Annotated in this window: 51 protein-coding genes and 1 other RNA gene (1 of these 52 cut by a window edge); 34 read left to right on the top strand and 18 right to left on the bottom strand. The window is 64.4% G+C overall.

Annotated elements, in window-relative coordinates:
- Nucleotides 1–96, bottom strand: partial view of a glycosyltransferase family 2 protein gene (locus ACFPFW_RS14720; RefSeq protein ID WP_114958244.1) — the start only. 927 nt of this gene lie to the left of the window's left edge; only the first 96 of its 1,023 coding nucleotides appear in the window; its start codon is at nt 94–96; the stop codon falls past the left edge of the window.
- A gap of 290 nt (nt 97–386) precedes the next feature.
- Between ACFPFW_RS14720 and ACFPFW_RS14715 the strand changes: the two genes are divergently transcribed.
- Together ACFPFW_RS14715 and ACFPFW_RS14710 are read left to right on the top strand one after the other, a co-directional pair.
- Nucleotides 387–1,205, top strand: a complete 819-nt coding sequence (locus tag ACFPFW_RS14715; protein WP_114958243.1) for a glycosyltransferase family 2 protein — start codon at nt 387–389, stop codon at nt 1,203–1,205.
- A gap of 2 nt (nt 1,206–1,207) precedes the next feature.
- Nucleotides 1,208–2,236, top strand: coding sequence for a glycosyltransferase (locus ACFPFW_RS14710; RefSeq protein WP_114958242.1), 1,029 nt, complete (start codon nt 1,208–1,210; stop codon nt 2,234–2,236).
- Here the strand turns inward: ACFPFW_RS14710 and ACFPFW_RS14705 are convergent.
- The 3 genes from ACFPFW_RS14705 to carB all read right to left on the bottom strand — a co-directional run bounded on the left by ACFPFW_RS14705 (nt 2,200) and on the right by carB (nt 7,416).
- On the bottom strand, nt 2,200–3,279 hold the full coding sequence (locus tag ACFPFW_RS14705) for a glycosyltransferase family 4 protein (RefSeq protein ID WP_114958241.1): 1,080 nt from the start codon (nt 3,277–3,279) through the stop codon (nt 2,200–2,202). The genes ACFPFW_RS14710 and ACFPFW_RS14705 overlap by 37 nt on opposite strands.
- Before the next feature lie 148 nt (nt 3,280–3,427).
- Nucleotides 3,428–3,901, bottom strand: coding sequence for a transcription elongation factor GreA (gene greA / locus ACFPFW_RS14700; protein WP_114958240.1), 474 nt, complete (start codon nt 3,899–3,901; stop codon nt 3,428–3,430).
- Nucleotides 3,902–3,987: 86 nt separating this feature from the next.
- A complete protein-coding gene (gene carB / locus ACFPFW_RS14695; RefSeq protein WP_114958239.1) occupies nt 3,988–7,416 on the bottom strand; it encodes a carbamoyl-phosphate synthase large subunit in 3,429 nt (1,142 codons plus the stop codon).
- A gap of 154 nt (nt 7,417–7,570) precedes the next feature.
- On the opposite strand from carB, the gene ACFPFW_RS14690 reads away from it, so the two are divergent.
- Complete coding sequence (locus tag ACFPFW_RS14690; protein ID WP_379771289.1) at nt 7,571–8,353, top strand: SDR family NAD(P)-dependent oxidoreductase; 783 nt, start codon at nt 7,571–7,573, stop codon at nt 8,351–8,353.
- Nucleotides 8,354–8,639: 286 nt separating this feature from the next.
- Nucleotides 8,640–9,770 carry a mechanosensitive ion channel family protein gene (locus tag ACFPFW_RS14685; protein WP_379771287.1) on the top strand — a complete coding sequence of 377 codons (1,131 nt, stop codon included), beginning with the start codon at nt 8,640–8,642 and terminating at the stop codon, nt 9,768–9,770.
- Nucleotides 9,771–9,780: 10 nt separating this feature from the next.
- On the opposite strand, the gene rnpB is transcribed toward ACFPFW_RS14685, so the two are convergent.
- An RNA gene (gene rnpB, locus ACFPFW_RS14680) (RNase P RNA component class A) lies at nt 9,781–10,158 on the bottom strand.
- Between the two features lie 138 nt (nt 10,159–10,296).
- On the opposite strand from rnpB, the gene ACFPFW_RS14675 reads away from it, so the two are divergent.
- Complete coding sequence (locus ACFPFW_RS14675; protein ID WP_114958237.1) at nt 10,297–11,187, top strand: DMT family transporter; 891 nt, start codon at nt 10,297–10,299, stop codon at nt 11,185–11,187.
- Nucleotides 11,188–11,220: 33 nt separating this feature from the next.
- Here ACFPFW_RS14675 and ACFPFW_RS14670 read toward each other — a convergent pair whose 3' ends face one another.
- Both ACFPFW_RS14670 and ACFPFW_RS14665 read right to left on the bottom strand, forming a co-directional pair.
- Nucleotides 11,221–11,898, bottom strand: coding sequence for a lytic transglycosylase domain-containing protein (locus ACFPFW_RS14670; RefSeq protein ID WP_114958236.1), 678 nt, complete (start codon nt 11,896–11,898; stop codon nt 11,221–11,223).
- A gap of 117 nt (nt 11,899–12,015) precedes the next feature.
- Nucleotides 12,016–12,786 carry an N-acetylmuramoyl-L-alanine amidase gene (locus ACFPFW_RS14665; RefSeq protein ID WP_114958235.1) on the bottom strand — a complete coding sequence of 257 codons (771 nt, stop codon included), beginning with the start codon at nt 12,784–12,786 and terminating at the stop codon, nt 12,016–12,018.
- Nucleotides 12,787–12,888: 102 nt separating this feature from the next.
- Here ACFPFW_RS14665 and ACFPFW_RS14660 point away from each other — a divergent pair, with 102 nt between their 5' ends.
- Both ACFPFW_RS14660 and ACFPFW_RS14655 read left to right on the top strand, forming a co-directional pair.
- Nucleotides 12,889–13,452 (top strand): hypothetical protein, encoded by a 564-nt coding sequence (locus ACFPFW_RS14660; RefSeq protein ID WP_162799769.1) that lies wholly within the window; start codon nt 12,889–12,891, stop codon nt 13,450–13,452.
- Between the two features lie 73 nt (nt 13,453–13,525).
- Nucleotides 13,526–14,146, top strand: coding sequence for a hypothetical protein (locus tag ACFPFW_RS14655; protein WP_162799768.1), 621 nt, complete (start codon nt 13,526–13,528; stop codon nt 14,144–14,146).
- Here the strand turns inward: ACFPFW_RS14655 and ACFPFW_RS14650 are convergent, their stop codons facing one another.
- The 3 genes from ACFPFW_RS14650 to ACFPFW_RS14640 form a co-directional block, all read right to left on the bottom strand.
- Nucleotides 14,147–15,004 carry an extensin-like domain-containing protein gene (locus tag ACFPFW_RS14650; RefSeq protein WP_114958232.1) on the bottom strand — a complete coding sequence of 286 codons (858 nt, stop codon included), beginning with the start codon at nt 15,002–15,004 and terminating at the stop codon, nt 14,147–14,149. It abuts the gene before it with no gap.
- Nucleotides 15,005–15,056: 52 nt separating this feature from the next.
- A complete protein-coding gene (locus ACFPFW_RS14645; RefSeq protein WP_162799767.1) occupies nt 15,057–16,763 on the bottom strand; it encodes a methyl-accepting chemotaxis protein in 1,707 nt (568 codons plus the stop codon).
- A gap of 129 nt (nt 16,764–16,892) precedes the next feature.
- Nucleotides 16,893–17,633 carry a 3-oxoacyl-ACP reductase family protein gene (locus ACFPFW_RS14640; RefSeq protein ID WP_114958230.1) on the bottom strand — a complete coding sequence of 247 codons (741 nt, stop codon included), beginning with the start codon at nt 17,631–17,633 and terminating at the stop codon, nt 16,893–16,895.
- A gap of 93 nt (nt 17,634–17,726) precedes the next feature.
- Between ACFPFW_RS14640 and ACFPFW_RS14635 the strand changes: the two genes are divergently transcribed.
- Nucleotides 17,727–18,338: a TetR/AcrR family transcriptional regulator gene (locus ACFPFW_RS14635; protein WP_114958229.1), complete on the top strand. Its 612-nt coding sequence runs from the start codon at nt 17,727–17,729 to the stop codon at nt 18,336–18,338.
- Here the strand turns inward: ACFPFW_RS14635 and ACFPFW_RS14630 are convergent, their stop codons facing one another.
- Entirely contained in the window at nt 18,339–18,788 is a 450-nt protein-coding gene (locus ACFPFW_RS14630; RefSeq protein WP_114958228.1) for a GatB/YqeY domain-containing protein, read from the bottom strand. It lies immediately after the preceding gene.
- A 383-nt stretch (nt 18,789–19,171) separates the two neighbouring features.
- Here ACFPFW_RS14630 and carA point away from each other — a divergent pair, with 383 nt between their 5' ends.
- Complete coding sequence (gene carA / locus ACFPFW_RS14625; protein WP_114958227.1) at nt 19,172–20,359, top strand: glutamine-hydrolyzing carbamoyl-phosphate synthase small subunit; 1,188 nt, start codon at nt 19,172–19,174, stop codon at nt 20,357–20,359.
- A 7-nt stretch (nt 20,360–20,366) separates the two neighbouring features.
- On the opposite strand, the gene ACFPFW_RS14620 is transcribed toward carA, so the two are convergent.
- Both ACFPFW_RS14620 and ACFPFW_RS14615 read right to left on the bottom strand, forming a co-directional pair.
- Entirely contained in the window at nt 20,367–20,582 is a 216-nt protein-coding gene (locus ACFPFW_RS14620) for a hypothetical protein (RefSeq protein WP_114958226.1), read from the bottom strand.
- Between the two features lie 252 nt (nt 20,583–20,834).
- Complete coding sequence (locus tag ACFPFW_RS14615; protein ID WP_114958225.1) at nt 20,835–22,181, bottom strand: metal-dependent hydrolase family protein; 1,347 nt, start codon at nt 22,179–22,181, stop codon at nt 20,835–20,837.
- A gap of 251 nt (nt 22,182–22,432) precedes the next feature.
- Here ACFPFW_RS14615 and ACFPFW_RS14610 point away from each other — a divergent pair, with 251 nt between their 5' ends.
- The 21 genes from ACFPFW_RS14610 (at nt 22,433) to ligA (ending at nt 48,230) form a co-directional block, all read left to right on the top strand.
- Nucleotides 22,433–22,633 carry a hypothetical protein gene (locus ACFPFW_RS14610; protein ID WP_114958224.1) on the top strand — a complete coding sequence of 67 codons (201 nt, stop codon included), beginning with the start codon at nt 22,433–22,435 and terminating at the stop codon, nt 22,631–22,633.
- A 589-nt stretch (nt 22,634–23,222) separates the two neighbouring features.
- Nucleotides 23,223–23,699, top strand: coding sequence for a division/cell wall cluster transcriptional repressor MraZ (locus tag ACFPFW_RS14605; protein ID WP_114958223.1), 477 nt, complete (start codon nt 23,223–23,225; stop codon nt 23,697–23,699).
- Nucleotides 23,696–24,724, top strand: a complete 1,029-nt coding sequence (gene rsmH / locus ACFPFW_RS14600; protein WP_114958222.1) for a 16S rRNA (cytosine(1402)-N(4))-methyltransferase RsmH — start codon at nt 23,696–23,698, stop codon at nt 24,722–24,724. The genes ACFPFW_RS14605 and rsmH overlap by 4 nt, the downstream gene beginning before the upstream one ends.
- Nucleotides 24,721–25,218, top strand: a complete 498-nt coding sequence (ftsL, locus tag ACFPFW_RS14595; protein WP_114958221.1) for a cell division protein FtsL — start codon at nt 24,721–24,723, stop codon at nt 25,216–25,218. The genes rsmH and ftsL overlap by 4 nt, the downstream gene beginning before the upstream one ends.
- Nucleotides 25,215–26,873, top strand: a complete 1,659-nt coding sequence (locus ACFPFW_RS14590) for a peptidoglycan D,D-transpeptidase FtsI family protein (RefSeq protein WP_114958220.1) — start codon at nt 25,215–25,217, stop codon at nt 26,871–26,873. Before ftsL ends, ACFPFW_RS14590 begins: the two co-directional genes overlap by 4 nt.
- Nucleotides 26,870–28,339: a UDP-N-acetylmuramoyl-L-alanyl-D-glutamate--2,6-diaminopimelate ligase gene (locus ACFPFW_RS14585; protein WP_379771278.1), complete on the top strand. Its 1,470-nt coding sequence runs from the start codon at nt 26,870–26,872 to the stop codon at nt 28,337–28,339. Before ACFPFW_RS14590 ends, ACFPFW_RS14585 begins: the two co-directional genes overlap by 4 nt.
- Nucleotides 28,332–29,747: a UDP-N-acetylmuramoylalanyl-D-glutamyl-2,6-diaminopimelate--D-alanyl-D-alanine ligase gene (locus ACFPFW_RS14580; protein ID WP_114958219.1), complete on the top strand. Its 1,416-nt coding sequence runs from the start codon at nt 28,332–28,334 to the stop codon at nt 29,745–29,747. The genes ACFPFW_RS14585 and ACFPFW_RS14580 overlap by 8 nt, the downstream gene beginning before the upstream one ends.
- Before the next feature lie 10 nt (nt 29,748–29,757).
- A complete protein-coding gene (gene mraY / locus ACFPFW_RS14575) occupies nt 29,758–30,843 on the top strand; it encodes a phospho-N-acetylmuramoyl-pentapeptide-transferase (protein ID WP_114958218.1) in 1,086 nt (361 codons plus the stop codon).
- 73 nt (nt 30,844–30,916) lie between these two features.
- Nucleotides 30,917–32,317 carry a UDP-N-acetylmuramoyl-L-alanine--D-glutamate ligase gene (murD, locus tag ACFPFW_RS14570; RefSeq protein WP_114958217.1) on the top strand — a complete coding sequence of 467 codons (1,401 nt, stop codon included), beginning with the start codon at nt 30,917–30,919 and terminating at the stop codon, nt 32,315–32,317.
- A complete protein-coding gene (gene ftsW, locus ACFPFW_RS14565) occupies nt 32,314–33,468 on the top strand; it encodes a putative lipid II flippase FtsW (RefSeq protein ID WP_114958216.1) in 1,155 nt (384 codons plus the stop codon). The genes murD and ftsW overlap by 4 nt, the downstream gene beginning before the upstream one ends.
- Nucleotides 33,468–34,574 carry an undecaprenyldiphospho-muramoylpentapeptide beta-N-acetylglucosaminyltransferase gene (murG, locus tag ACFPFW_RS14560; protein WP_379771273.1) on the top strand — a complete coding sequence of 369 codons (1,107 nt, stop codon included), beginning with the start codon at nt 33,468–33,470 and terminating at the stop codon, nt 34,572–34,574. Before ftsW ends, murG begins: the two co-directional genes overlap by 1 nt.
- Nucleotides 34,575–34,593: 19 nt before the next feature.
- Entirely contained in the window at nt 34,594–36,006 is a 1,413-nt protein-coding gene (murC, locus tag ACFPFW_RS14555) for a UDP-N-acetylmuramate--L-alanine ligase (RefSeq protein ID WP_114958215.1), read from the top strand.
- Nucleotides 36,003–36,974 (top strand): UDP-N-acetylmuramate dehydrogenase, encoded by a 972-nt coding sequence (gene murB, locus ACFPFW_RS14550; RefSeq protein WP_114958214.1) that lies wholly within the window; start codon nt 36,003–36,005, stop codon nt 36,972–36,974. Before murC ends, murB begins: the two co-directional genes overlap by 4 nt.
- A gap of 156 nt (nt 36,975–37,130) precedes the next feature.
- Entirely contained in the window at nt 37,131–38,051 is a 921-nt protein-coding gene (locus tag ACFPFW_RS14545; RefSeq protein ID WP_114958213.1) for a D-alanine--D-alanine ligase, read from the top strand.
- Entirely contained in the window at nt 38,018–39,010 is a 993-nt protein-coding gene (locus tag ACFPFW_RS14540; protein ID WP_114958212.1) for a cell division protein FtsQ/DivIB, read from the top strand. Before ACFPFW_RS14545 ends, ACFPFW_RS14540 begins: the two co-directional genes overlap by 34 nt.
- Entirely contained in the window at nt 39,007–40,329 is a 1,323-nt protein-coding gene (ftsA, locus tag ACFPFW_RS14535; protein WP_114958211.1) for a cell division protein FtsA, read from the top strand. The genes ACFPFW_RS14540 and ftsA overlap by 4 nt, the downstream gene beginning before the upstream one ends.
- A 77-nt stretch (nt 40,330–40,406) precedes the next feature.
- A complete protein-coding gene (ftsZ, locus tag ACFPFW_RS14530) occupies nt 40,407–42,071 on the top strand; it encodes a cell division protein FtsZ (protein WP_114958210.1) in 1,665 nt (554 codons plus the stop codon).
- 273 nt (nt 42,072–42,344) lie between these two features.
- Nucleotides 42,345–43,286: a UDP-3-O-acyl-N-acetylglucosamine deacetylase gene (gene lpxC / locus ACFPFW_RS14525; protein WP_114958209.1), complete on the top strand. Its 942-nt coding sequence runs from the start codon at nt 42,345–42,347 to the stop codon at nt 43,284–43,286.
- A gap of 109 nt (nt 43,287–43,395) precedes the next feature.
- Nucleotides 43,396–44,256: an outer membrane protein assembly factor BamD gene (locus ACFPFW_RS14520; RefSeq protein ID WP_379771266.1), complete on the top strand. Its 861-nt coding sequence runs from the start codon at nt 43,396–43,398 to the stop codon at nt 44,254–44,256.
- A 33-nt stretch (nt 44,257–44,289) separates the two neighbouring features.
- Nucleotides 44,290–45,960, top strand: a complete 1,671-nt coding sequence (gene recN / locus ACFPFW_RS14515; protein WP_114958207.1) for a DNA repair protein RecN — start codon at nt 44,290–44,292, stop codon at nt 45,958–45,960.
- Nucleotides 45,961–46,088: 128 nt separating this feature from the next.
- A complete protein-coding gene (ligA, locus tag ACFPFW_RS14510; RefSeq protein WP_114958206.1) occupies nt 46,089–48,230 on the top strand; it encodes an NAD-dependent DNA ligase LigA in 2,142 nt (713 codons plus the stop codon).
- Nucleotides 48,231–48,306: 76 nt separating this feature from the next.
- On the opposite strand, the gene ACFPFW_RS14505 is transcribed toward ligA, so the two are convergent.
- Nucleotides 48,307–48,459 carry a DUF3309 domain-containing protein gene (locus tag ACFPFW_RS14505; protein WP_012114320.1) on the bottom strand — a complete coding sequence of 51 codons (153 nt, stop codon included), beginning with the start codon at nt 48,457–48,459 and terminating at the stop codon, nt 48,307–48,309.
- A gap of 142 nt (nt 48,460–48,601) precedes the next feature.
- Between ACFPFW_RS14505 and ACFPFW_RS14500 the strand changes: the two genes are divergently transcribed.
- Nucleotides 48,602–49,258: an AzlC family ABC transporter permease gene (locus tag ACFPFW_RS14500; protein WP_379771263.1), complete on the top strand. Its 657-nt coding sequence runs from the start codon at nt 48,602–48,604 to the stop codon at nt 49,256–49,258.
- The gene (locus ACFPFW_RS14495; protein ID WP_114958204.1) at nt 49,255–49,560 is read left to right on the top strand and encodes an AzlD family protein; all 306 of its coding nucleotides are present in this window, start codon (nt 49,255–49,257) and stop codon (nt 49,558–49,560) included. Before ACFPFW_RS14500 ends, ACFPFW_RS14495 begins: the two co-directional genes overlap by 4 nt.
- Here ACFPFW_RS14495 and ACFPFW_RS14490 read toward each other — a convergent pair.
- Nucleotides 49,557–49,814 (bottom strand): GlsB/YeaQ/YmgE family stress response membrane protein, encoded by a 258-nt coding sequence (locus tag ACFPFW_RS14490; protein ID WP_114958203.1) that lies wholly within the window; start codon nt 49,812–49,814, stop codon nt 49,557–49,559. The genes ACFPFW_RS14495 and ACFPFW_RS14490 overlap by 4 nt on opposite strands.
- A 147-nt stretch (nt 49,815–49,961) precedes the next feature.
- Here ACFPFW_RS14490 and ACFPFW_RS14485 point away from each other — a divergent pair, with 147 nt between their 5' ends.
- Nucleotides 49,962–50,420, top strand: coding sequence for a YidB family protein (locus ACFPFW_RS14485; RefSeq protein ID WP_114958202.1), 459 nt, complete (start codon nt 49,962–49,964; stop codon nt 50,418–50,420).
- 33 nt (nt 50,421–50,453) lie between these two features.
- On the opposite strand, the gene ACFPFW_RS14480 is transcribed toward ACFPFW_RS14485, so the two are convergent.
- Nucleotides 50,454–52,277, bottom strand: a complete 1,824-nt coding sequence (locus ACFPFW_RS14480; protein ID WP_114958201.1) for an aminopeptidase P family protein — start codon at nt 52,275–52,277, stop codon at nt 50,454–50,456.
- A gap of 168 nt (nt 52,278–52,445) precedes the next feature.
- On the opposite strand from ACFPFW_RS14480, the gene ACFPFW_RS14475 reads away from it, so the two are divergent.
- Nucleotides 52,446–52,604, top strand: coding sequence for a hypothetical protein (locus tag ACFPFW_RS14475; RefSeq protein WP_162799766.1), 159 nt, complete (start codon nt 52,446–52,448; stop codon nt 52,602–52,604).
- Nucleotides 52,605–52,637: 33 nt separating this feature from the next.
- Here ACFPFW_RS14475 and ACFPFW_RS14470 read toward each other — a convergent pair whose 3' ends face one another.
- Both ACFPFW_RS14470 and ACFPFW_RS14465 read right to left on the bottom strand, forming a co-directional pair.
- On the bottom strand, nt 52,638–53,516 hold the full coding sequence (locus ACFPFW_RS14470; RefSeq protein WP_114958200.1) for a 50S ribosomal protein L11 methyltransferase: 879 nt from the start codon (nt 53,514–53,516) through the stop codon (nt 52,638–52,640).
- A gap of 9 nt (nt 53,517–53,525) precedes the next feature.
- Complete coding sequence (locus ACFPFW_RS14465; protein ID WP_114958199.1) at nt 53,526–55,895, bottom strand: ATP-dependent helicase; 2,370 nt, start codon at nt 55,893–55,895, stop codon at nt 53,526–53,528.
- Nucleotides 55,896–56,362 lie beyond the last annotated feature (467 nt).

The raw sequence follows: 56,362 nt of genomic DNA, 5'->3' as shown, positions 1-56,362 counted from the left end.
GAATGCCCTGAATGCAGCCCGGATTCGATGAATGGTCGGCACGCGAGGGCGGCCACCAGGAAATGGATACGCGCTCTCCGTCCGGCGAACCATCATTCACTCTCAGATACTGCAGCAAGGCCGATCATGGTCGATCGACTGGTACCAATTGGTCCTTCGCCCAGCAAATACAGAATGGCTTGATCGAAGTTGAACCGCTTCATAGAGGCCGCGGCGCATCGACTGGGAGGCCGAGAGCCTGTCAACGCAATTCAGCCAGCCTTCGATAAAGTCTCTAAATTCGCTGCGCTCGCCTGCGATGAAACTTGGTTGCGTCAAATCGTATGTTTTGCCATGGAGTGCGCCCGAAAGATCCATTCTTTCTCTCTTTACTGAACCGGGGGCGCATGGCCACGCCGACACGACTCCCTCTCTCGGCTTTCATCATCTGCAAGAACGAAGCGCACTACATCGAGCCCTGCATCCGCAGCCTCGATCTGTGCGCCGAAATTATCGTCGTGGATTCGGGGTCGACGGACGGCACGCTCGACCTACTGGAGCGGCTGCGCGAAGAGGGATTTCCGATCAAGGTGTTCCAGCGCGGCTGGCCGGGCTATGCCGCGCAGAAGCAGTTCGCGCTGGAGCAGTGCACGCAGCCTTGGTGCCTGAACATCGACGCCGACGAGCGGTTGGATCTGCAATTGAGAGAACATCTGCCCCGTTTGCTGGCCGAAGATGAAGCCGTTGCCTGGCGTATCCGCCGTCGGCCCTTTCTCGTCGGGTTCGGCTATACGCCAACCTATGTCTTCGAGCGGCCCAATCTCCGTCTCGTTCGCCGCGGTGCCGGCGCCTACGATCTGTCCAAACGGGTGCATGAAGGCATTTCGGTGGAGGGCCGCGTGAAGAGTGCGCGACCCGGCAGCCTTCTTCACTTCCGTCCCTTGCCCCTGGATGAGCAGATCCTGAAGGAGAACGCCTATTCGACCCTCAAGGCGGACCAACTGTTCGATCAGGGCGAAAAGCCTCGCTGGGCGAAGCTGGTGTTCAACCCGCCCTATTATTTCCTTCGTCTCTATTTCGGCCGATGGCTCTTCCTTTGCGGGTGGGCCGGCTTTATCCAGGCGATGACGGGGGCGGTTTATTCGTTCATGACGGAGGCCAAGATCTGGCAGCGGCATGCGCTGATCGCGCATCCATCCAAGGAGCCTCCGCTAGACGGGATCTAGTTTTGAAGGTCATCCATATCCATTTCGGCAAGGACGGCGGGTCCGAGCGGTTTTTCGTCAATCTGGTCAACGGTCTGGCGAGCAAGGGCGTCGAGCAGTGGGCGTTCATCCGCCCGAACCGCGTCTGGAAGAAGGACATCGAGAACGCGGCCCATATCAATGAGGGTACGTTCAACCGGATTTCGCTCTACCGGTTCTGGCTCGCGGCCAAGCTGAAGCGGAAGATCGGCAATTTCCAGCCTGATGCGATCATGGCCTGGGCGCCGCGCGCGAGCCGCTTCCTTCCGTCCTACCAGGGTTGCATCAAGATCTCGCGGCTCGGCGATTTTCCGCTGCGCCTCGAATATTTCACCAACACCGACACGATCGTCTGCAACACGCCGGACATAGCCCAGCGGGTGCGCGAGCTCGGTTGGCAAAAGCCGGTCGAGGTGATTTCCAATTTTACCCGAGCGCATGCTGCGGCGCCGGTCGCACGTTCGACACTTCAAACGCCGGACGACGCGTTCCTTATTGTCGGCGCCGGGCGCTTCGTCCGCCGGAAGGGGTTTCACACGCTGCTCGATGCGGCGGCCCGGCTGCCGCGGGCCTGGGTCTGGATCGTTGGTGACGGCGAGGAGCGGCAGGCGCTGGAGCAGCAGGCCGTCGCGCTCGGCATCGCCGATCGTGTCCGTTTCGCCGGCTGGCAGGCCGATACCTCACCCTTCGTCGCGGCGGCCGATGCGTTCGTCGTGCCGTCACTGCATGAACCCCTGGGCAATGTCATCCTGGAAGCATGGTCGATCGGTCGGCCGGTCGTCTCCTCGCGTGCCGAAGGCCCGCGCTGGATGATGACGGACGGCGAGGACGGTCTGATGTTCGACGTCGAGGATGCCGACGGGCTCGCCCAAGCTCTCGCCAGACTGGAGGCCGATCCGGCTTTGCGCGCATCGCTCGTCGCGGGCGGCACGCAAACGCTCGCGGCCCGCTTCTCGCTCGATGCGATCACGGACGCCTATATCGAGCTGTTCCGCTCCCAGAGCCCGCGATAAACGGCGTTGATGGCCTCAGCCTCGCCGGCGAGGCTGAACGCGGCGACATGTGTCCGTGCCTGCCGCGACATCGCAGCGGAACGGTCCATATCGTCGAGCAGCGTTGCGATAGCGCTCGTCATCGCCGGGACGTCGCCGGGCGGCACCAGGAAACCGCTCTCTCCATCGACGAGGAGTTCCGGGAACGCTCCGACGGTCGTCGCCACCACGGGCATGCCGGTCGCCATCGCTTCGAGCGGCGTGACGCCGAAGCCTTCCCAGCGCTGCGGCGCTACATAGACGTCGAGCGCCTGATACCAGCGCGGTGTTTGCTCTGGCGGTACTTCGTCGGCGAACAGCAGCCGGTCGCTCAGTCCGGCATCAGCCACGCGGGTCTTCAATGCGTCGAGAAACGACGCATGCGGTCCGGTCGCGCGGCCGAGCACGACCGCGCCGGCATCCGGGCGGGCAGGGAGCAGAGCGAGCATCGCCTCGACGAAGACGTCGGTGCCTTTTTGCGCCCGGATGCGGCCAAAGCAGCCGACGAGCCGCAGGTCGGGAAGGCCGAGCATCCGGCGAGTTTCAGTCCGATCCGGCGGTGGCTTGAACTGCGTGAGATCGATGCCGTGGCGGATCACCGTCGATGGCCGCTCGAGATAAGACGCGGTCGCGGAGGAGGTTGCGATCACCGCATCCATCCGGCCGATCAGAAAGCGGGTCCAGCCGGTATGCCTGCGCTGCGACGCCGAGGTGAAGACCAGCCGGAGCGGCATGCGCAACAAGTCGCGCAGGAGAATGCCGGCGAGCATTTCGATGTTGCGTCGGGCGTGCCAGATCCGGAACGGCCGGTCGGCCGGAGCGCGCCATAATCCCGCAAGCTGATGACATCGAAGCTTCGGCAGGGATGCCGACAGTCCCGGGCCGAGTGCGGCGATGGCGACTGAGCGGGCCTGTTCCGGTACGACACGCTCCAGCGTCGAGGTCACACCCGACAGGCGGCGCTTGAAATTAGGCGCGATCACCTCGACGCGCCGCACGTCCACCTCTGTCGACGGCGGCGTCATCCGGCGCGTCCGGAACGAGAAAATTGGAGGCCCGGCTCTGGACTTGAACCAGAGTTGTAAAGACACTGCCGCGTCTCGGAGTAGCCGCTCCCCCACCGGGCCAAGGCGCGAACGCTAGGCCCGGAGAGGTTGAGAGAATCTAAACGGCTCACGCGAAGCGGATGTCGAGGACCTCGTAGCTCTTGGCGCCGCCAGGGGCGGTCACTTCGACCTGGTCGCCGACTTTCTTGCCGACAAGGGCGCGGGCGATCGGGGAGGTGATCGAGACGCGGCCGAGCTTCACGTCGGCCTCGAACTCGCCGACGATCTGATACGTGCGCTCTTCCTCTGTGTCCTCGTCAACGAGCTTGACCGTCGCGCCGAAGGTGATCGTGTCACCCTTCAGCTTGGTGGGATCGATGATTTCGGCGCGCGCGAGGATGCTCTCGATCTCGGCGATCCGACCCTCGTTCAGGCTCTGCTGCTCTTTCGCCGCGTGATATTCGGCGTTCTCGGAGAGGTCGCCGTGGCTGCGGGCCTCGGCAATGGCAGCAATAATCCGCGGGCGCTCCTCGGCCGAACGGCGTTTCAGCTCCACTTCCAGCTGAGTGTGGCCGCCCGCGGTCATCGGAACCTTTTCCATCGTCGTCTTCTCTTCCGCGCAAAATCCGCCCAGCGGCAGGGGTTGCTGTCCTCTGTCGCTGGTGTCTGGAGATTATGGGTCCCCGGTCAGGCCGGGATATTTTCCGTCCCTGCGAAATAGGACTGCAGCGCCCGAACCTCCAGCTCCCCGTCAAGGTAAGCCCGGATGCCCTGCGCCGCAGCAATCGCGCCTGCTAGGGTGGTGTAGTAGGGCACTTTGTGCAAGAGGGCCGCGCGGCGGAGCGACCGGCTGTCGTGCAGCGCCTGCGCCCCTTCCGTGGTGTTGAACACCAACTGGACCTCGCCGTTCTTGATGGCGTCGACGATGTGTGGCCGCCCTTCGAGAACCTTGTGAATCTTGGTCGCGGCGACGCCCTCGCTTTCGAGGAAGCGCTGGGTCCCCGAGGTCGCGATGATCTTGAAGCCTAGGCTCGACAGCAGCTTGACCGCAGGCAGGATGCGAGCCTTGTCGTCGTCCTTCAGCGAGACGAAGACCGTGCCGGACTTCGGCACGCGCGTGCCGCCGCCGAGCTGGCTCTTCGCGAATGCAATGCCGAAATCGCGGTCGAGGCCGATGACCTCGCCGGTCGAACGCATCTCCGGCCCGAGAATCGTGTCGACGCCCGGGAAGCGGGCGAACGGGAATACCGCTTCCTTGACCGCGATATGGTCGAGCTTCTGCGGCGTCAGCCCGAAGCTCGGGAGTGCCTCGCCGGCCATGATGCGCGCGGCGATCTTGGCGATCGGCCGGCCGATCGTCTTGGCGACGAAGGGCACCGTGCGCGAGGCGCGTGGATTGACCTCGAGGACGTAGATGTCACCGTCCTTGATCGCGTACTGGACGTTCATCAGTCCGCCGACATTCAGAGCCAGCGCGAGCTGTTTCGTCTGTTTCTCGATCTCGGCGATCACATCGGGCTTGAGCGAGTAGGGTGGCAGCGAGCAGGCCGAATCGCCCGAATGTACGCCCGCTTCCTCGATGTGCTCCATGATGCCGGCAACGAAGGCATGTTTGCCGTCGCACAGGCAATCGACGTCGACCTCGATCGCATTCGAGAGATAGCGGTCGATCAGGACCGGGCTATCGCCCGAGACGACCACGGCCTCGCGCATATAGCGATCGAGCTGATGGTGATCGTGGACGATCTCCATCCCCCGTCCGCCGAGCACGTAGGACGGACGGATGACGACCGGGAAGCCGATGCGCTCGACGATTGAGATGGCCTGCTCGGTCGAGGTGGCGATGCCGTTTTCCGGTTGGCGGAGCTGAAGTTTGTCGAGGAGCTGCTTGAAGCGGTCGCGGTCCTCGGCGAGGTCGATCGCGTCCGGCGAGGTACCGAGGATCGGGATGCCCGCGTCCTCAAGCGCCTGCGCCAGCTTCAGCGGCGTCTGGCCGCCGAACTGGACGATGACGCCGTGCAGAGTGCCGCGCGACTGCTCGATGCGCAGGATTTCCAGCACGTCCTCGGCCGTCAGCGGCTCGAAATAGAGGCGATCCGAGGTGTCGTAGTCGGTCGACACCGTCTCCGGATTGCAATTGATCATGATGGTTTCGTAGCCGACGTCGCGCAGCGCGAAGCAGGCGTGGCAGCAGCAATAATCGAACTCGATGCCCTGGCCGATCCGGTTCGGGCCGCCGCCGAGGATCACGACCTTCTTGCGGTCGGAGGGCTGAGCCTCGTCCGCGGCCTGGCCGGCGAAGAGCGGAGCATAGGTCGAGTACATATAGGCGGTCGGCGAAGCGAACTCAGCGGCGCAGGTGTCGATGCGCTTATAGACCGGGTGGACGTCGAGCGAGGTCCGGAGCGCCGTGACCTCCTTCTCGGTCGTGCCGGCGAGCTTGGCCAGGCGTGCGTCGGAGAAGCCGAGCGATTTCAGCGAGCGGAGCGCGCCGGCCGTCTTCGGCAGGCCGAGGCGGCGGACCTTCTCCTCGGTGTGGACGATGGTCTCGACCTGCTTCAGGAACCATGGATCGATCTTGCAGATATCGTGAATCTGCTCGACCGAAAGGCCGAGGCGCATTGCGTGCGCGCAGGTGACGATGCGGTTCGGCTTGGGAGCGGCAAGGGCGGCCTTGATGGCGTTCTTGTCGTCGCCCTGGCCCATGCCCTCGATCTCGACCTCGTCGAAGCCGGTCAGGCCGATTTCCAGCGAGCGGAGCGCCTTTTGCATCGCCTCGCCGAAGGTGCGGCCGATCGACATCGCTTCGCCGACCGACTTCATCGAGGTCGTCAGGTTGTCCTCGGCGCCCGGGAACTTCTCGAAGGCGAAACGCGGAGCCTTCACGACCACGTAGTCGATGGTCGGCTCGAAGCTCGCCGGCGTCGCGCCGCCGGTGATGTCGTTCTCGATCTCGTCCATCGTGTAGCCGACGGCGAGCTTCGCCGCGACCTTGGCGATCGGGAAGCCGGTCGCTTTCGACGCCAGAGCGGACGAACGCGAGACACGCGGATTCATCTCGATGACGATCATCCGGCCGGTCTCCGGATCGATCGCGAACTGCACGTTCGAACCACCGGTCTCGACGCCGATCTCGCGGAGGACCGCGAGCGAGGCGTCGCGCATGCGCTGATATTCCTTGTCGGTCAGCGTCAGGGCAGGGGCGACGGTGATCGAATCGCCGGTATGGATGCCCATCGGGTCGATGTTCTCGATCGAGCACACGATGATGCAGTTGTCCGCCTTGTCGCGGACGACCTCCATCTCGAACTCCTTCCAGCCGATGACGCTTTCCTCGATGAGGACCTCGGTCGTCGGCGAGGCGTCGAGGCCGCGCTCGACGATCTCGATGAATTCGGCCTTGTTGTAGGCGATGCCGCCGCCGGTGCCGCCCATGGTGAAGCTCGGGCGGATGATGGCCGGCAGGCCGATCTCGTCGAGCGCTTCCAGCGCCTCGATCAGGCCCTTCTCGACATAGCGCTTCTTGCGCTCGCTCTCGCCGCCATCCCATTGACGGCTATAGGCCTCGGTGACGCGCGCGGCCTCGCCCGCAGGCAGGTTGCGGGCGGCGATCTCGGCCAGAGCTGCCTTGTGGTGGTCGCGGTCGGCGTGTTTCAGGTCGGTCGCGGTGGCGAGCGCCGATTTCGGCGTGTCGAGGCCGATCTTTGTCATCGCCTGACGGAAGAGCTCGCGATCCTCGGCCTTGTCGATCGCCTCGGCGGTCGCGCCGATCATCTCGACGCCGAACTTCTCAAGCACGCCCATTTTGCGCAGCGACAGCGCGCAGTTGAGCGCGGTCTGGCCGCCCATGGTCGGGAGGAGTGCGTCGGGACGCTCCTTTTCGATGATCTTGGCCACGATCTCGGGCGTGATCGGTTCGACATAGGTCGCATCCGCCAGCTCCGGATCGGTCATGATCGTCGCCGGGTTCGAATTGACCAGGATGATGCGATAGCCTTCCTCGCGCAGCGCCTTGCAGGCCTGGGTCCCGGAATAATCGAATTCGCAAGCCTGCCCGATGACGATGGGGCCAGCTCCGATGATCAGGATCGACTTGATATCTTGGCGTTTGGGCATGGTTCTGCGATGCGCGCTTTCGTCGGTCGCGGGTTGATACCCGCGCGCGGAGTGGCGGCGGTGAATCGTTCCGGTCTGTAATGGCTAGAGGCGTCGTTTACACGGCGAGGTCGGTTTGCGAAAGTCCCGCGTATGGGCATGGGCGGGATAGTTGATGGTAGACAGACGCTGGACGATCATTACCGGCGCCTCGTCGGGTATAGGTGTGGAACTCGCGCGACTCTTCGCTGCGGAGGGCGACGGTCTAGTTCTGGTGGCGCGGCGCAGGGGCCGACTCGATTCGCTGGCTGCTGAACTCAAAGCCGCGCATTCGGTGCCGATTCTCGTCATGGATCTCGATCTTTTCGATGAATCCTCGCCGCAGGCGCTGTTCGACTTCGTCACAGGCCAGGAAATCGAAATCCATACACTGGTCAATAACGCGGGGTTCGGCCTCGCCGGACGCTTTGACGTTCTGCCAGCGGACCGTTTGACCGAGATGGTGCGGTTGAACGTGGAGGCGGTGACCACGCTGTCGCGTCTGTTTCTTCCGGGCATGATCGAGAGGCGGCAGGGCGGCATCCTCAACGTTGCGTCCATGGCGTCGTTCCAGGGCGGACCGTATACGGCGGTCTATTCCGCCACCAAGGCCTTCGTGCTGTCTCTGTCGGAGGCCCTGCACGAGGAGGCGCTGCCTCACGGCGTCGCAGTTTCGGCACTCTGCCCGGGGCCGGTGGCGACTGAATTCGGGAAGGTCGCGCATCTTGAGGATACGATGTTGTTCAAGCGGGCGGCCAATGCCGCGTGGGTGGCACGCGTCGGGTTCGCCGGATATCGCGCCAACAAGGCCATCGTCATTCCGGGTTTCTTCAACACGCTCGGAATCTTACTTGGCCGGCTTTTTCCGCGGGCCCTCCCGCGAAAGGTCGCCGGTCGCCTCCACAAGCTCGACCACTAGTCCGGTCAGGCTTCCCACAGGGCTTCATGGAGAACCTGGCGCGCATGCCACCAGAGCTGCGCGAAATTCGCCCCATGCCGCTCCTCGATGGTGGCATAAATCTCTGCATCGGGAGCCTGGCCGCTCGACGTCGAGCATCTGACAGAAGCCTTGGAGCGTGTCGTACAGTTTGCGTGTGGTCGAGTGATCGATCCTGAGATGCCCGTTGAACCGATCGCGCCCGAGACCGTTTGGCACCAAGCGGCGAGAAACCGCCACATACCTTGGCCAGAACGGAGAATCCGACATGGGATTCGCCTTCCCCCACTGGATGTTGAACCTGCCGCCGTGGGTCCTCTGCATCACCGCTGTTGGCATCTCCGCCGTGGTCTGGGCGATCGCGAATGCGAGCCTCGCCTTCTTCATCAATCGGCTCGCATCGTTCGGCTGGACCACTAAGCTTCGCCTGTTCCTGCGCCGCGTCCGGCCCTCGCTCGCGATCATTATCGGCACGCTGTCCTTCCTGCCGATGATCCCCGCGACGGGCTTTTCCAGCGAGGTCCAGGTCGGGCTCGTCCGTGCCTGTCTCGTTGTCATCACCCTGGCGCTCGGCATCGCGTCGTGGCGGATGAGCCAGCTCGCCTTCGACATCTACACGCGCAAGCATGGTGGGCTCGACTTCTCCGAGGACGTCCAGATCAGGCGCCGCCAGACGCGGCTCAACCTGCTGCGCCAGCTCACGACTGTCTGCATCGCGCTGACCACTGTCGCCGTCGTCTTCATGTCGCTTCCGGCTCTGCGGACGGTCGGCGTCAGCCTGTTCGCCTCGGCTGGTGTCGCAGGTATCGCCATCGGTCTCGCCGCGAGACCGGCTATCTCCAGTCTTCTGGCAGGCATCCAGATCGCTTTCACCGAGCCGATCAGGATCGGCGACCAAGTCGTGCTGGAAGGGGAGTGGGGCACGGTCGAGGACATCACCGCGACCTATGTGGTGGTCAACATCTGGGATCTTCGCCGGATGATCGTTCCGCTCAGCTACTTCCTGGAGAAGCCGTTCCAGAACTGGACCCGCGAGAACCCCCAGATACTCGGCACGGCGATGCTGTTCGTCGACTATTCGGTGCCAGTCGAGGAGATGCGCGAGCAGCTCAGGCTTATCCTGAAAGGCTGCAAGCTCTGGGACGGGCGCGCCATGGCGCTTCAGGTCACCGATCTCCGCGAGAACACGGTCGAGGTCCGCGCCCTGATGAGCGCGAAGAACGCGCCCAATGCTTTCGACCTGCGCTGTCACGTCCGCGAGAAGATGATCGAGTGGCTGCGCGCCGAATATCCGCACGCGCTGCCGAGAACGAGGTTCGCCATCGATTCAACGCTTCTGGAGGTGCCGGGCATTGGCGTCCATAACGGCGGTGCGTTCGCCCAAGTCCGGGCGCAGTGATCTCAAAACGGATGCCAGCCGGCCTGTAAGCCGGGTTCTGTAGGGCCGCAGCGGTTGCCCACTGCGACGTGACGGCCATTCCTCTGGGACGTCCGTTGCCGGACGCCTCGAGCAACCAACCCGAGCGGCTGTCTGGAGGCGGGACCTGGGCGGACCCGCGCCACTCCTATTCGGTTTTGCTCCCGGTGGGGTTTGCCGTGCCGCTCCTGTTGCCAGGCGCGCGGTGCGCTCTTACCGCACCCTTTCACCCTTACCTCCGGCGAACCGGCGGCGGTTTGCTTTCTGTGGCACTTTCCCTGGGGTCGCCCCCGCCGGACGTTATCCGGCACCGTGCCTCCATGGAGCCCGGACTTTCCTCTCCTCGCGGAGCGGCCGTCCAGCCGGCTGGCGAGCATGACTTACGGGTGGATGACGCTCCGCGCAAGGTTGCCGAACGGTCGGCCGGGTCCAGGAGACCACGCAAACTGATCGATCCCGTCACTTTGTTTCACTTGTTTCCGTCGGGAGGCAGGTCTAGCCAGCCGCGATGGCCGATATCGCTTCCGGATCTGCATCCTCGGGTCTCTTCACCCGCCTTGCTCCAGCTCTCTTCGTGGTCCTTTGGTCGTCGGGCTTCATCGTCGCGCGCCTCGTCGCGCCGCATTCCGATCCACTGACCTTCCTTGTCGTTCGCTATGCGCTGGTCATCGCGATACTCGCCCCATTCGCACTACTGATCGGTGCTCCGTGGCCGAAGGGCAGGGATTTCACCAATAACGCCGTATCCGGCTTCCTGCTGCACGGCGTTTATCTCGGCGGCATCTTCTGGGCGGTGAAGCATGGTCTGCCGGCCGGATTCGCGGGCCTGTTCGCGGGCCTTCAGCCGCTCGTGACCGCCACGCTCGCGGGGCCGCTCCTCGGCGAGGCGGTCAGTGGGCGACGTTGGGCGGGTATCGGGCTCGGTTTCGTCGGGGCGGCACTGGTTCTGCTGCCGAAGATCGGCGGCCACGACGCCATCCCAGCGCAGGCGCTGATCGTCGGCGTGCTCGCGGTGGGCGCGTTTACCGCGGGTACGATCTGGCAGAAGCGCACCGGCAATTCGATGGACATGCGGACCGGCAACGTCGTCCAGTTCACCGCCGCTCTGCTCCCCACGGCGCTGGTCGCGGCGCTGACCGAGAGCGGCCGGTTCGACATGACGCCGGAACTTATCGCCGGTCTGTTCTGGGCCGTCATTGGCCTCTCGATCGGTGCCATCACCATGCTGCTCGTCATGATCAAGCGCGGTGCAGTGGTGCAGACGACTTCGCTGCTTTACCTCGTTCCGGCAGTGACAGCGCTGATGGCCTGGATCGGCTTCGGCGAGACGATGAATGTGCTGCAGATCGGTGGCATGGTATTGGCTGCCGCCGGGGTCTTCCTTGCCAACCAGAAATGAAAAAGCCCGGACCGTTGGTCCGGGCTCTCGTCGTCAGGATTTCGCCTGGCTGGCGTCGGCGACCTGGGTGCCGCCCTTCGGCACGCCGCGGGCGATGAAGTTCTTCACCTTGCCGCAATAGGCCGATCCGGCCCGCGTCACGCCACGCACGCCGTGGCCGCCCTGATATTTCGAGACTGCACCGCACATGCTCCCGCCGGCCTTGCGATAGGCCTCGCCGAGATAGCGCATGCCGTAGCGAAGATTGGTCTCCGGATCGTAGAGCGCGGCGCGCGAGCCGGAATAGCCCATGCCCTGCGCGGTGCGGTAGCTGAGCTGCATCAGGCCGATATAGCCGCCACGGCCGGTCGCCTTCGCATTGTAGCGGCTCTCGACCATCACGACGCCATGCGCGAGGTCGTAGGGTACGCCGTTCTCCTGGGCGTAGCGCTGCACGAGAGAGTGCAGATTGCCGCGTCCGCCCGGCGCCGCGGCAGGTTCCGTGGAGGTTGATGCACGACCTTCGATGAGTTTGCGGGCGGGCTTCCTGCTGTCCTTGCCATCGCGATCGTTCTCGTCGAACGATCGCTTGGCCTGCGTTTTCGACGCAGCGGAAGCCTCGAGTTTTTCTCTCTGCTGCTGAATGAAATCGAACCGGTCGTCCGCGGCCGCGCTGTGGGCCAAGAAGAGCGAGCAAGTGAGTGCCGCACCGGTGAGAAGACGATTGATCATGCGGAACTGTCCCCATTCCGTTAGCAATGGTGGGGGACTTCGCGTGGAATCGGGGCTCAGATTAGAAGCAGTCGGGACTCCAAGCCGGCGAGACCGTGACCATTCTGGGGCGTATTGTTAATCTGAATTAACCTTTGGAAGCGCTTTCAATAGTCTTCGAAGCGTCGCGATCGTCGAAGGGTCGATGATCCCATCGACTTTCTCTTGTCTGAAATGGCGCTGGAAAGCTGTAACTACAGCCTTGGTCTGCTCGTCGAACCGGCCGGAGATTTCGATCCCGTAGCCGTAGATGGCGAAGAGTGACTGTACTTCCTCGACCGGCTCGCCTTCGTCGCCGGGAAGGAAGGTGTCTCCTTGGGTCGTAAGCGGAGCGGGCTTCTGCCAATGTCCGAGCTTGGCGGCGGCGAGCCGGTCCCATGGAAACTTCTCGCCGGGATCCTCCTTGCGGCGCGGCGCCACGTCGGAGTGGGCGAGCACGCGGTGACGTACGATGCCATGCCGCTCGCAGATGTCGAGACCGAGAGCGATCACGGCATCGATCTGGGCATCGGGAAAATCGACATAGCCGAACTCATGGCCCGGATTGGCGATTTCGATCCCGATCGAGCGGGAATTGGTGTCCGGCTCGTCCTCCCAGACAGACAACCCGGCATGCCAGGCGCGACGAGCCTCGGGTACCATCTGCACGATCCGCCCGTCCTCGTGGACGAGGTAATGACAAGACACTTTCGACGCCGGGTCGCACAGCCGGGCGACAGCTTCGTCAGCGGAGACCATGCCGGTGTAGTGCAGGAGCAGCATGTCAGGTTCGATGTCGTCGGCCCGCCCATCGTGGCTGGGCGAGGGGACGACGGTGGCGGGCAGGGGGGTGTCGGGCTGGAAGCTCATGCCCCAGCCCTGCCACGGCCTCATCCTTTCGGCAATCGCCGGAACGCTGCCTCCCGCCATGCGTTTGTCGACAGAGTCCATTGGTCCGCGAGGTATCGCACCATGAACAAGGCAATTTCCTTTGCCGCAGCGCTGCTTCTCGCCGGAAGTTCCATCGCGTTCGCGCAGTCTAGCGGCGGCTCCGCTGGCGGGGGCTCCGCTGGCGGTTCGGTCGGCGGCGGTTCGTCCATAGGCGGCGGTTCGTCGGTTGGCGGCGGGGCGGCCATGCCGCGCGCAGGCGCCGCCTCCTCACGAGCGGCGACCTCGGGGCGGGCATCGACTTCGACCGCGCCCGTCGATCCCATGGCCAGCCAGAACAATCTCGTGTCGCCGCAAAGCCAGACCGGAGGCGTCAGCACCCAGACAGCGCCGGGCAGTTCGATCGGCGAGCAGGTTCCCGTCTATGGAACCAACCAGCTTTCGGGCCAAGGGCTGGCGAACTCGATCGATCAGTCCTCGGCGCGTTCGCGTGGAACGGCATGCGGTGGCACCGGCGAGCGGAGCACGACCGTCGGCGGCACCAGTACGTCGACCCAGAGCGGCGATTGCGCCAGCCAGGAAATTCTGGGAGCGCCGTCGATCATCAGCGGCTCGGGCGGAGGCGCGGTCGACGTGTCCCGTCCCTGATGAACAGTAACATGCCGGCGAGGTTGACGGCCGCCCGCCGGCGCGATGTGAACGGACCGCCGAGGTTCGCATCATGAGAGTTGTTGCGTTCAGGCCGCTTGTTGTGGCGGCCTTTTTCGTCGGTGGCGCCAGCGCCGCCTTTGCTCATGGCGGCGGTGGTGGATTGGCCGTGCATTCCCTCGCCGCCGCGCCTGGCCATGCCGCGGTCAGCCACCAGGTCATCAGTCCGCCGCCGAGCGGCTCCCTGGTCGGCCTGTCGGGAATATCGTCCTCCATCCCGGCCGCCGGCTTGGCATCCGAGCAGGCGGCGACCGCCAGGCTGACCCAGGCGCCGGAATTCGGCACGGTCGACCCGTCGGGTGAGGCCAACGACGCCATCACCACGTTCAATGGCAGCGATGTCAGCGGCGCGACCACGCAATCCCTGCCCGGCAGTTCTGCCGGCCAACAGGTTCCAATCTACAATACGAGCCAGCTCTCGACGCCCGGCCTCAGCCAGTCGATCAACCAGGCCTCGCAGGATTCCGGGGCGACTTCGTGTAATGGGCTCGGTCAGCGCAATGCCACTATCGGCAATGGCAGTTCTTCCCAGATCGACAGTTGTTTGACCACCGGCGGAAGCATTTCCACCATGTCGATCATGAGCACGTCGTCGAGCCTCGGCCGCCCGATCAACGTCGGCGGTACGCCCTGATCATTCGTCCATGGGATCGTGAAGGAAGCCGTCCGGCACGCTGCCGGTCGGCAGATGATCGTGGTCCGCATAGGACATCGGCACGTCAGGTGAGTAATACGGCTCGAGAGCCGGCTGTTGAGGCGGATAACCACGCGGGTAGGCGTCGTAGGACGGCTGCTGCGGTATCATCTGCGGCGCCGCCGGCACGTTCGTCGGCCGCGGCCGGCAATATGATGTCCATCGGCTGTTGTGGCGCGCCAGATCCAGATGAATATGGTCGTCGTGGTAGGCGACGCCGGGTCCGAGCACGGTTCGGAATGGCCCGCAGGCGGAGCCGATCACCTGCCGGAGGAAGGCGCGCTCGTCCGGCGCGCCGTTCCAGCCCCGCGTCACGCTGATCTCGCGGCCGTTCGCCAGGACGAAAGCCCGGATGTCGAGTGCGTTGCCGAAGGAATGTTCGGAGAGCTTCTCGCCGCGCTTGTTGTTGCGCGTCCGGCAGCCATAGGAGGCCGCATTCTTGATGCCGACGATAGGCTGCCCGAAATTGGCATAGGCCGCGGGCTGGACCGACTCCGTCATCCAGCGATTGAGGGCCGCGGCAACCGGGCATCCGAGCCTTGCGGCCGGTTCGACCGCCACCGATCCGTCCGCGAGCGCCGAGACCTTGAACGGGTGTTCCAGTCCGCAGGTGCCGGGCCCGTCGATCGTTCCGATCATTTCCGCAGAGGCTGAGCGGGTGAAACCACCTGCTCGCAGGCATTGCAGTTCGGCCGCGTCGCGCCAGGGCTCCCGCTGCTCGAAATCAAACGCGCCACACGAAGCGACGAGCCCCGCCAATGCAATGGCGGCAATTCGGGAGGCGATACGCAAACTCATGGATACAGAGAATGCGACGCTGCCTGTTAAGGACGGGTCAACGATAGGCCGGTCAGGCCGCGCGCATCTCGCTGAGGAAGTGCGTCACCGCCTCCGACATCTCCCGGGCCTGCTCGGTCAGTTCCTCGGCGGCCGTTGTGACGTCGCGAGATGCCGTATCCGCGTCCTCGGCAGCCTCACGCACGGTTTCCATACTCGAACGGGCACTGCCGGTCTGGTGCGCCGCCTCGCCGATGGCTCCGGCGATTTCGCGGGTCACCGCGCTCTGCTCCTCGATTGCCGAGGCAATGGCGGATGCGATCGTATCCATCTCGCCGATCGTCCGCGACACGCTTTCGATCGCCCCGACGGCGTTACGGCTGACCTGGTTCATATTCTCGATCTGCCGGGCGATCTCTTCCGTCGCACGGGCGGTCTGGTCGGCGAGCGACTTCACCTCGGCAGCAACGACGGCAAAGCCCTTGCCGGACTCGCCGGCCCGTGCGGCCTCGATCGTGGCATTGAGCGCGAGAAGATTGGTTTGCGCCGCGATGTCGCCGATCAAGGTCAACACCTTGCCGATTTCCTCGGTTGCCGAGGACAGGCTCTGGATCTGCTCGGTCGAATGGCTCGCTTCCGAAACGGCGCGCGAGACGATTGCCGAGGACTGGCTGACCTGACGGCTGATCTCGTTGACCGAGCCCGACATTTCCTCGGCCGAGCTCGTCACGGCGGTCGAATGCTGGCTCGCTTCGTCCGAAGCCGCCATCGCATGAGCGACGCGGGTCTTCGTGGTGTCGGACACGGCGGTCAGGCCGGATGCGGTCGAGTGCAGGCGTCCGGCCGCATTGCTGACCGCCTGCAGGATGCGTCCGACGGTCTGTTCGAAACGGCCAGCGGCCTGCGCCATGGTCTCGCCACGCATGCGCTGGCGGTCGGTGTCGCCGCGCGCCGCATCTTCGAGATCGCGCTGCCGGAGCGCATTGGTCTGGAACGTCTCGAGTGCGCGGGCGATGTCGCCCACCTCGTCGGCGTTGGCGGTGTAGGGGATCGCGACATCGAGCTTGCCGTCGGCGAGTTCGCCGACGGTCGCGGTGACATGGGCCAGGGGCTTGAGGCCGCGGCCGATCACGACGCTCGCGAGCAGGATCAGCAGAAGGCCGGCCACAGCCGCCGAGCCGAAGATCGTCAGCGCCGTCTGCCAGAGCATGGCGTCGAAGCCGCTTTTGTTGAGGCCGACATAAAGAATGCCGGTCACGTCGCCGGAAGCGGATTTGATCGGCACATATTTCGTGAAGAACGGCTTGCCGAGGATGTTGGCCTCGCCCTGGTAGGTCTTGCCAGCTTTCATCGCCTGCCAGACTTCGCCGCCCTTGCCGAGTGGCGTGCCGATGGCGCGCGAGCCGTCCGGCTTCTTCACGCTCGTGCTCTTGCGGATGAAATCGTCATGGCCGGGATCGTAGGCGAAGAGGGTCGAGGTCTGGCCGGTGATGCCGCTGATTTTGTCGATCAGGTCGTGTTCTGCGAATTCCGGAACGGCAGACATCGTCACTGACTGGACGTCACCGCCGGTGGCCGAGACCGTCGCGTCGGCAAAGGCGTCCTTAACCGCCGAGGCGGCGATGCGCATGTTCTGCTGCTGGCTGGCGATGGCCTGCTTGGTCAATTCCCCCCGCAGGCTGTGAAGCGTGATCGCGCCGATGGCCGCCGTATTCACGGCGAGCAGGCAGGCAATGAACAGATAGGATTTGCCGCGCAGGCGCAGTTTGGGAAGACGCATCGATTGAGCCCCGCACGCGCCATCACCCCGCTGATAGCGCATCTCTATCGGATGATTGTCGAAAACTGTTAGCGGCGGGTTACGGTCGAAGACCTGCTGGCGCCTCAGCCGGACGCCACGCGAGCATGGTCATGCATTCGTGCCGCCGTCGACCGTGAGGAGCGCGCCGGTGATCTGGCGCCCGCCGTTGCCCGCAAGGAACGCCACCATCGCGGCGATGTCCTGCGGCTCGCCGAAGCCACCGAGCGCCGTCAGCGCGGCCTGCGCCGATGCATGCTCGCCATCGGCCGGATTCATGTCGGTATCGGTGGAGCCCGGCTGGACCAGATTGACGGTGATGCCGCGCGGTCCGTAATCGCGGGCAAGTCCTTTGGTCATTCCGATCAGCGCGGCTTTCGTCATCGAATAGACGGTCAGGCCGGGAAAAGGCACGCGCTCGGCCAGGTTCGATCCGATCGAGATGATGCGAGAGCCCGGCTGCATGTGGCGGGCGGCGGCTTGCGAGGCGACGAGGACGGATCGCGTATTCACGGCCAGAGAATGGTCAATCTCCGCCGCCGACACCTCGTCGATCGGCGTCGTCATGAAGATGCCCGCATTGTTGACGAGCACGTCCAGCCGGCCGAAGGTTTTGATGGTCTTCTCAATAGCTTGCACGAGAGAATCCGTGTCGCTGCTATCGGCCTGGATGGCGACCACGTCCCGGCCCCCGGCCTTGAGGCCGTCCGCGATCGCGTTCGCCGCCGTCTCGTTGCGGACATAGGTGAAGGCCACCGAGAATCCGTCTTCCGCCAGCGCCCGGACGATCGCGGCGCCGATGCCGCGGCTGCCGCCGGTCACGAACGCAACCCTTCTAGTGCTGAGAGCCATGGGATAATCCTTTATATATACCGAGCGGTATATATATTGGTATGCCGACCGATGCGGCGGGTCAACAATATTATACCGATGAGTACAAATTAAATGGCACGCGGACGCCCACCGGAATTCGATCGCCAGAAGGCCCTTGAGGCAGCGATGCGTCTGTTCTGGACGCGCGGCTATGCCGGGACCTCGCTCACCGACCTGACCGAAGCGATGGGTATCGGCCGGCCAAGCCTCTATGCCTCGTTCGGCTGCAAGGAAGAGCTCTTCCGGGAAGCGGCCAATCTCTACAATTCACTGGAAGGGGTGCTGGCCTGGAAGGCGCTCGATGGCGGCAAGACCGCCCGCGAGGCGGTCGAAGAGATGCTGCTGACCCATGCCGCGGCCTATACCAATCCGGACCTACCGCCCGGATGCATGATCGTCCTCTCGGCTTTGGTCGGGACGCCGGAGGACGAGGAGGTGAGGGACTTCCTTGCAGATTGCCGCAAGCAGGGCATCGCGCAGTTTGCGGCCAGGCTCGATCGGGCGGTCGAGGAAGGAGATCTGCCTCGCGGCACCGATACCAATTCGGTCGCGCTTTATCTGACGACCGTTCTTCAGGGATTGTCCGTGCAGGCACGCGACGGAGCGACACGCGCCGACCTGGAACGCATCGTCCGTCAGATCATGGCTGGCTGGGACGGTGTGATCGCGGGCAGCGGGGCCTGATCAGCTCAGAAGGTCCTTCACCACGCCATTGGCGCGGCCGAAATCCATCTGGCCGGCATATTTCTCCTTCAGCGCGCCCATGACCTTGCCCATGTCCTTGACACTCGAGGCGCCAGTCTCGGCGATCACGCCCTGGATAGCGGCGCGGGTCTCGGCCTCGTCCATCTGCTTCGGCAGGTAATTCTGGATCACCGCGATCTCAGCGCGCTCCTGGGCTGCCAGTTCTGCACGGCCATTGGCTTCGTAGATCTTCGCTGACTCGTCGCGCTGCTTGATCATCTTCTGGAGAAGAGCGAGGAGCTCGTCGTCCGTCGCCTTTTCCTTGCCCGCGCCGCGCGCCTCGATATCGCGATCCTTGAAGGCGGCATTGATGAGACGCAGCGCGCCGACACGAACTTTGTCGCCGGACTTCATTGCGTCTTTCATTGCGGCGGTGATCGCCTCGCGCATCTGGATAGCTCCGAATAAAAGGGCTTGTGGTGTTGACCGGCGGGCATACGAGTTCTAGCTACTGGCCAGTCCGCCGGCCGCGACCGGACACCTAAGGCAGCCATGACGACCGAACAAGCCCTAGGGGTCCATATCCATAATCAATGGCCTTCTGATGAGGCCAAAACCGTCCGCCGGCACGGAGGATCGCGCAGGGCAATGCTGTCGCATCGCACAAGCGGTCCGACACCGCCGCCGGGCGGTTTTCGCCTCACCCCGCAGGGGCGCGGTCCCTGCGGCCGGCTGGTGCGTCGCGGTCCGTCGCAAACCGTCATGGTTTGCTGCCGGCTCGCTCCTGCCAGCCAACCACATGTCCTCGCGTCAGAAGGCCATTGATTATGAATATGGACCCCTCCGCAGGCGGTGACGCCTGGACCGATCCCAAACCCACGGCCGTACTCGTTCTGGCCGACGGCACCGTTTTGGAAGGGCAGGGGATAGGCGCCATAGGCCAAGCCAGCGGCGAGGTCTGCTTCAACACGGCGATGACTGGTTATCAGGAGATCCTGACCGATCCGTCCTATTCCGGGCAGATCATCACCTTCACCTTTCCGCATATCGGCAATGTCGGCACCAACGAGGACGACATCGAGACCATCAACATGGCCTCGGCATCCGGCATCCGCGGCGCCGTTCTCGCGGCTCCGATCACAGATCCGTCCAACTGGCGCGCCAGCCGCGATCTGGACGCCTGGTTGAAAGCTCGCAACATCGTCGGCCTTACTGGCATCGACACTCGGGCGCTGACGGCGCTGATCCGCGAGCGGGGAATGCCGAACGCGATGATCGCGCACAATCCGGACGGCGTGTTCGACATAGAGGCGCTGAAGCGCGAGGCGGCCGGCATCCCGAGCATGGAAGGCGTCGACCTCGTTCCCGGCGTCACCACCGCCCAGAGGTTCGAATGGGACGAGGCCGGCTGGACCTTCGAGAACGGCTATCGCCGGATCGGCGAGGGAAAGCGTCGCGTCGTCGCGATCGATTACGGGCTGAAGCGCAACATCCTGCGCATGCTGGCCGAGCAGGATTGCCATGTCATCGTGGTGCCGGCGACGGCGACGAGCGAAGAGATCATGGCGCTAAAGCCGGACGGCGTGTTCCTGTCGAACGGCCCGGGCGATCCGGCCGCGACCGGCGAATACGCCGTGCCGGTGATCCGCGAAGTGCTCGACAGGAAGGTGCCAACCTTCGGCATCTGCCTCGGCCACCAGCTTCTCGGCCTCGCCATCGGCGCGACGACCAAGAAGATGCATCAGGGCCATCACGGTGCGAACCATCCGGTGAAGGACTTCACCACCGGAAAGGTCGAGATCACCTCGATGAACCATGGCTTCGCCGTCGACCGCGAAACCCTGCCGGGGAACGCCGAGGAGACGCACATCTCCCTGTTCGACGGCTCGAACTGCGGTATCCGCCTGACCGACCGGCCGGCCTTCTCGGTGCAGTATCACCCCGAGGCCAGCCCCGGTCCGCAGGACAGCCACTATTTGTTCAAGCGCTTCGCCGATCTGATCGACGCGTCCAAGGCCTGAGCGGCCGTTACGGCCGCTCTTCCGTACCGTCAGACACGGTCTCGTATGTCATCGGCAGCGAGACGTCATGCGTCTCCTGACAGTGATGGCAGGGAAAGGCACGATAGGCCATGCGCGGGGTGTCGCGCGAGGCGAGTAGCAGGGTCTTGCCCGTGTTTGGGCAGCGTGTGGCCCAATATTTCTCGCCCCGTTTCGCCGGGACTTCGGCGGCAAAGATGATCATGGTCCCTCCAGGGTCTGGAGCCGCATCCCTCGGACGCGACAGTACTCCTAGAACGCATCAGCGCGGGTAGGGTTCGGCAAATTCTTGGGGCCGATGGTCGAGGGGAGGGCGGCAAGTGTGACTTGACCCGTAACCAGTCCAAAAGGCCTCGCCACGGTTCCCGGGAAGGCTCACTTCAGATCCAGACGGCCGCGCGGGGCCTCTTTTGTGTTCGTCAATCGGTCGCGAGATGTCACGACTATCCAGTTCGGATCAGTTCGGAAGAGTTTCCTTGTAGATCATCCCGTCCTTCATGATGACCAGGAAACGCCTGTCGGGCTCCTTCACTAGACCGATGTCCTTCAGGGGATCGCCGTCGACCAGCAGCAGGTCGGCGAGCGCCCCCTTCTCCACGACCCCGAGCTTGCCTGGATAAGGATTGCGAAGACCGGACAGGGCGAGCAGTTCGCCGTTTGTCGAGGTCGCCATGATCAGCGCTTCGGCCGGCGAATACCAGCGTGTCAAATCAGCCAGCGCGTGCCCCTGGCGTTCCGCCAGTTCCTTCGAGAACAGGACATCCGTGCCGAAAGCCGTCTTGATCCCGTACTTCTTTGCGAGTGCGTAGACCTTGTCGGTGCCGGCAATGACCTGCCGCATCCGCGCCTGCTGCTGCGGCGCCAGCACGGCAGCGCCGCCAAGGTCGATAAAGGGCTGCGTGCTCAGCCAGATTCCCTTCTCCACCATCAGCTTGGCCGTTGCTTCGTCCATCAGATGGCCATGTTCGATGCATTTCACGCCGGCTGCGATGGACCTCTGAATCGAAACGACCGTGTAGGCGTGAGTACAGACATAGGTGCCCCAGTTTTCGGCGGCTTCGACCGCAGCCTGAAGCTCGGGCTGGGTGAATGTGGAAACCTCGAGCGGGCTGAACGGCGATGCCACGCCGCCGCCTGCCGTGAGCTTGATCTGCGAAGCGCCGTGCATGAGCTGCTCGCGCACGCGAACACGCACCTCGTCCGGACTGTCGGCGATTGCGCTGGCGCCGAGCTGTTCGATGCGGCTCGGCGCGCCGCCTATGGCCCTCGGCAGCTCCGTGAGTTGACGGAAGTCGCCGTGACCGCTGGTGACGGTGATCATCGCCCCGGACGGATAGATCCGCGGACCTGGCAGGATGCCTTCGTCGATGGCGCGCTTCAGCGCGAAGGACGGACCGCCCATGTCGCGCACCGTCGTGAAGCCGCGCATGAGTGTGGCCGTGGCCTCGGCGCCTGCCAGAAGGGTCGTGTAGCCGACATCGCTGGTAAGCATGGTCGCGGGTGTCGGCCGCGCGAACATTGCGTGCCAATGCACGTCAATCAGACCGGGCATCAGCGTCCGCCCATCGCCGTCGATGATGCGGGTGGATGCGGAGCGATCGACCGTGATCGGCGTCGTCGAAATCTCTTCGATCAGGTTTTCGCGGATGAGAACATTGGCCGGCTCCGACAGCGAGGGGCTCTTTCCGTCGAAGACCCTGACGTTGTTGAACAGGACAACAGTGGGTTGCTGGGAATGTGCCTCGTCCGCGTGGCACGCCAGTAGCACCACTATCGTGAGCAGGCCGCGCAGGGATAAGATCATCTCGACTGCTCCCTTCGCATGGAGCTTAGCATGGTATCGGGCCAAGCCCTCGTGGCGAAGGCGAAGCCTGGTGCGCTTGTTACCTCGCCAGCTGCTACGTTGGGCCGTTCGACACGCAACCAGAGGTCATCCTCCTCCCGGCGTTTTTATTGGCAATGAATAAGAGACCGGTTCAGGGTAGGCCGCTCGCTTCCCCGACCTTAAAGCCGACACCACTGGGTGAAGTCAGAGTCCCTCAGGAGGAAGGCGTCATGGCAGCTCCAGCAGGTGAATACGGCGCTCTCGCACTCAAAAAGCTCCTGGCGATCCTGCTGCTTTTTGCGGGTCTCGCCTTTACGGCGGTCGGCTTCAACGGCGGATCGGTCGGTACGACCCTGCTGGGTCTGGCCCTGATCGCTGCAAGCGTGTTGTTGCTGATACTCAAGATCGTTCGGCGCAGTTCACTGCCCTAGGCCTCTGTGAAGTGGCCCGAATGAGCCATCGCGGATCCGGGAATCTGAGTACTCGATCGGTCCGAACGACATGATGCTTCGGAGAATTCGTCGGACGCGCCATCCTGATAGCCGTCTCGGCTCTCGTATTCTTCCTGAGCTTCCGCCTGAAACTGGACCACGGGCGTCCCGACGTCCGGATCGTCGGCGTCGTCCTGGCGCGGCGTCGCGGACTTCGCGTCTGCGTCGCCTCCTGCAGTCTGCTTGCGATGTCGCTCGTGCCTCCGTGTAGGCCTGCCGGCCGTGGCAGCAAAGGCCCAATTATTCGGTCAAGTGACACAAGCCCGTTCGACCTGAATCCCTTGAGCTTTTCACGGCAACTGCCCGTTAACCTTAACAGCCCAGATTCAACAGCGACTTAGCGCGGAAATTCGCGGCCAGTGACAAGGCTGTGAATGGTTAATTGTGGCGAAATATCGTTGACGCCCATGTGGTCCCATGATATCCCAAATCATCCCTAGCGGAGCGTTCGCCGAGAGGCTTCGCCCGGCGGCCGAGGGAGGCCGTTTGGCGTCGAAGGCGGAGCCTTGTCCGGGGGAAGAGGGGCCCCATGGACCGCTTTGTGTCCAACTTCACGAGCCGGCTGGACGCCAAGGGACGGGTTTCGATCCCGGCCTCGTTCCGTGCCGTGCTGGCGAGGGATGGACACGAGGGCCTCTGCGTTCTTCCGTCGCTGGATACCCAGGCGCTGGACGCGGGCGGGAACGCGCTTCTTCAGGAAATCGACCGTCTTCTCGAGGGCTTCGCGCCGTATTCGGAGGAGCGGGACGCGATCTCGACCTCTCTTCTCGGCACCAGCGAAATACTGAAAACGGATCCGGAAGGACGCGTCGTTCTCACCGAGAGCCTGAAGTCCTATGCTGGCATCACGGATTCGGTGACCTTTGTCGGTCACGGACACAAATTTCAGATCTGGGAGCCGGAGACATTTCGCGCCCATCTCGACGACGCCCGCGCAAAGGCGCGCGATCTGCGGCGCCGCATCGGCGCGGGCCGGATCGGCAACACGACGGAGACGCCGCAATGACGGCGCTTCACGTCGAAGGCGGAGCGCCTGTCCGCCACATCTCGGTTCTTCGCGACGAGGCGGTCGATGCGCTCGCACCGGTCGATGGAGCGCTCTATATCGACGGCACGTTCGGTGCCGGCGGCTATTCGCGCGCTCTGCTCGAAATGGCCGACTGCAGGATCGTCGGCATCGACCGCGACCGCGAGGCAATCGCCGGTGGCGCATCGCTCGTCGAGGCGTCGCAGGGACGGCTGATGCTGGTCAACGGCCGCTTCGGCGATCTCAAGGAAATCACGGCAAATCTCGGCGTCGAGCGGGTCGATGGCATCGTTTTGGATGTTGGGGTTTCGTCTATGCAGATCGACGACGCCCACAGGGGCTTCTCGTTCCGCTTCGACGGGCCGCTCGACATGCGCATGGGCGGCGAGGGGCCGAGCGCCGCGGATCTCGTGAACGATTTGTCCGAGAAGGACTTGGCAGCGCTTATTCGGACCTTGGGTGAGGAACGCCGGGCCAATGCGATCGCGAAGGCGATCGTTTCGGAGCGGAATAATTCGCGCATCGAAACCACGCTTCATCTCGCGAAAATATGCGAAACGGTCCTCGGCCGGGCGTTCGACCAGATCAATCCGGCGACCCGCACCTTCCAGGCGCTGCGCATCGCGGTGAACGACGAACTGGGCGAGCTTCTCCGCGCGCTGTTCGCGGCGGAAGAGGTTCTGGCGCCGGGCGGACGCCTCGCGGTCGTCAGCTTCCACTCGCTGGAAGATCGGATCGTGAAGACCTTCCTCGCCGAGCGCTCGCGCACCACGCCGAACGTCTCGCGTCACGCCCCCGCGACCTTCGCCGCGGCGCCGACCTTCATTCCCGTGGTTCGTTCAGCGACGCCGGGGGACGACGAAATCGCTCGCAATCCGCGCTCGCGTTCGGCGCGTCTGCGCGCCGCCGAGCGCACGGATGCTCCGGCGCGCGGCCCGAGTGACTCCCTGGCCTATGGGGTGCCGCATCTTCCGGCCCTGACGACGATCATGGGTGGCCAGTGAAGATTGCGCGTTTCTTCAACGTCATCGCCGTCATCGCGCTGATCGCGGCGGCGGTCGTCGTCTATCAGATCAAGTACCGCGCGACCTGGCAGGCCGAGGAGGTCGCCAAGCTCGAACGGCAGATCAACCGCGAGAAAGCGGCCATCGCCGTACTCGAAGCCGAATGGGCGCATCTCGTACGTCCCGATCGCATCCAGCTCCTTGCGTCGAAGAACCTCGATCTCAAGGCGGCCGATCCTCGTCAGCGGATCGAGATCGCGGCGCTACCCCTGCGGCCGGCGCGGGTCGACTCAATCGCCGCCACGATTGAATCGCTCGGTCTCGAACAACAGCCGCTCCTGCCCGAACCGAAGGCGCCGGGCGAGGATCCGATCGCCCGCACCATCGAGGCAATGGGCCTCGCTCTGCCGAGCGGCCAAGACCGCGTCGACCGCGTCATGAATTCGCTCGGCATCGGCCAGTCTCCCCCGCCACGTCACGGAGTTCCGCAATGAGGTCTGCGAGCAATGCCGGCAGGGTGAGGCTCGCAATGGCGGGCTTTATTGCCGTTTATCTCGCAATTGCCGGCAAGCTCGTTCTGCTCGGCACTAAGCCCGACGAGCAGGCCAAGGCACGCATCGACGCGGAAGCCGGTCTCGCGACCCGGCGTCCGGTCATCGCCGACCGCTACGGCCGCCAGCTCGCAACCGATATCGAGACCTCGTCGATCTTCGCCGAACCCCGCAAGATGATCGATGCCGACGAGGCCGCGGAAGCGCTCGGCCGGGTCATGCCGGACCTCAACCTCGACGAATTGCACAAGAAGTTCTCGACCGATCTCGGCTTCGTCTGGGTGAAGCGTGAAATCTCGCCGCGCGAGCAGGCCGAAGTGCATCGCCTGGGCATTCCGGGCGTCGGCTTCCTGTCCGAACAGCGCCGCGTCTATCCCAACGGTCCGATCGTCTCGCACGAACTCGGCGCCGTGAATGTCGACAACCAGGGCATTTCGGGTCTCGAAGCCTATATCGACAAGAGCAATCGCGTCGTGAAAGACGGCTCCAGCCAGCCGCCTGAACTCAACGTGGCGCTCGACCTGATGGTCCAACACGCGGTGCGTGACGAGCTCGAAGTCGCGATGAAGGAGTTCGATCCGATCGCGGCCTCGGGCGTCGTCATGGATGTCGAGACGGGCGAGATCGTCGCCTATGTCTCGCTTCCCGATTTCGACCCGAACAAGCCGGCCGATGCCCTGAAGCCCGAAGCGATCAACCGCGTCAGCGTCGGCGTGTTCGAGATGGGCTCGACCTTCAAGGCGCTGACGCTCGCGATGGCGCTCGATTCCGGCAAGGTGAAGCTTAGCGACCGCTTCGATGCCCGCGCGCCGATGCGCTACGGCAAGTTCTCGATCGACGACTTCCATCCGACCCGACGCATCCTGTCGGTGCCGGAAGTGTTCATCCACTCGTCGAATATCGGCACGGCCAAGATTGCGCTGGCCGTCGGCGTCGACGGTCACAAAGCGTTCCTGAAGAAGATGGGCCAGCTGGATCGGCTGCGTACCGAACTACCGGAAAGCGCGATGCCGATCGTCCCGAGGAACTGGGGAGAGTTGAACACCGTCACGATCTCGTTCGGCCACGGCCTGTCGGTCTCGCCGCTGCAGACGCTGATGGCGACCGGCGCGCTGATGAATGGCGGCTATCTCATTCCGCCGACCTTCCTGAAGCGCAGCAAGGAAGAGGCGATGACTTTGGCCAAGCGCGTCATCAAGCCAGAAACCAGCGATATGATGCGCTACCTGATGCGCCTCAACGCGACGTCTCCGGCGGGCTCGGCAAAGAAGGCCGACATCCCCGGCTATCGCGTCGGCGGCAAGACCGGCACGGCCGAGAAGGTTGTGAACGGTCGGTATTCCGACGATAAGGTGATGTGCGCGTTCACGGCGGTTTTCCCGGCCGACGCGCCGCGCTACGCTTTGCTGGTCATGCTCGACGAACCGAAACCGACCAAGGAAACGCACGGCTTCCGCACCTCCGGCTGGAATGCGGCCCCGGTGACCGGCCGGATCGTCGCCCGTATCGCGCCGCTGCTCGGCGTCAAGCCGGACTTCGATATTCCGCCAATGCTGCCTCCGGCCACACAGGCCGCCGCGCTCGGCTCGATTCAGTGAACGAAACACAGGAGGCGCGGGCGGTCTCGCTCGGGGAGCTTTTCCCCGATGCGGAGTTTTCTCCCAATCTCAGGGCGCTGATGATCGCCGGGATCACCGCCGACAGCCGGGCGGTGAAGCCCGGTTTCCTGTTCGCGGCGCTGCCGGGCGTCAGAGCTGACGGACTTAGCTTCGCTCCGGCCGCGATTGCCGCCGGAGCGGTCGCTGTCCTGACCGACAAGCCCGACATGGTCGAAGGAGCGGTCACGGTCCATGTCCCTAACGCCCGTTCGGCCTTGGCAAAGGCCGCTGCAAGATTTTATCCGCGCCAGCCGGGCGTCATCGTCGCCGTCACCGGCACCAACGGAAAGACGTCGGTCGCGAGCTTCGTCCGCCAGATCTGGACTGCGCTCGGTCATCAGGCCGCGAGCCTCGGCACGGTCGGTCTCGTCAGCCCGAAAGGTGAGGAATATTCGACCCACACCACGCCCGACCCGATCGTGCTGCACAAGCTGGTCGACCGGCTGGCGGGCGAGGGGGTCGATCATCTCGCGATCGAAGCGAGCTCGCACGGCCTTGACCAGTACCGACTCGACGGCCTGCATCTGAAAGCCGGCGGCTTCACCAATCTCACCCGCGATCACCTCGATTACCACACGAGCTTCGAGGCCTATCGCGATGCCAAGCTGACCCTGTTCACCCGCGTCCTGCCGAAGAAGGCGGCGGCGGTCATCGCGGCCGACGGCGAGGGCGCCCGGGTCTTCATCAAGGCCGCGCGGGATCGCGGCCTGCGCACGCTGACCGTAGGCGAGCACGGTCTCGATCTGCATCTCCTCAAGGTCGAGCCCGACGGCTTCGCTCAGATACTGACGATACGGCATTGCGAAGAGGACTATCGTATTCGCCTGCCGCTCGCGGGCAGCTTCCAGGCGGAGAATGCGCTCGTCGCCGCTGGCCTCGCCATCGCAACGGGAGGCCGACCGGACAAAGTCTTCGGAGCGCTCGAGAGCCTGAAAGGCGCGACGGGGCGGCTGGAGCGGGTGGCCGAGGTCAATGGCGCTATCGCGGTCGTAGACTACGCTCATACCCCCGACGCGCTCGCCAATGCGCTCGACGCGCTTCGTCCCTATGCCACCGGACGCCTGATCGTCGTGTTTGGCGCGGGCGGCGACCGCGATCCCGGCAAGCGACCGCTGATGGGCGAGGCGGCAATCAAACGCGCCGATATCGCCATCGTCACCGATGACAATCCCCGTTCCGAAGAGCCGGCCGTGATCCGCGCGGCGATCCTGGCTGCCGCCCCCGGCGCGCGGGAAATAGGAGACCGCGCGCAAGCCATAGCCGCAGGCGTGGCCGAGTTGAAACCAGGGGATGTTCTCCTCGTTGCGGGCAAGGGTCATGAAACGGGCCAGATCGTAGGCGACCGAACGCTTCCATTCTCCGATCACGCGGCGATCCTGGCCGCGATAGGTGGGCCACATGAGTGAAGCGTTGTGGACGGGAAAGGACTTCGCCGCGGCTCTCGGCGGCCAGGTCACGGGCAAGCTGCCGCGTGCCATCACCGGCATCTCGATCGACAGCCGGACGATCGACAAGGGCGAGGCCTATTTCGCCATCAAGGGCGACCGCCACGATGGCCATGCCTTTGTCCGTTCAGCGCTCGACAACGGCGCCGGCGTCGCGGTCATCGCCCAGAGCAAGCAGGACGAAGTCGGGACGACGTCGCCGCTTCTCGTCGTTCCGGATGTGCTCGATGGCTTGATGGCGCTGGGCAAGGCATCGCGCGACCGGTCCAAGGCATGGGTGATCGCGGTCACCGGCAGTGTCGGCAAGACCGGCACCAAGGAAATGCTGCGCCTGATGCTCTCAGCCGATGCGGATACGCATGCCTCCGTCGCGAGCTTCAACAATCACTGGGGCGTGCCGCTGACGCTCGCCCGCATGCCTCAGTCGACGCATTACGGCATCTTTGAAATCGGCATGAACCATTCCGGCGAGATCACGCCGCTGACCAAGATGGTTCGCCCGCACATTGCGATTGTCACCACGGTCGAGCCCGTCCACGTCGAGCATTTTCCCTCGATCGAGGCGATCGCCGACGCCAAGGCGGAGATATTCTCCGGCCTCGAACCGGGCGGTGCGGCGATCATCAACGCCGACAATCCCTACGCCGACCGCCTCGTCACGGCCGCGAAGGCGGTTCAGGCCGAGGTGCGGACCTTCGGTCAGGCTGCGAATGCCGATGCGCGGCTCCTGACGGTCGCAAGCTTGCCGGCGCATTCGATCGTCACCGCCTCGATCCTCGGCCAGGAGATCGCCTATCGCCTCGGGGCGCCGGGCCGGCATCTCGTCATGAACAGTCTCGCGGCGTTGATGGCGGCGAAGCTTGCCGGTGCCGATCTGCATTCGGCCGCCTCCAAGCTGATGGAGTTTCAACCGTCCGCGGGTCGAGGTCTGCGCCACGAACTCGTCACGCCGACCGGCCCCGCCGTTCTCCTCGACGAGAGCTACAACGCCAATCCGGCCTCGATGCGCGCCGCGATCAGCCTGCTCGGCCTTTCACCCGCCGCCGGACGTCGTATCGCGGTGCTCGGCGATATGCTGGAACTCGGCGACCAGGCCGACGAACTGCACCGCCAGCTCGCGCCTGCATTGGCCGAAGCCCGTATCGATCTTCTGTTCGCAGCCGGTCCCGCGATGCGGGCGCTCTACGAACAGGTGCCGGCGACCCGCCGCGGCGGCTGGGCTGAATCGTCGTCCGAACTTCAGCCGCTCGTTCTCGACGAGGTGAAGGGCGGCGATGCCGTGATGATCAAGGGCTCGAACGGCAGCAGAATGAGCCCTATCGTCAGTGCGCTGATCCGCCGATTCGCCCCGGCGGACGCTTCCGTTTAAAGACGATCATATGCTCGCTTTCCTCGCCGAATTCTCCGGTAGCCTGCCGTTCCTCAACGTCTTCCGCTACATCACCTTCCGGACTGGCGGGGCGGTCATCACCGCGCTTCTGTTCGTCTTCATGTTCGGCCCGTCGATCATCGACTGGCTGCGTTCGATGCAGGGCAAGGGCCAACCGATCCGCGAGGACGGTCCCCAAACCCATCTGCTCTCAAAGAAGGGCACGCCCACGATGGGCGGGCTGATGATCCTGCTCGGCCTCGTCGTCGCGACGCTTCTCTGGGGCAATCTCCGCAACGTCTATGTCTGGGTCGTGCTTGCGGTGACTTTGGGCTTCGGTCTCGTGGGCTTCTACGACGACGTGCTGAAGGTGACGAAGCAGAGCCACAACGGCTTTTCGGGCCGTTCGCGTCTCGCCATCGAGTTCGTGCTGGCGACCTTCGCCGTCATCATCATGAGCGCGGTCAGTCCGGTGCACCTGCAGCATGGCCTTGCGCTGCCATTCTTGAAGGAAGTGCTGATCAATCTCGGCTGGTTCTTCCCGATCTTCGGCGCCTTCGTCATCGTCGGCGCGGGCAATGCGGTGAATCTGACCGACGGCCTCGACGGCCTCGCTATCGTTCCGGTGATGGTCGCGACGATGAGCTTCGCGCTGATCGCCTATCTCGCCGGCAATGCGGTCTTCGCCGACTATCTGCAGATCAATTTCACGCCCGGCACCGGCGAGCTCGCGGTGATGTGCGGCGCGATCCTTGGCGCGGGTCTCGGCTTCCTCTGGTTCAACGCGCCGCCGGCGCAGATCTTCATGGGCGATACCGGTTCTCTGGCGCTGGGTGGCCTGCTCGGTTCGATCGCGGTCGCGACCAAGCACGAAATCGTGCTCGCGATCATCGGCGGCCTGTTCGTGCTCGAGGCGGCCTCGGTCATCATCCAGGTCGTTTCGTTCAAGCTCACCGGCAAGCGCGTCTTCAAGATGGCGCCTATTCACCATCACTTCGAACAGCTTGGCTGGACCGAACCGCAGGTCGTGATCCGGTTCTGGATCATCGCCGTTGTGCTGGCGCTTGTCGGATTGTCGACGCTGAAGCTGCGATGACCGCTGTCGTTCATACCTCTCCCCGCAAGCGGGGCGAGGGAGCCCGGCCGCTCGTGGCTGAGAAGATCGCAGAATGACTCCTGTTACATGTTTCAGAGGCAGGACCGTCGCGCTGTTCGGCCTCGGCGGTTCAGGGCTGTCCACGGCCAGGGCGCTGATCGCTGGCGGGGCCGAGGTTATCGCATGGGACGACGGTGCGGCCGGTCTGGAAAAGGCGAAGGCGGCGGGCATCCCGACCGAAAACCTGCGCGAGATTGATTTCGGCCGCCTCGACGCCCTCATCCTGTCGCCGGGCGTGCCGCTGACCCATCCCGTTCCGCACTGGACGGTCGACAAGGCGAAGGCCGCCGGTGTCGAGATCATCGGCGACATCGAACTCTTCTGCCGCGAACGACGGGCAATCGACCCGGAAGCGCCGTTCATCGCAATCACCGGCACCAATGGGAAATCGACCACGACGGCGCTGATCGGCCATATCCTGCGCTCGGCGGGCCTCGACGCCCAGATCGGCGGCAATATCGGTACGCCGATCCTCGATCTCGCGCCGCCGTCCAGTGGTCGCGTCCACGTCATCGAGTGCTCGTCCTATCAGATCGACCTCGCGCCGACGCTCGATCCGACGGTTGGCGTTATGCTGAACCTGTCGGAAGATCATCTGGAGCGTCACGGTACGATGGAGAACTACGCGGCGATCAAGGAGCGGCTGGTGGCCGGCGCCGGCACCGCGGTCATCGGGATCGACGATGCGATGAGCTCCGCGATTGCCGATCGCCTCGAACGGAAGGGCGGGGCGGTGATGCGCATCTCTCAGCACCTGCCGGTCGCGGACGGCGTCTACGCCGAAGGCCAATCGCTGATCTATGCCCAGAACGGAGCAACGCGTCAGGTCGCGAGCCTGAAGGACATCGGTTCGCTGCGAGGCGCCCACAACGCCCAGAACGCCGCTGCCGCGACCGCCGCCTGCCTTGCGCTGGGCCTATCTCCGGAAACCATCGCGAGGGGGCTACAGACTTTCCCGGGCCTCGCCCATCGTATGGAGCAGGTCGGCAATCTCGGCCGTGTCCTGTTCGTCAACGATTCCAAGGCGACGAACGCCGACAGCACTTATCAGGCGCTGGCGAGCTTCCCGTCGGATGTGTACTGGATTCTTGGCGGCAAGCCGAAGACCGGCGGAATTCTCAGTCTCGCGCAGTTTTTCCCGCGCGTAACGAAGGCGTTCCTCATCGGCGAGGCGGCGGAGGCTTTCGCGGGCCAGCTGGGCTCGGTTCCGCACGAGATCGTCGGGACGATGGACCGCGCCGTCGAGCGGTCGGCCGAGGAGGCCGGGAAGTCCGGAGGGCGAGAGCCTGTCGTGCTGCTGTCTCCCGCCTGCGCGAGCTTTGATCAGTATCCGAATTTCGAAGTCCGCGGAGATCATTTCCGCCGTCTCGTGCAAGAGCTGATTAACGCTAATCGCGCAGAATCACCTTTATGATTTCTCGCGCAGAACGAACCCCATTCAGCGAATGGTGGTGGACGATCGACAAGCCGCTGCTGTTTTCGCTCGCCGCCCTGATGGTCGGCGGGATCGTGCTGTCGCTCGCGGCGAGCCCGGCGGTCGCCGACCGGCTCAACCTCGACCTGTTCCACTTCGTCAACCGCCAGGTGATGTTCCTCATCCCGACGGTGCTGCTGACGCTGGGCATCTCCTTCCTCGACCCGCGCAAGGTGAGGCGGCTCGCGCTCGGCGCCTATCTGATCTTCTTTCCGCTGATGATTTTTGCGCTGTTCTTCGGTCCGGAGATCAAGGGCGCGCATCGCTGGATTCAGATCGGACCGCTCGGGGTGCAGCCGTCCGAATTCGTCAAGCCGAGCTTCATCGTGCTCGCGGCCTGGCTGTTCGCGGAAGGAACCAGACGCGACGACGTGCCGGGCCATCTGCTGGCGATGACGTTGTTCGGCGCCACCATCGGCGTCCTGATCCTGCAGCCGGACTTCGGGCAGACCATGCTGATTGGCGTCGTCTGGGGCTGCCTGTTCTTCCTCGCCGGCCTGCGCTGGATCTGGATGATCGGCCTCGGTGGGCTCGGCGTCGGCGGTGTCTTCCTCGCCTATGAGGCGCTGCCGCATGTCCGCGCGCGCTTCGGCAAGTTCCTCAATCCGGAGACCGGCGAGAACTTCCAGACCGAGCGCGCCTTCGAGAGCTTCGTTTCCGGCGGCTGGTTCGGAAAAGGACCGGGCGAAGGGACCGTGAAGCGCATCCTGCCGGACGCCCATACCGACTTCATATTCGCCGTAACCGGCGAGGAATTCGGCATAATCTTCTGTTTGATCCTGCTTTCGCTGTTTGCGTTCGTGGTGCTGCGCGGGTTATGGCACGCCCTGAACGAGGACGAGCCATTCGTGCGGCTCGCGATTGCTGGCCTCACAATGTTGTTTGGCCTGCAATCTGCCATCAATATGGCAGTGAATGTGCAACTCATGCCTGCAAAGGGCATGACTTTGCCGTTCATCTCGTATGGCGGCTCCTCGCTGATCTCGCTTGCTTTGGGTATGGGAATGTTGCTCGCACTGACTCGCCGCCGGCCACGCGCCCGGCTCGTCGAAGGTTTCCCGGGCGCGGTACCAGCCGGGCAGTTCTCGTAATGGCAGTGGTAAGGCCTGTGCTGCTCGCTGCGGGCGGCACGGGAGGTCATCTGTTTCCGGCCGAAGCGCTGGCGACTGAACTCGGCAAGCGCGGTATTCCGGTCGAACTCGTAACCGATCCGCGTGCCCGCGATTATGCGATCACGTTCCCGGCGCGGGCGATCCACGCTGTCTCCTCCGCGACGTTCGGCAGTCGCAATCCGATCGACATCTTCAAATCGGCCAGCAAGCTCGGCCTCGGTTTCGGCGAGTCCGCGCGACTTCTGCGCGCCATCAGGCCGTCTGTCGTCGTCGGCTTCGGCGGCTATCCGAGCCTGCCGCCGCTCGCCGCCGCGCAATTGCTGAAAATGCCCACGGTCGTCCACGAACAGAACGCCGTGCTTGGCCGCGCCAACCGTCTCCTTGCCAAGCGTGCGACGCGCATCGCGACCGGCTTTCCGACCCTCGCCAAGGCATCGGACCAAGTCCTCGCCAAGGGCGCTCATGTCGGCAATCCCGTCCGCGAGGCGGTATTGAAGGCAGCCGACTCGACCTATTACCCGCCGCGTCCCGACGGCTTCCTTCGCCTTCTCGTCTTCGGCGGCAGCCAGGGCGCGCGGGTGATGTCGGAGATCGTGCCGGCCGCTATGAAATGGCTGGAACCTGAATTCCATCCGCATCTCGTCATCGTACAGCAGGCCCGCGCCGAGGATATCGAGGCGGTGTCCGGCATCTATGCCAGCGCCAAGATCCAGGCCGAGGTCGCACCGTTCTTTCGCGACCTGCCGGCGCGCATGGCCGACTCGCATCTCGTGATCGCCCGTTCCGGCGCCTCGACGGTCGCCGAGCTCGCTGTTGTCGGCCGCCCATCGATCCTGGTTCCGCTGCCGCATTCACTCGACAACGATCAGCTCGAAAACGCCCGTTCGCTGGCTTCGGTCGGAGGTACCACGGTCGTGCCGCAATCGGAGTTCACGCCTCAGGCCCTCGCTCGCCTGTTGACGGACCTCATGGCAAAGCCGCAAACACTCGCGACACAAGCTGCCGCGGCCCGGTCGTATGGAAAGCCGGATGCGGCGGCGCGGCTCGCCGATCTCGTTCTCGAGGTCGCCCGCGTCCATTCCTGATTTCGACGGGACCTCCTGAATGAAGCTGCCCCGCCATACTGGCCCAATCCATTTCGTCGGCATCGGCGGCATCGGCATGTCCGGCATCGCCGAAGTGCTGGCCAATCAGGGTTATACGGTTCAGGGCTCCGACGTTGCCGAGAACGCCAACGTCAAGCGGCTGCGCGAGAAGGGCATCGCCGTCACGGTCGGCCATCGCGCCGAGAATCTGGGCGATGCAGCGGTTCTCGTCGTCTCGTCCGCCATCAAACGGGATAATCCGGAACTCATCGCGGCGCGCTCCAAACGCCTGCCGGTCGTCCGCCGGGCTGAGATGCTGGCCGAGCTGATGCGGCTCAAGACCTGCGTCGCCATCGCCGGCACCCACGGCAAGACCACGACGACTTCGCTGGTCGCGACATTGCTCGATGCCGGTAATTTCGATCCGACCGTCATCAATGGCGGCATCATCAATGCCTACGGCACCAATGCGCGCATGGGCGCGTCCGACTGGATGGTCGTCGAGGCAGACGAGTCGGACGGCACGTTCCTGAAGCTTCCCGCCGACATCGCGATCGTCACCAATATCGACGCGGAGCACCTCGACCACTTCAAGACCTACGACGCGATCAAGGCCGCGTTTCACTCCTTTGTCGAGAACGTGCCGTTCTACGGCTTTGCCGTGATGTGCCTCGATCATCCGGTCGTGCAGGATCTCGTCGGCCAGATAGAGGACCGCCGCATCGTCACCTATGGCGAGAACCCGCAGGCCGATGTCCGCCTCGTCGACATCGATCTCAAGGGCGGCCGCTGCCGTTTCCGCGTGATCATCCGAAGCGCGGACGGCGGCAAGGACATTGTGATCGACGGTCTCGAACTGCCTATGCCGGGTCATCACAACGCGCTCAACGCCACGGCCGCGATCGCCGTTGCGCACAATCTCGGTATTCCGCCGGACAAGATTCGCGAGGGTCTGTCGCGCTTCGGCGGCGTGAAGCGTCGGTTCACCAAGACCGGCGAGTGGAGGGGGGTCTCGATTTTCGACGATTACGGCCATCACCCGGTCGAGATCGCCGCGGTCCTTCGAGCGGCCCGCGCCTCGACCGACGGCCGTGTCATCGCCGTTGTCCAGCCGCATCGCTACACACGCCTGCATGCGCTGTTCGACGGCTTCTCGACCTGTTTCAATGACGCCGACACGGTGATCGTCGCCGACGTCTATGCCGCCGGCGAGCAGCCGATCGAGGGCGCGGACCGCGACCATCTCGTCGCGGGATTGCGGGCGAGGGGGCATCGCAGCGTCATCCCGCTCCAGGCGCCGGAACAGCTCGCCAATCACATTGCGGGATTTGCCCGCGCGGGCGATTACGTCGTCTGCCTTGGTGCCGGCTCGATCACACAATGGGCCTACGCACTGCCGGGAGAGCTCGAGGCACAAGGAGGGAAGGCGTGAGCTTTCCCGAACTGAAGCTCGGCGACTGGACCCAGAAGGTCCGGGGCAATCTTGTTCCGAACCAGCTCCTGTCCGAGATCACCTGGTTTCGCGTCGGCGGTCCCGCGCAGCTGTTCTTCCAACCGGCGGACGAGGAAGACCTCGCGTTCTTCCTGAAGAACCTGCCGGAAGACATTCGCGTCACGACGATCGGACTGGGCTCCAATCTCCTCATCCGCGACGGTGGTCTCGACGGCGTCGTCATCCGCCTGTCGGCGCGCGGCTTCGGCAATGTCGAGGTGCTGGACCGCCATCGTCTCCGCGTCGGTACGGCGCTTCCGGATGCCCGCGTTGCAACCGCTGCTGCGAATGCCGGCATCGACGGCTTGACCTTCTACAGCGGCATTCCAGGCGGCATCGGCGGCGCGCTCTACATGAATGCCGGCTGCTACGGCACCGAGACGCGCGATCGCGTGGTCGAGCTTCGGGCGGTCACCCGCCAGGGTGAGATCGTCAATCTGACGAACGGCGACATGGGCTATCTCTATCGGAAGTCGAACGGCCCACGCGGCGCGGTGTTCACCTCGGCGGTCTACCAGGGCGTGCCCGGCGAGCCGGAGGCCATCAAGGCCGCGATGAAGGAAATCACCGAGCGGCGCGAGGCGACACAGCCGATCCGTTCCAAGACCGGCGGCTCGACCTTCAAGAATCCGGACGGTCATTCGAGCTGGAGGCTGATCGACGACGCCGGTCTGCGCGGCTTCAAGGTCGGTGACGCGCAGATGTCCGAACTGCACTGCAATTTCATGCTGAACACGGACGCAGCCAGCGCCCACGATCTGGAGACGCTTGGCGAGACCGTGCGCAACAAGGTGCGTGCGAAGTCGGGGATCGAACTGCGCTGGGAAATCCGCCGCATGGGTCACTTCCCGCCGGGGAGGGAAGTGCGCGAGTTCCTGGATGGGGATGTGTTTACGGGGGCGGTGTGAGCCCTCTCCTGCGGAGCGGGAGAGGGTCGAGTGCGTGTCAACGCACCGGGGTGAGGGCAAGCACGATGCTCGTTGCTGCAATCATGCCCTCACCCGCTCGCCTGTCGGCGAGTCGACCTCTCCCGTAAACGGGAGAGGCAAGGGGAAGGTGCTGAAATGCCGAAACATGTCGCCGTCCTGATGGGCGGCTGGTCCGCGGAACGCGAAGTGTCCCTGAATTCAGGCGCACCCTGCGCCGATGCGCTGGAGCGCGCCGGCTACCGCGTCACCTGCGTCGATGTCGACCGCAACATCGCGAAGACTCTCATGGACCTGCGGCCCGACGTCGCCTTCAACGCGCTACACGGCCGTTTCGGCGAGGATGGCACGATCCAGGGGCTGCTCGAAATACTCGCGATTCCGTACACCCATTCCGGCGTCCTAGCGTCGTCGCTGGCGATGAACAAGCACCGCGCGAAAATCGCCATGGCCGCCGCCGGAGTACCCGTCGCGGACGGCAGAATGGTTAATATTCGCGAGGCGGCGGCATCACATGTGTTAACGCCTCCTTACGTCCTGAAGCCGGTGGCCGAAGGCTCGAGCGTCGGCGTCTTCATCGTCCCCGCAGGGCATGAACATCCGCCTCAGGAACTCACCCGAAGCGACTGGCCGCACGGCGAATTTCTCTTAGCTGAGAGGTTCATAGACGGTCGTGAACTGACCTGCGCGGTCATTGATGACAAGCCCACGGCGGTGATCGATATCGTCGCTGCGGAGGGGTGGTACGACTACCACGCGAAGTACGCGAAAGGGGGGTCAAAGCACATTTTGCCGGCCGAACTTTCAGACTCTGTTTACCAATTTGTTCAACACTCCACGCTTAAGGCCCATCAAGCACTGGGTTGCCGTGGGGTGAGCCGTGCGGACTTCCGATACGACGACCGGCCGGGTGGAACCGGCGAACTCGTCTGTCTCGAAGTCAACACGCAGCCCGGAATGACGCAGACCAGTCTTGTGCCGGAATTGGCGGCGCACGCCGGGTATGCGTTTGAAGAGCTCGTGGCATGGATGGTGGAGGACGCAAGCTTAGATCGTTAGATGGCCCCCTAAAGGCTGTCGGCGATGTCGGCCGTCCGCTCACAGCCGAACGCCGCACGGTCGTCTACCGCACCGAGCCGCGCCTCGGTAAAGCTCCGAATCAGGTTCGCCCGGCACTTCCGCAGCGCCCCGCCCGCCGTCCCGAGAGGACCTGGCTCGATCGCCTGACGCGGCCCGGCATGGGCTGGCTCGCCGCATTCCTCTTCCTCGCCGCGACCGGCTCCTATGGGGCGACGCTCGGCAATCACTGGCAGGGCATGGCCGAGGCGGCCGTGGTGATGCCGGATGCCTTCGCGCGCGGTTCCGGTTTCACCATCGAACGAATCGATGTCGATGGCCGGAAGATCCTGACTGACGACGAGATCCTGACTGCGATCGGTGCGCAGGTCAGCCAGTCTCTGCTGTTCGTCGATGCCGACGCGGCTCGCGAACGTCTCCTGCAGAACCCGCTGGTCATGACGGCGTCGGTTCGCAAGCTCTATCCGCACACGCTGTCGGTCTCAGTGACCGAGCGTCAGCCCTATGCGCTGTGGCAGCGCGGCGAGAAGCTGGCGGTCATCGCCAGCGACGGCACGGTCATCGACGGAGTCGAGCAGGGGCGTTTCGCCGATCTGCCGCTCGTCGTCGGCCGAGGCGCGGAGAGCCAGGTGAAGGCGATCCTGGCCGCGCTTGAGCCCTATCCGGAGCTGCGTTCCAAGGTCTATGCGGCCGTCTTCGTCGGCGGTCGCCGCTGGAACCTGCGCCTCACCAATGGCATGGATGTCAAGCTGCCGGTCGAGGGCTTCGAGCAGGCGCTCGCCAATTTCGTGGAGCTCGATCGCACGTCGAAGCTCAGCGAGCGCGACATCACCGAAGTCGATTTCCGTCTACCCGATCACGTCACCGTCCGCCTTTCCGACGCCGCAGCGGCAGCCGATGCCGAGGCGAAGAAGGAAAAATCGAAGAGGGCGGGCACATGAAGAAGATGCCCCATGGCGTGACGCCACGCCTCAAGCCGCTTCCGCCCAAACGCGCGATCGACATTTCGATTCTCGATGTCGGCACGACCAAGATCGGCTGCCTGATCGGTCGCCTGCGTCCGATCGAGACCGGTCCGTTCCTGCCGGGCCGTACCCATCGCATCGAGGTGCTCGGCATCGGCCATCAGCGGTCGCGCGGCATCAAGGCCGGCGCGGTCGTCGACATGGAGGCCGCCGAGCAGTCGATCCGCCTCGCGGTCGACGCCGCCGAGCGCATGGCCGACGCCCGGATCGAGAGCCTGATCGTCACCGTTTCCGCCGGCCGCCTGTCGAGTGAGCATTATCACGCGACCGTTCCCGTGCACGGCCGTCCGGTTTCGGAGTCAGACATCCAGCGCGTCCTCGGCGCGGGTTCCAGCCATGTCGTGAAGCCGGGCCGCAGCGTCCTGCACTCGATCCCTGTCGGCTACGCGCTCGAAGGTGCCCGTGGTATCCGCGACCCGCGCGGCATGGTCGGCATGGAGCTCGGCCTCGATATGCATGTCGTCACGGCGGACGCCGCGCCGGTGCGCAATCTGATGCTTTGCATCGAGCGCTGCCATCTCAGCGTCCAGACCCTTGTCGCAGCGCCGTACGCATCGGGTCTCTCCGTCCTCGCCGACGACGAAGCCGAGATCGGCGTCACGCTCGTCGATATGGGCGGCGGCACCACGACGGTGGCGTCGTTCTCGCGCGGCCAGTTCGTCCACGCCGACGCGATCGCGCTCGGCGGTCACCATGTCACGCTGGATATCGCCCGCGGCCTGTCGACAACGATCGACCATGCCGAGCGACTCAAGACGCTTCACGCTAATGTCTTCCCGGGCATGTCGAGCGAGAATGAGATGATCGACATCACGCCGGTCGGCGAACCGGATGGCGAGATCGCGCACCACGTGCCGAAATCGCAGCTTATCCGCATCGTCAAACCGCGCGTCGAGGAGACGCTGGAACTGGTCCGCGACCGCCTTCGGGCGTCGGGCCATGCCAACGAGGCCGGCAAACGTGTCGTCCTGACGGGCGGCGCCTGCCAACTGACCGGTTTGGGCGAACTCGCCGCGAAGATTCTGGGCCGCCAGGTTCGGGTCGGACGGCCGCTCGGCATCAAGGGCCTTCCGGAAGCCGCCAAGGGGCCAAGTTTCGCGGCGGCGGTAGGCCTGCTCGTTTACCCGCAGCGTGCGGCTGAAGAACATTTTGACCCGGTGCGCAGAACCATGCGCTCCACTGGAACGAACGGCTACTTCTCCCGCGTGGGGCAGTGGCTGAAAGAGAGCTTCTAGTGGGCGGCCGCAAGCCATCCACTGCTCACACAACTAGGAACCCGGCGCGCGCGCGTGCGAAAACTGAGAGGCGATCGATGTCTATCAATCTGAGAATGCCCGATATCCGGGAGCTTCGGCCCCGTATTACGGTCTTCGGCGTCGGAGGCGCCGGCGGCAATGCGGTCAATAACATGATCGAAGCCGGTCTCCAGGGCGTGGAATTCGTCGTCGCCAACACCGACGCGCAGGCGCTGACGCTTTCCCGCGCCGAACGCATCGTGCAGATGGGCCTGCAGGTCACCGAAGGACTGGGTGCCGGTTCCCAGCCCGAGGTCGGCTGCGCCGCCGCCGAGGAAGTCCTCGACGAAATCCGGGATCACCTCCAGGGTTCGCACATGGCCTTCATCACCGCCGGCATGGGCGGTGGCACGGGCACGGGAGCCGCCCCCGTCGTCGCCCGCGCAGCACGCGAAATGGGTATCCTGACCGTCGGTGTCGTCACGAAGCCGTTCCACTTCGAAGGCCACCGGCGCATGCGCATCGCCGACGCCGGGATAGAGAGCCTCCAGGCGGTCGTCGACACGCTGCTCGTCATTCCGAACCAGAACCTGTTCCGGGTCGCCAACGAGCGCACGACCTTCGCCGACGCCTTCGCAATGGCCGATCAGGTGCTCTATTCGGGTGTCGCCTGCATCACCGACCTGATGGTCAAGGAAGGCCTGATCAATCTCGATTTCGCCGACGTCCGCGCGATCATGCGCGAGATGGGCAAGGCTATGATGGGCACCGGTGAGGCGCAGGGCGAGAAGCGCGCCATCGCCGCCGCCGAGGCCGCGATCGCCAATCCGCTGCTCGACGACGTCTCGATGAAGGGCGCTCGCGGTCTGCTGATCTCGATCACCGGCGGCAACGACCTCACTCTCTATGAAGTCGACGAAGCCGCGACCCGCATTCGCGAGGAAGTCGATCCGGAAGCCAATATCATCCTCGGCGCGACCTTCGACGAGAAGCTCGAAGGCACGATCCGCGTCTCGGTTGTCGCCACCGGTATCGATATGGTCGCGGGTCAGGCCGCTCCGGTCTACAGCGAAGCCCGCCTTGCCGAGATCGCCCAGCGGCTGAAGCCCGCTCCGCGTCCGGCCACGCAGGCCGCCCTCGCGATGGAAGAGCAGGCCCGTCCGTCAATCATCCGTCCGGTCGCGGAAGAGGAACCGGTGTATGAGGATCACTTCGAGATCCACGAGCCGGCTCCGGTCGAGCAGCTTGCCGACGAGATGACGATCCGCCCCTTGGCGCCGCCGCCGGTGTTTCAGGAGCCGGTCGTCCAGGAAGCTCCGGTCGACATCCACGAGGAACTGCCGTCGCCGTTCATCCCGCCGGCGCCCGAGCGCATGGTTCGCCAGCCGCGCATGCCGCGCGTCGACGAGCTGCCGATCCCAGCGCAGAACCAGATCGCCGCCCAGCAGCGAATCGAGCCGGCGGAGGATCACGCTCCGGCTGCGAAGCGTGCCTCGCTCCTGCAGCGTCTCGCCGCCGTCGGCCTCGGCCGCCGCGAGGAGGAAGATCATGGTTCGCACCACGAGCCGACGATGGAAGCTCCGTCGAACTCCGCTCAGGAATATGCCCGGCGTCTCCAGCAGCAGCCGCAGCAGAGCTATCGCCCCGCCAAGGGCGCTCTCGACCCACACGGCCGTCCGCAGTCGCGCGGCCTTGAGGACGATCTCGAGATTCCGGCGTTCCTGCGCCGTCAGTCCAACTGACGAACGCGGACCGGCAACAAAACTGTGGCTTCGGAAACACAGCAGGGCGGCGTCGTGAGGCGCCGCCTTCGCCTTTGACGGGTTCGCTCGTGAGGGAGAGGCCTCACATTGTTAATGAGGTGTAACAGTCCGAAACCAAGCGTGATTTGTTCGGATTCTGACCGACTCCTATCTTTCTCAAGGAAAGCACGAGTCGTTTTTGCGGCGCGGCTTTCGGGGATCGCAGCGCCAAGTTCGGGTCACGGCGCCGCAGTGTAAGGGGTAAGCGGGGGCATGGCTAACCAGCAGACGACTCTTGGCGGATCGATTTCGATCGCCGGCATCGGTGTCCACAGCGGCGCTCCTGCGCGCATCACTCTTTTCCCGGCACCGGCTGGCACGGGCATCCAGTTCCGCCGCACCAATCTTCCGGGCGGCCAAGCTCGCGCTCTCCGCGCTCATGTCGATCTGGTTACCCAGACCGATCTCTGCACCGTCATCGGCAATCGCGACGAAGCCTCGGTCTCGACGATCGAGCATCTGATGGCTGCACTGCGCGGCCTCGGTGTCGACAACGCAGTTGTCTCGATCGACGGCCCTGAAATGCCGATCATGGACGGAAGCTCGCAGGCATTCGTCGAGGCGATCGACGCCATCGGCGTCACCTCGCTTGCGACGCCGCGCAGCTACATCAGGATTTTGAAGCCGGTCCGTGTCGAGCACGGCCGCGCCTGGGCCGAGCTGTCGCCGTATCGCAAGGGCTTCCGTCTCGAAGTTGAGATCGATTTCGACGACGCGCTGATCGGCCGTCAGTCGATCGAGCTCGACCTCACGCCGAAGGTTTTCCGTCGCGAACTCGCTTACGCCCGGACCTTCGGTTTCATGAAGGATTTCGAGAAGCTTTCGGCGATCGGTCTCGCCAAGGGTTCCTCACTCGATAACACCGTCGTCATCGGTGACGGCGAAGTTCTGAACGCCGATGGTCTTCGTGGCGCCGACGAATTCGTCCGCCACAAGGCGCTCGATGCGGTCGGCGACCTCGCGCTATCCGGCATCGCATTGCAGGGCTGCTACCGGTCCTATTGTGGCGGTCACAAGCTGAACGTCGCGATGCTCCGCGCACTGTTCGCCGATTCGTCGGCATGGACTGTGGTGGAGGATACGGTTCCGGCTCGCGCGGGTCTTGGCGATCTCATTCCGGCGCTCAAGCCCGCATTTTCCCCGGACAAGAACTGAGGTTCCTCGGCGCGGACACGACTTCGCCACGGTGGCAGTTCAGTCGTGTTTGCGCTAGAAGGCGGCGGGGCAGTTCTCAGCCTTCGACCTTATGTGTTTCGAGGCCTTTATGATGTCGAGCATCTCCTCTGTGTTCGCCGCGGGCTCGCGCGGCATCTGTATCGTCGCCGTCGCCCTGGTGTGCGTGACGAGCCTGACGGCTTGCTCAACCATGGCGAAAGACGATGAGGAGATCACCGTCAATGACGAGCCGGCGGACAAGCTCTACAACGAAGGCCTCTACAATCTGAACAACGGCGATACGAAGGCCGCGCTGGAGCGGTTCAAGACGCTCGACCAGCAGCATCCGTATACCGAGTGGGCCCGCAAGGCTCACATGATGGAGGTCTACGCGAATTATCGCGCGGGAAATTACGACGAATCTTCCATCGCCGCGAAGCGCTATCTGACGCTTCATCCGGGCAGCAAGGATGCCGCCTATGCGCAGTTCCTGCTCGGCATGTCCTACTACAACCAGATCCCGGACGTGACGCGCGACCAGCAGCGCACGCAGCAGGCGTTGCAGGCGCTCGACGAAGTCGTCCGCAAATACCCGGATAGCGAATACGCCGATGGCGCGCAGAAGCGCGTCCAGATTGCCCGTGACCAGCTCGCCGGCAAGGAGATGGAGATCGGCCGCTTCTATCTCCAGCAGCGCAACTGGATCGGCGCGGTCAACCGCTTCAAGACCGTCGTCGTGCAGTATCAGACGACCCGCCACGTCGAGGAAGCGCTGGCACGTCTCGCGGAGGCCTATATGAGCCTCGGCATCGTCGGCGAAGCGCAGACTGCGGCGGCCGTCCTGGGCCACAACTTCCCGCAAAGCGATTGGTACAAGGACACCTACAAGCTCGTTCAGTCGAAGGGTGTCGAGCCGCGCGAGGACAAGGGCTCCTGGATTTCCAAGGCGTTCAAAGGCATCGTCGGCTGATCTTTCAGACCGGTTGGGACATACTGGGGCGCAATGCTCGTCCAGCTCTCGATTCGTGACATCGTTCTCATCGAGCGGCTGGACATCGCAGCCGGCAGCGGTCTGACCGTGCTTACCGGTGAGACCGGCGCCGGCAAGTCCATCCTTCTTGATTCGCTCACGCTCGCGCTCGGCGGACGTGGCGATTCAGGACTGGTGCGTACCGGTGCCCCGCAGGGGCAGGTCACCGCGATGTTCGATGTCGGCCCGGGACATCCCGCGCGCGCCGTGCTCCAGGCCAACGACCTTCCCGACGACGGCGATCTCATTCTCCGTCGCGTCCAGCTTTCTGACGGCCGCACCCGCGCCTTCGTCAACGACCAGCCCGTGGGCGTGCAGGTGTTGAAGGCGATCGGCACTACGCTCGTCGAGATCCACGGCCAGCACGACGATCGTGCTCTGGTCGATTCCGCCCAACATCGTGCATTGCTCGATGCGTTCGGAGGCCTGGAGGACGAAGTCGGCAGGCTTCGTGGCTTTTGGTCCGCTTGGCGCAAGGCCGAATCCGCGCGCGAGGCGCAGCGCCAATTGGTCGAGAAGGCACAGGCGGAGGCGGACTATCTTCGTCATTCCCATGCCGAGCTGTCCAAGCTCGCGCCGGAGACAGGCGAGGAGGATAAGCTTGCCGAACTGCGCACGACGATGATGCAGTCGGAGAAGATCGCGGGCGATCTCGACGAGGTCTATCAGGCGGTCGCCGGCACGAATTCTCCGATTCCGCAGCTCGCCGCCGCTATCCGCCGTCTGGAGCGCCGGGCAGGGGCCCTGCCGTCATTCGTCGAGCCGGCCGTGAAGGCCATAGACGCCGCGCTTGTCTCGCTCGACGAGGCTCGGGCGCATCTCGAAAGCGCCATCGAGACCGCCGCTTTCGATCCGAAGGATTTGGAGCGCGCCGAGGAGCGTCTGTTCGCGCTCCGCTCTGCGGCACGTAAATTCGGCACCGGTGTCGAAGAGCTTCCCGCGGTCGCCGCGCGGTTTGCGGCGGAGCTCGCCGCGCTGGAGAACGGCGAGGGCGATCTGAAGCGTCTTGGTGCGGAGGCTGAGAGTGCCGAGGCCAACTATCGCAAGGCTGCCGAAGAGCTGGCGCAAAAGCGCGCCAGGACGGCCGACGCGCTTGCCAAGGCAGTGATGGCCGAACTGCCCGACCTCAAGCTCGAGCGCGCCCGCTTCACCGCGAACATCACGACCGACGCGGCGGCTCCCGGTCCGGAAGGCATCGACCGCGTCGAATTCTGGGTCCAGACCAATCCAGGCACGCGTGCCGGGCCGATGCTGAAGGTCGCTTCGGGCGGTGAACTCGCGCGTTTCCTGCTGGCATTGAAGGTCGCTCTTGCCGATCGGGGTTCCGCGCCGACGCTCGTCTTCGACGAGATTGACACCGGCGTCGGCGGCGCGGTCGCCGAAGCCATCGGAACCCGGCTCGCGCGGCTCGGCCAGCGAGTACAGGTTTTCGCCGTGACCCACGCTCCGCAGGTCGCGGCGCGTGCGGCGAGCCATCTCTTGATCGCCAAGGACGACGTGAAGGGCGAGGACCGCGTCTCGACGCGGGTCACTCCGCTTGAGGATGGCCACCGCCGCGAGGAGATCGCGCGCATGCTCGCAGGCGCGCGGATCACCGACGAGGCCCGTGCCGCCGCTGACCGATTGATGAAAGGCGCGGCTTAGATCTGCCTCATCCTGAGCCGCGAGTTTAGCTCGCGTGTCGAAGGATGGGCGCGAACTCCGAGCTTGCCGCGATCCTTCGACACGGACCTACGGTCCGGCTCAGGATGAGGTGGTGTAAGATTTTCTGCATGTCCGATTCACCCACTTCTCTCCCCACCGATCCCCAAGACGCACAGGCCGAGCACAAGCGCCTCGCCGAGGAAATCCGCGCTCACGACAAGCGCTATTACGAGAACGACGCCCCCACGGTCTCCGACGCCGAATATGACGCACTCCGCAAGCGCCTGATCGCGATCGAGGCCGAATATCCGGAGCTCATCACCCCGGACAGCCCGACGCAGAAGGTCTCCGGTGCGCCATCCGAGAAGTTCGCTAAGTCGAAGCATGGTGTGCCCATGCTGTCGCTCGACAACGCCTTCGATGCTGAGGACGTCGAGGATTTCGTCGGCCGCGTCCGTCGCTTTCTCAATCTCAAACCGGACGATTCGATCGCCTTTACCGCCGAACCGAAGATCGATGGCCTGTCCGCCAATCTTCGCTACGAGAAAGGCCGTTTCGTCCTCGGCCTGACGCGCGGCGATGGTGAGATCGGCGAGAACGTCACGGCCAATCTCAGGACCATCGTCGACATTCCGCACGTGCTGAAAGGCGAGGGCATCCCGGACCTCATCGAGATCCGTGGCGAGGTCTATATGGGCCACGAGGAGTTCCGCGCCTTCAATGCGGGCCAGGAGGCGGCGGGCAAGCCGATCGCGCCGAACCCGCGCAATCTCGCCGGCGGCTCGTTGCGTCAGCTGGACGCCGAGATCACGCGCTCACGACACCTGCATTTCTTCGCCTACGCCTGGGGCGAGAACACCTCTCTGCCGGCCGATACCCAGATGGGCATGGTCGAGGCGATGAGGGCCTGGGGCTTTGTCACCAATCCGCGGATGAAGCGGGTCAATTCGCCCGAGGAGATGGTCGCCTATCATACCGCGCTGGAGACGGAGCGGGCACTTCTCGGCTACGATATCGACGGCGTCGTCTACAAGGTCGACCGTATCGATCTGCAGCGCCGGCTTGGCTACGTCTCACGCGCGCCGCGCTGGGCCATAGCCCATAAATTCCCGGCCGAGCAGGCGACGACGCTGCTGAACGGCATCGACATCCAGGTCGGCCGCACCGGCAAGCTGACCCCGGTCGCCAAGCTGGAACCCGTCACCGTCGGCGGGGTCGTCGTCTCGAACGCGACCCTGCACAACGAGGATTTCATCCACGGTGTTGATTCCGCCGGCAATTCCGTTCGTGACGGCAACGATATCCGTATCGGCGACACGGTCGTCGTGCAGCGCGCGGGCGACGTCATTCCGCAGATCGTGCGTGTGGTCGTCGAGAAGCGGTCGGCGGATTCCAAGCCGTTCGAATTCCCGGAGACATGCCCCGTCTGCGGCAGCCATGCCGTCCGGGAAGAGGGCGAATCCGATCGCCGCTGCACCGGCGGCCTGATCTGCGCCGCCCAGCAGGTCGAGCGCCTTCGCCATTTCGTCTCGCGCAATGCGATGGACATCGAAGGGCTGGGCGAGAAGCAGATCCAGGCCTTCTTCGAGCTCAACGAAATGCGGGAACCGGCAGACATCTTCCGCCTGCAGCGCAAGGAAGAAGGGCAGCTCCAGCGGCTGAAGAACCGTGAAGGCTGGGGCGAGACGTCGGCGCGCAATCTGTTCGCCGCGATCGACGATGCGCGTACGCGCTCGGTCAACCGCGTGCTGTTTGCGCTCGGCATCCGTCATATCGGCGAAATCAACGCCAAGAGGCTGATGCGCCATTACGGCTCCATCGAGAACCTGCGCGCCGCCGCCCGTACCGCGGTGATGCCGGACGCTTCCGTCAAAGGCGACAAGGGCAACGAGGCCTGGCAGGAAATGGTCGACGTGCCGGGCATCGGCTCGATCGTAGCCGAGGCCGTGGTCGATTTCTTCCAGGAGCCGAAGAACGATCCGGCGCTCGATTCTCTCCTTGCGGAGCTCAAGCCCGAGCCGATGGAAGAAGTCGCCCGCGACACCCCCGTCGCCGGCAAGACGGTGGTCTTCACCGGCACACTGGAAAAGATGACCCGCGACGAGGCCAAGGCGCAGGCGGAACGTCTGGGAGCGAAGGTCTCGGGCTCGGTGTCGAAGAAGACCGATGTCGTTGTCGCTGGACCCGGCGCAGGCTCGAAGCTGACGCAGGCGACTGCCCTCGGCATCCAGGTCCTGACCGAAGACGAATGGCTTGCTCTGGTGGGCTGAAAACTAACGGAGCCGACCCGCGAAAAGCGGATCGGCTCCGTTGGTTGCCTCGAGTTCGATAACTATCTCTCGAGTGTCAAAGTCGGCCGGTGAGGGCCAGAACGATCACGATAATCAGAAGGACGCCAACGATACCGCCGGGTCCGTAGCCCCAGCCGCGGCTGTATCCCCAGTTCGGCAGGGCGCCGACAAGGATCAGAATGAGGATGATGATAAGAATAGTCGACATGACCCGGTTCTCCGTGGCTCTTTCGCTGCCCGGGGAGTGAACGCGGCAACGAAAACAGAGTTCCCCCAAGCTAGAAGGCTCCTTCCAAATGTCGGTGAGTAACGGCGTTTCGGCTCCCGCGGCCGAATGGCGAGCGGGGATCATGGCCATCATGCCGGCGGCGATCGCGGTCGTGCCGTTCGGGCTTCTGCTCGGCGCGGCGGCCGCATCAAAGGGACTTTCGCCGCTTGAAGTCGGGCTGATGGGCGGGCTCGTTTTCGCCGGCTCGTCCCAGTTCGTGGCCGTCGATCTCTGGACGCACCCGGCACCGTGGCTCGCGCTCGGCTTCGCCGCGCTGCTCATCAATCTCCGCCATGTCCTGATGAGCGCGTCGATCTCCTCGAAGTTCGGCTCATTCGCACCCTGGCAGAAGACGCTCGCGGTGTTCGTCCTCGCCGACGAGATCTGGGCGGTCGCCGAGCGGCGCGCTTTGTCCCAGCCGCTGACGCCCGCCTTCTATTTCGCGACGGGCGTTTTCCTGTACGTCAACTGGCTGGTCTGGACGGTGCTGGGCACGGTGCTCGGCGCGGCAATGGGCGATCCGAAGGCGATGGGCTTCGACTTCGCGTTCACCGCCATCTTCATCGGCCTCGTCGTCGGCTTCTGGCAGGGCAGGCGCACCGGCTTCGTCATCGCCGCGAGTGCAATCGTTGCCGCGATCGTCGAGAAGGCGGTCGAAGGGCCGTGGTACGTGCTTGCCGGTGCGCTGGCTGGCATCGCCGTCGCCGCGATCATGGCACCGGCCGAGAAGGCGGCATGACCGTCACCCTCGCCAACCTCCTCGCGATCCTCGCCATGGCCGCCGCGACCTATGCGACGCGCGTCTCAGGCCTGTTCATCGCCGACCGCATCCCGAAAAGCGGCCGCGCTCGTGCCGCGCTCGATGCCTTGCCGGCCGCCGTTCTGACCGCCGTCATCGCGCCGACCGCGGTTGCGACCGGGCCGGCCGAGACCATCGCGGCGGGCATAACCGTGCTCGCCGCGTTCCGTCTGCCATTGCTCGCGACCGTCGTGGTGGGCGTGGTCGCGGTGGTCGTTCTGAGGTTGCTTCTGGGAAGCTAAAGCGCCCGTCGCCCGGTCATCGTGTGGTAGAGCCACAGCACGATGATCGAGCCGATGACGGCGACGATCAGGCTCCAGATGTTGAAGCCGGTGACGCCGGCCGCGCCGAAGAAGCTGAACACTAGGCCGCCGACAATAGCGCCGACGATGCCGAGCACTATATCCATCAGCATGCCCTGACCGCTTTCGTTGACGATCTTACTGGCGATAAACCCGGCAATGAGACCGAGCACGATCCAACCAATCACCGACATGGCGTTTCCTCCTTAGGGGAACTGCGGGACGCAGTGTGCTCCTTTCCAGCGCAGCCGCCAAATGGCCATCGGTCTCGCTTGCCAAAAGGGTCCGCTGGCGCGAAGGTCACGTCCGGGGGGCGCCGGACCATAATTTGGGAGGCTCCCATGGGTCTGTTCGACGACGCTGTTCCTGGCGGTAATATCTCGAAGCCCATTCTGATTGCGCTCGGCGCGCTGCTCGTCAGCCGCATGTTCGCGAACAAGGATGCACAAGTTCCCGAGGGCGCGGGCGCGCCAATGCCCGACGCTGGCGCCGCCCCAGCCGACGGCGGGCTGCTCGGCGGCCTTGGCGGCCTTCTCGACAAGCTCAAGAATGCAGGGCAGGGCGAGGCGGCGGACAGCTGGGTGCGCCCCGGTCCCAATCAGTCGATCGAACCCGGCCAGCTCGGCTCGGCCATAGGCCAGCAGACGATTGGAGATCTCGCCCGGCAGGCCGGCGTGAGCGAGCAGGAACTGCTGCAGCAGCTGTCGAAGATCCTGCCCGGAATGGTCGACAAGCTGACGCCGGACGGCCGTTTGCCGAACCAGCAGCAGGTCGCGGCGCTTTTCGCCCGCCAGGTTTGAGAACAGAGGCGCGGGAGCTCGGCTCCCGCGCTCTCATTTCAGCGGAGCGCAGGCCTTCTCGAGCCAGCCTTGCGTCTCGGCATCGACCAGCGGACCGATCTCCTTCAGCACCCGCGCATGATAGGCGTCGAGCCAGGCGCGCTCCTCCGCCGTCAGCAGTGAAAGCTCGATCGGCCGTGTGTCGATCGGTGCGAGGGTGAGCGTCTCGAAATCCATCATCGGCCGCTCGGCACCAGCAATCTCAGCCGTCTGGACGAGAACGAGGTTCTCGATCCGGATGCCGAAGGCTCCCTCGCGATAATAGCCGGGTTCGTTGGAGAGGATCATCCCCGGTTCGAGCGTCACATGGCCAAGCTTCGAGATGCGCTGCGGTCCCTCATGCACCGACAGATAACTGCCGACACCATGGCCCGTGCCGTGGTCGAAATCGGTGCCGATGTCCCAAAGTGCGCGCCGCGCCAACGGGTCGAGCTGCGCCCCGCTTGTACCCTTGGGGAAACGCACGGTGGCGATGGCGATATGGCCCTTCAGCACGCGCGTATAGCGATCGCGCATTTCGGCCGTCGTTTCGCCGACCGAAATCGTGCGGGTGATATCGGTGGTGCCGTCCTCGTACTGGCCGCCCGAGTCGATCAGGAAAAGGCCCGGCTCGACGACGCGATTGCTCGCCCGCATCACCCGGTAATGCGGAAGGGCGGCGTTCGGCCCGGCGGCCGAGATCGTCGTGAAGGAGATGTCCTTCAGGGCACCGGTCTCGCGGCGGAAGCTCTCCAGCGCCTCGGCGGCGCCGATCTCGTCGACCTTTCCGGTCGGCGCCTCGCGGTCGAACCAGGCGAGGAAGCGCGCCATCGCCGCGCCGTCGCGCACATGAGCCGAGCGCGTGCCGCCGATCTCGACGGAGTTCTTGACCGCCTTCAGCTTGGCGATCGGTCCCGGAGCCTTGATGACGGTCGCCTCGGCGCTTTCAAAAAGCGCCTTGACCTGTTCCGGGGCCATGCCCGGATCGAGCAGGACATGGGGCCGCGCATCGGCGAAGTCCTTCAGCGCATCCTCAAGCTCGGCCTCGTCACGGAGCTCGGCGAGGTCCGCCAGACGGTCGCGAATGCTGTTCGAAAGCTTCCGGTTGTCGATCAGCAAGATCGGCTTGCCCTCGGCACGGACGACCGCCCAGGCGAGGGGCAGGGGAGTGTGTGAGACGTCGCCGCCGCGGATGTTGAACAGCCATGCAATGTCGTGCGCATCGCTGAGCACGACGGCGTCCGCCTTTACCTTCTTGATCTCGGCCCGCACCTTGTCGAGCTTCGTCGCGCTGCTGTCGCCAGCGAAACGTTCGGGATGGTCGACCACGGCGGACAGCGGCGGGGCAGGGCGGTTGATCCAGATAGCGTCGATCAAATTGGTCTCGACCGGGACGAGATGCGCGTTAATGGCATCGCAGGCCTTTTTCAGCCTCTCGACATTTTCGATCGTATGCAGCCAGGGATCGAAGCCGAGCCGCCCGCCGGGTGGGAAGTTCTCCTTGATCCAGTCGGTCGTCGAGACGTCGCCGATATTGATCGGGGTCACGAGACCGGCATCGACCTGCTCGCGTGCCTGGACCGTGTAACGGCCGTCGATGAAAATGATCGCGCGGTCCTTGAGGATCAGCGCCATGCCGGCCGAACCAGTGAAGCCGGTCAGCCAAGCGAGCCGCTCTTCGCTCTTCGGCACATATTCGTTCTGATGCGCGTCCGAGCGCGGCACGAGGAAGCCGTCGAGCGTCAGCCGCTCCATCTCCGCGCGCAGTTTCGCGATGCGGCCTGCGCTGGCGGCCTTCTGCGACGGTTCGTCGAAGCTCTGGAACACACTCTCAAACATCGCTTCCCCTCTTGGCCGTCGGCTTTTTCACATGTGAAGGATTCGTTACCCCGGCCTCATAAACAAGCAAGATCAGTCATGCGATAATTGCATCACTGTGGCATCTCAAAAGGCGTAATGTGCATACCGTTGGTATACCAGATACCACATGCCAAGGAGCCAAGAACAATGCCGACAGCAGTTTACACCTCTGCCAACTTCCCCGCCCGCGAGACCATCGTCGAGCGTTTCCTGGGCTGGCTGACCCAGTTGTCGACCGTTCCGGAAGGCGGCACGGATTCCGGCCGCGACCTCGCGATCTATCACTCGATGTATCGCGGTTTTTGATCGTCTCATCTAGAGTTTGGATGCTCGCGGTGATTACGCCGCGAGCGTCAATGTTACCCAGTTGTCGATGACGAGCCTGCGTTTCACGACGAGGCCCTGAATCCGGTAGGCGGCCCGCACCTGCCGCTCCTGCTGGGTCAAAAGACCCGATAGGATGACGTGGCTGCCCGGCATAACGTGCCTGGTAACGGTCGGCGCCAGCTTCACCAGCGGCCCCGCCAGAATATTCGCGAAAATCAGGTCGTAGGGCGCGTTCGCCGCGATCATCGGATGGTTCATCCCGTTCGCATGGACGACACGCACGCGATCCGCGACGCGGTTCAGCTTCGCGTTTTCGCGCGCGATTACGACTGAGGTCGGGTCGATATCGCTCGCGGCGATGCCATGCCCCGTCGCCTTCGCCGCCGCGATGGCCAGCACGCCGGTGCCGGTGCCGAGATCGAGGATGCGGCGCGGCCGTCCTTCCTTCAGCAATTGATCGAATGCGAGCAGGCAGCCCTTCGTCGTGCCGTGATGGCCGGTACCGAAGGCGAGCGCGGCCTCGACCTGGATTCCGTGCGAGTTGCCGGGCACACGTTCCGCGTCGTGCGCGCCATGCACGAAGAACTGGCCGGCGACGACGGGATCGAGACCCGCAAGCGACTGCGCTACCCAGTCGGCATCCTCGATGACTTCCGAGACGATTTTCAGCCCTTCGAGGTCATCGCCCATCGCCGCGCGGACCTCGGCCTCGACGTTCGCCGGCTCCGTGTTCGGACCGGCGAAGACGTCGACGCGCCAGAGCGGGTGGTCAGGCTCGGTCTCGGAGACGGCGATGGAGAGATCATCGAGCGTCAGACGCTCCTCGGCCAGAAGGGCGAGGCGTTCGGCTGCGCGTTGATCGGCGAAAATTCGGACGACTGCGGTGGGCATGCGCGCTTGTTAGACGCGCTTCACGAAACTGTCGATCACGCGTTTCTGGCCGGCCTTGTCGAACTGCACGGTCAGCTTGTTGCCCTCGACCTCGGTGATGTCGCCGTAGCCGAACTTGTCGTGGAAGACGCGCTCGCCGAGTTCGTAGCTCGCGGCGTTCGCGGTCGACTTCGCGACGAGTTCGCCCTCGATCACCGTCGGCCCGCCGCGACGGCCGCTATAGCCATTGCCGAACGAGTTCGCGGTGAAGGTCTCGCGGCGCTGCTGGGCGCGCTGCCAGCCGGGCGTGTTGTAGGTCGAGCCGAACGGTTCGATGCGGTCGAACCGGCTTTCACCGAAGCCGCGGTTCGAAAACGCCGCCGGCGCCTCGACGACCTCGACATGGGTGTCGGGCAATTCGTCGAGGAAGCGCGATGGGATCGACGACTGCCACATTCCGTGGATGCGGCGGTTGGAGGCGAAATAGATCTTCGCCCGCTTCTTGGCGCGGGTGATGCCGACATAAGCGAGGCGGCGCTCTTCCTCGAGGCCGGCGCGGCCGTTCTCGTCGAGCGAGCGCTGATGCGGGAACAGGCCTTCCTCCCAGCCGGGCAGGAACACGACGTCGTATTCGAGGCCCTTGGCCGCGTGGAGGGTCATCAAAGTGACCTTCTCGTCGGCGTCGCCGGTGTCGGTGTCCATCACCAGCGAGACATGTTCGAGGAAGCCCTGCAGGTTCTCGAACCCGTCCATGGAGCGGACCAGCTCCTTCAGGTTTTCGAGCCGGCCGGCGGCGTCCGGCGAACGGTCCTGCCGCCACATCTCGGTGTAACCGGACTCGTCGAGCACCATTTCGGCGAGATCGGTGTGTTTCATCGTCTCGGCGGCGTGCGACCAGCGCTGGAAGCATTGCGTGAGGTCGCGGAGCGTCTGGCGCGGCTTCGGCTTCAGCTCCTCGGTGTCGGCGGCCATGCGCGCGGCTTCCATCAGCGGAATGCGGGCCGAGCGGGCGATGCCGTTCAGCGTCTGCACGGTAGCGTCGCCAAGGCCGCGCTTCGGCGTGTTGACGATGCGCTCGAAGGCGAGGTCGTCCGACGCCGAATTCACGCAGCGGAGATAGGCCAAAGCATCGCGGATCTCCTGGCGCTCGTAGAAGCGCGGGCCACCGATGACGCGATAGGGCACGCCGAGCGTCATGAAGCGATCTTCGAACTCGCGCATCTGGAACGAGGCGCGGACGAGGATCGCGACCTCGTCGAGGCTGACGTCCTGGCGCTGGAACTGCTCGATCTCCTCGCCGATCGCGCGGGCTTCCTCGCCGGAATCCCAGGAGCCGGCGACGGTGACCATCTCGCCGTCCTCGCCCTGCGGGCGGAGCGTCTTGCCGAGGCGGCCCTGATTGTGGGCGATAAGGTGCGAGGCCGCGCCGAGGATATGGGCGTCGGAGCGGTAGTTGCGCTCCAGCCGGATAACCTTGGCGCCCGGAAAATCCTTCTCGAAGCGCAGGATGTTGTCGACCTCGGCGCCGCGCCAGCCATAGATCGACTGGTCGTCGTCGCCGACGCAGCAGAGATTGCGCGGCCCCTGCGCCAAGAGGCGGAGCCAGAGATATTGCGCGACGTTGGTGTCCTGGTACTCGTCGACCAGCATGAACTTGAAGCGGCGGTGATATTGCGCCAGCACGTCCGGGCTTTCCCGGAAGATGCGGATCGGCTCCAGCAGGAGATCGCCGAAGTCGGTCGCGTTCAGCGTCTTCAGCCGTTCCTGATAGGCCTCGTAGAGCTGCTTTCCCTTGCCGTTGGCGAACGACGCGCCTTCGCCGGCCGGGACTTCCTTCGGCGACAGGCCGCGGTTCTTCCAGCCGTCGATCGTCCAGGCGAGGCTGCGCGCCGGCCAGCGCTTCTCGTCGATGTTCTCGGCCGAGAGGATCTGCTTGATCAGGCGGATCTGGTCGTCGGTGTCGAGGATGGTGAAGCTCGACTTGAGATCGGCCAGCTCGGCGTGGCGGCGCAGGATCTTCGTGCCGATCGAATGAAACGTGCCGAGCCACGGCATGCCCTCGGCGACGTCGCCGACCAGTGAGGCGACGCGGTGCTTCATCTCCCGCGACGCCTTGTTGGTGAAGGTCACCGCGAGGATTTCGGAGGGGCGGGCGCGGCCGGTCGCGAGGATATGGGCGATGCGGGTCGTCAGCACCCGCGTCTTGCCGGTGCCTGCGCCGGCGAGCACGAGCAGCGGCCCGTCGAGCGTCTGCACCGCCTCGCACTGTTCGGGGTTCAGGCCGGCGAGATAGTCCTTCGCGCCACGCCCCGATGCCGCCAGAGCGCGAGCGGCGATGCCGCCCGGTTTGGGGGCAGGGAGGTCGTCGTCGAAAAACGGAACGGGGTTCGTCTCGGCCAAAAACTATCCTCGAAACAGGCAGGTGCGGCGATGCCGTGTGCGATTCGCCTACGTGAACAAAATGGCACCTCGATGGGCGGATTGCGAGAGGTGGGGGTGGTTGCCTCTCCCGCCTGCGGGAGAGGTCGACTCGCGAAGCGAGCGGGTGAGGGCATTGGGACGGTGATGCAGGCGATCCGGAGATGCCTCGCAGCCCTCACCCGGTTCGGCTTCGCCGACTCGACCTCTCCCATGAATGGGAGAGGCATGGGCGCACCCTCTCCTCGCCTGCCAAAACAACGATGTCGGAAAGATGCTCCCTCGGAGGGAGCGGGGAACGCCTCGGCGTCCTCTGACTGGTTTGGTTTGCGTGGATGCCTGAGGCGTTCCCCGCACGGCGGTTAAGTCGGAGGCGGCGGGCGCTTCCACGGCCTGTGGCCGCCGAAGGTTTGAGAGCCTTCGAAGACCACGGCTCGTCCCCAGTGCAT

This window comes from Flaviflagellibacter deserti (assembly GCF_042652085.1).
In the GTDB taxonomy this organism is placed as follows: domain Bacteria; phylum Pseudomonadota; class Alphaproteobacteria; order Rhizobiales; family Methylopilaceae; genus Flaviflagellibacter; species Flaviflagellibacter deserti.
Note: the sequence above shows the minus strand (reverse complement) of the source record. Positions and strands in the feature narration are given on the sequence as shown.

Coding starts and splice junctions, on each gene's coding strand:
- murD (WP_114958217.1), top strand. CDS start 30,917: ATGACTCCTGTTACATGTTTCAGAGGCAGGACCGTCGCGCTGTTCGGC.
- rsmH (WP_114958222.1), top strand. CDS start 23,696: ATGACGGCGCTTCACGTCGAAGGCGGAGCGCCTGTCCGCCACATCTCG.
- carB (WP_114958239.1), bottom strand. CDS start 7,416: ATGCCCAAACGCCAAGATATCAAGTCGATCCTGATCATCGGAGCTGGC.
- ftsW (WP_114958216.1), top strand. CDS start 32,314: ATGATTTCTCGCGCAGAACGAACCCCATTCAGCGAATGGTGGTGGACG.
- ACFPFW_RS14645 (WP_162799767.1), bottom strand. CDS start 16,763: ATGCGTCTTCCCAAACTGCGCCTGCGCGGCAAATCCTATCTGTTCATT.
- murC (WP_114958215.1), top strand. CDS start 34,594: ATGAAGCTGCCCCGCCATACTGGCCCAATCCATTTCGTCGGCATCGGC.
- carA (WP_114958227.1), top strand. CDS start 19,172: ATGGACCCCTCCGCAGGCGGTGACGCCTGGACCGATCCCAAACCCACG.
- ACFPFW_RS14670 (WP_114958236.1), bottom strand. CDS start 11,898: ATGATCAATCGTCTTCTCACCGGTGCGGCACTCACTTGCTCGCTCTTC.
- ACFPFW_RS14610 (WP_114958224.1), top strand. CDS start 22,433: ATGGCAGCTCCAGCAGGTGAATACGGCGCTCTCGCACTCAAAAAGCTC.
- ACFPFW_RS14485 (WP_114958202.1), top strand. CDS start 49,962: ATGGGTCTGTTCGACGACGCTGTTCCTGGCGGTAATATCTCGAAGCCC.
- ligA (WP_114958206.1), top strand. CDS start 46,089: ATGTCCGATTCACCCACTTCTCTCCCCACCGATCCCCAAGACGCACAG.
- ACFPFW_RS14655 (WP_162799768.1), top strand. CDS start 13,526: ATGAGAGTTGTTGCGTTCAGGCCGCTTGTTGTGGCGGCCTTTTTCGTC.
- ACFPFW_RS14635 (WP_114958229.1), top strand. CDS start 17,727: ATGGCACGCGGACGCCCACCGGAATTCGATCGCCAGAAGGCCCTTGAG.
- ACFPFW_RS14500 (WP_379771263.1), top strand. CDS start 48,602: ATGGCCATCATGCCGGCGGCGATCGCGGTCGTGCCGTTCGGGCTTCTG.
- ACFPFW_RS14605 (WP_114958223.1), top strand. CDS start 23,223: ATGGACCGCTTTGTGTCCAACTTCACGAGCCGGCTGGACGCCAAGGGA.
- ACFPFW_RS14650 (WP_114958232.1), bottom strand. CDS start 15,004: ATGAGTTTGCGTATCGCCTCCCGAATTGCCGCCATTGCATTGGCGGGG.
- ACFPFW_RS14630 (WP_114958228.1), bottom strand. CDS start 18,788: ATGCGCGAGGCGATCACCGCCGCAATGAAAGACGCAATGAAGTCCGGC.
- ACFPFW_RS14640 (WP_114958230.1), bottom strand. CDS start 17,633: ATGGCTCTCAGCACTAGAAGGGTTGCGTTCGTGACCGGCGGCAGCCGC.
- ACFPFW_RS14480 (WP_114958201.1), bottom strand. CDS start 52,277: ATGTTTGAGAGTGTGTTCCAGAGCTTCGACGAACCGTCGCAGAAGGCC.
- ACFPFW_RS14470 (WP_114958200.1), bottom strand. CDS start 53,516: ATGCCCACCGCAGTCGTCCGAATTTTCGCCGATCAACGCGCAGCCGAA.
- lpxC (WP_114958209.1), top strand. CDS start 42,345: ATGGCTAACCAGCAGACGACTCTTGGCGGATCGATTTCGATCGCCGGC.
- ACFPFW_RS14690 (WP_379771289.1), top strand. CDS start 7,571: ATGGTAGACAGACGCTGGACGATCATTACCGGCGCCTCGTCGGGTATA.
- ACFPFW_RS14705 (WP_114958241.1), bottom strand. CDS start 3,279: ATGACGCCGCCGTCGACAGAGGTGGACGTGCGGCGCGTCGAGGTGATC.
- ACFPFW_RS14590 (WP_114958220.1), top strand. CDS start 25,215: ATGAGGTCTGCGAGCAATGCCGGCAGGGTGAGGCTCGCAATGGCGGGC.
- ACFPFW_RS14665 (WP_114958235.1), bottom strand. CDS start 12,786: ATGAGCTTCCAGCCCGACACCCCCCTGCCCGCCACCGTCGTCCCCTCG.
- ACFPFW_RS14520 (WP_379771266.1), top strand. CDS start 43,396: ATGATGTCGAGCATCTCCTCTGTGTTCGCCGCGGGCTCGCGCGGCATC.
- ACFPFW_RS14620 (WP_114958226.1), bottom strand. CDS start 20,582: ATGATCATCTTTGCCGCCGAAGTCCCGGCGAAACGGGGCGAGAAATAT.
- mraY (WP_114958218.1), top strand. CDS start 29,758: ATGCTCGCTTTCCTCGCCGAATTCTCCGGTAGCCTGCCGTTCCTCAAC.
- greA (WP_114958240.1), bottom strand. CDS start 3,901: ATGGAAAAGGTTCCGATGACCGCGGGCGGCCACACTCAGCTGGAAGTG.
- ACFPFW_RS14685 (WP_379771287.1), top strand. CDS start 8,640: ATGGGATTCGCCTTCCCCCACTGGATGTTGAACCTGCCGCCGTGGGTC.
- recN (WP_114958207.1), top strand. CDS start 44,290: ATGCTCGTCCAGCTCTCGATTCGTGACATCGTTCTCATCGAGCGGCTG.
- ACFPFW_RS14490 (WP_114958203.1), bottom strand. CDS start 49,814: ATGTCGGTGATTGGTTGGATCGTGCTCGGTCTCATTGCCGGGTTTATC.
- ACFPFW_RS14715 (WP_114958243.1), top strand. CDS start 387: ATGGCCACGCCGACACGACTCCCTCTCTCGGCTTTCATCATCTGCAAG.
- ACFPFW_RS14580 (WP_114958219.1), top strand. CDS start 28,332: ATGAGTGAAGCGTTGTGGACGGGAAAGGACTTCGCCGCGGCTCTCGGC.
- ACFPFW_RS14475 (WP_162799766.1), top strand. CDS start 52,446: ATGCCGACAGCAGTTTACACCTCTGCCAACTTCCCCGCCCGCGAGACC.
- ACFPFW_RS14615 (WP_114958225.1), bottom strand. CDS start 22,181: ATGATCTTATCCCTGCGCGGCCTGCTCACGATAGTGGTGCTACTGGCG.
- ACFPFW_RS14545 (WP_114958213.1), top strand. CDS start 37,131: ATGCCGAAACATGTCGCCGTCCTGATGGGCGGCTGGTCCGCGGAACGC.
- ACFPFW_RS14660 (WP_162799769.1), top strand. CDS start 12,889: ATGAACAAGGCAATTTCCTTTGCCGCAGCGCTGCTTCTCGCCGGAAGT.
- ftsZ (WP_114958210.1), top strand. CDS start 40,407: ATGTCTATCAATCTGAGAATGCCCGATATCCGGGAGCTTCGGCCCCGT.
- ACFPFW_RS14505 (WP_012114320.1), bottom strand. CDS start 48,459: ATGTCGACTATTCTTATCATCATCCTCATTCTGATCCTTGTCGGCGCC.
- ACFPFW_RS14540 (WP_114958212.1), top strand. CDS start 38,018: ATGGATGGTGGAGGACGCAAGCTTAGATCGTTAGATGGCCCCCTAAAG.
- ACFPFW_RS14675 (WP_114958237.1), top strand. CDS start 10,297: ATGGCCGATATCGCTTCCGGATCTGCATCCTCGGGTCTCTTCACCCGC.
- ftsA (WP_114958211.1), top strand. CDS start 39,007: ATGAAGAAGATGCCCCATGGCGTGACGCCACGCCTCAAGCCGCTTCCG.
- murG (WP_379771273.1), top strand. CDS start 33,468: ATGGCAGTGGTAAGGCCTGTGCTGCTCGCTGCGGGCGGCACGGGAGGT.
- ACFPFW_RS14495 (WP_114958204.1), top strand. CDS start 49,255: ATGACCGTCACCCTCGCCAACCTCCTCGCGATCCTCGCCATGGCCGCC.